The sequence below is a fragment of the Ruegeria arenilitoris genome, from assembly GCF_013030265.1.
Lineage (GTDB): Bacteria > Pseudomonadota > Alphaproteobacteria > Rhodobacterales > Rhodobacteraceae > Ruegeria > Ruegeria arenilitoris_E.
In genome coordinates this window covers 506,687-550,308 of sequence record NZ_WPZQ01000001.1, presented here as the reverse complement: position 1 = coordinate 550,308, position 43,622 = coordinate 506,687, and the positions used below count along the sequence as shown (strand labels likewise).

At 55.3% G+C, this 43,622-nt stretch carries 39 protein-coding genes and 1 pseudogene (1 of these 40 cut by a window edge); 31 read left to right on the top strand and 9 right to left on the bottom strand.

The window, feature by feature from the left end:
• The 6 genes and pseudogenes from GOX61_RS02780 to GOX61_RS02755 form a co-directional block, all read left to right on the top strand.
• On the top strand, positions 1–825 hold an 825-nt coding region (locus GOX61_RS02780), incomplete at its 5' end, for an FG-GAP repeat domain-containing protein (protein WP_170331070.1).
• A 62-nt stretch (positions 826–887) separates the two neighbouring features.
• Positions 888–1,064: pseudogene (locus tag GOX61_RS02775) on the top strand (IS5/IS1182 family transposase); the annotation flags it as partial.
• Positions 1,065–1,648: 584 nt separating this feature from the next.
• Positions 1,649–2,611 carry a tRNA dihydrouridine(20/20a) synthase DusA gene (gene dusA, locus GOX61_RS02770; protein WP_254436735.1) on the top strand — a complete coding sequence of 321 codons (963 nt, stop codon included), beginning with the start codon at positions 1,649–1,651 and terminating at the stop codon, positions 2,609–2,611.
• Positions 2,612–2,639: 28 nt separating this feature from the next.
• Complete coding sequence (locus GOX61_RS02765; RefSeq protein ID WP_155151294.1) at positions 2,640–3,464, top strand: sulfite exporter TauE/SafE family protein; 825 nt, start codon at positions 2,640–2,642, stop codon at positions 3,462–3,464.
• On the top strand, positions 3,458–4,243 hold the full coding sequence (locus tag GOX61_RS02760) for a hypothetical protein (RefSeq protein ID WP_170331107.1): 786 nt from the start codon (positions 3,458–3,460) through the stop codon (positions 4,241–4,243). The genes GOX61_RS02765 and GOX61_RS02760 overlap by 7 nt, the downstream gene beginning before the upstream one ends.
• Positions 4,244–4,279: 36 nt before the next feature.
• A complete protein-coding gene (locus GOX61_RS02755) occupies positions 4,280–5,008 on the top strand; it encodes an STAS/SEC14 domain-containing protein (protein ID WP_155151288.1) in 729 nt (242 codons plus the stop codon).
• A gap of 612 nt (positions 5,009–5,620) precedes the next feature.
• Here the strand turns inward: GOX61_RS02755 and GOX61_RS02750 are convergent.
• From GOX61_RS02750 to ccmI, 3 genes are read right to left on the bottom strand one after another with little or no spacing between them, the layout of a single operon-like run.
• Positions 5,621–5,854 carry a DUF1289 domain-containing protein gene (locus GOX61_RS02750; protein ID WP_155151285.1) on the bottom strand — a complete coding sequence of 78 codons (234 nt, stop codon included), beginning with the start codon at positions 5,852–5,854 and terminating at the stop codon, positions 5,621–5,623.
• A gap of 17 nt (positions 5,855–5,871) precedes the next feature.
• Positions 5,872–6,336, bottom strand: a complete 465-nt coding sequence (ruvX, locus tag GOX61_RS02745; RefSeq protein ID WP_155151282.1) for a Holliday junction resolvase RuvX — start codon at positions 6,334–6,336, stop codon at positions 5,872–5,874.
• Positions 6,333–7,556: a c-type cytochrome biogenesis protein CcmI gene (gene ccmI / locus GOX61_RS02740; RefSeq protein ID WP_170331066.1), complete on the bottom strand. Its 1,224-nt coding sequence runs from the start codon at positions 7,554–7,556 to the stop codon at positions 6,333–6,335. Before ccmI ends, ruvX begins: the two co-directional genes overlap by 4 nt.
• 176 nt (positions 7,557–7,732) lie before the next feature.
• On the opposite strand from ccmI, the gene GOX61_RS02735 reads away from it, so the two are divergent.
• The 7 genes from GOX61_RS02735 to GOX61_RS02705 all read left to right on the top strand — a co-directional run bounded on the left by GOX61_RS02735 (position 7,733) and on the right by GOX61_RS02705 (position 14,705).
• Positions 7,733–8,977 carry a sarcosine oxidase subunit beta family protein gene (locus GOX61_RS02735; protein ID WP_155151276.1) on the top strand — a complete coding sequence of 415 codons (1,245 nt, stop codon included), beginning with the start codon at positions 7,733–7,735 and terminating at the stop codon, positions 8,975–8,977.
• Between the two features lie 85 nt (positions 8,978–9,062).
• Positions 9,063–9,392, top strand: a complete 330-nt coding sequence (locus GOX61_RS02730; RefSeq protein WP_170331064.1) for a sarcosine oxidase subunit delta — start codon at positions 9,063–9,065, stop codon at positions 9,390–9,392.
• Positions 9,393–9,435: 43 nt separating this feature from the next.
• Entirely contained in the window at positions 9,436–12,450 is a 3,015-nt protein-coding gene (locus tag GOX61_RS02725) for a sarcosine oxidase subunit alpha family protein (RefSeq protein ID WP_170331063.1), read from the top strand.
• Positions 12,443–13,009: a sarcosine oxidase subunit gamma gene (locus GOX61_RS02720; RefSeq protein ID WP_170331062.1), complete on the top strand. Its 567-nt coding sequence runs from the start codon at positions 12,443–12,445 to the stop codon at positions 13,007–13,009. The genes GOX61_RS02725 and GOX61_RS02720 overlap by 8 nt, the downstream gene beginning before the upstream one ends.
• 268 nt (positions 13,010–13,277) lie before the next feature.
• Complete coding sequence (locus GOX61_RS02715; RefSeq protein ID WP_170331061.1) at positions 13,278–13,757, top strand: hypothetical protein; 480 nt, start codon at positions 13,278–13,280, stop codon at positions 13,755–13,757.
• A gap of 11 nt (positions 13,758–13,768) precedes the next feature.
• The gene (locus tag GOX61_RS02710) at positions 13,769–14,242 is read left to right on the top strand and encodes a hypothetical protein (RefSeq protein ID WP_170331060.1); all 474 of its coding nucleotides are present in this window, start codon (positions 13,769–13,771) and stop codon (positions 14,240–14,242) included.
• Positions 14,243–14,261: 19 nt separating this feature from the next.
• Complete coding sequence (locus GOX61_RS02705; protein WP_170331059.1) at positions 14,262–14,705, top strand: hypothetical protein; 444 nt, start codon at positions 14,262–14,264, stop codon at positions 14,703–14,705.
• Positions 14,706–14,788: 83 nt separating this feature from the next.
• Here the strand turns inward: GOX61_RS02705 and GOX61_RS02700 are convergent, their stop codons facing one another.
• Positions 14,789–15,550, bottom strand: a complete 762-nt coding sequence (locus GOX61_RS02700; protein ID WP_170331058.1) for an FkbM family methyltransferase — start codon at positions 15,548–15,550, stop codon at positions 14,789–14,791.
• A 99-nt stretch (positions 15,551–15,649) separates the two neighbouring features.
• On the opposite strand from GOX61_RS02700, the gene GOX61_RS02695 reads away from it, so the two are divergent.
• From GOX61_RS02695 to GOX61_RS02665, 7 genes are all read left to right on the top strand, one after another.
• A complete protein-coding gene (locus GOX61_RS02695) occupies positions 15,650–16,249 on the top strand; it encodes a superoxide dismutase (protein ID WP_113789565.1) in 600 nt (199 codons plus the stop codon).
• A gap of 405 nt (positions 16,250–16,654) precedes the next feature.
• Positions 16,655–18,142 carry a YfcC family protein gene (locus tag GOX61_RS02690; RefSeq protein ID WP_170331057.1) on the top strand — a complete coding sequence of 496 codons (1,488 nt, stop codon included), beginning with the start codon at positions 16,655–16,657 and terminating at the stop codon, positions 18,140–18,142.
• A 9-nt stretch (positions 18,143–18,151) separates the two neighbouring features.
• Complete coding sequence (locus GOX61_RS02685; RefSeq protein WP_170331055.1) at positions 18,152–19,531, top strand: amino acid permease; 1,380 nt, start codon at positions 18,152–18,154, stop codon at positions 19,529–19,531.
• On the top strand, positions 19,528–20,754 hold the full coding sequence (locus GOX61_RS02680) for an arginine deiminase (protein WP_155151242.1): 1,227 nt from the start codon (positions 19,528–19,530) through the stop codon (positions 20,752–20,754). Before GOX61_RS02685 ends, GOX61_RS02680 begins: the two co-directional genes overlap by 4 nt.
• A 55-nt stretch (positions 20,755–20,809) precedes the next feature.
• Positions 20,810–21,808 carry an ornithine carbamoyltransferase gene (gene argF / locus GOX61_RS02675; protein ID WP_155151239.1) on the top strand — a complete coding sequence of 333 codons (999 nt, stop codon included), beginning with the start codon at positions 20,810–20,812 and terminating at the stop codon, positions 21,806–21,808.
• A gap of 3 nt (positions 21,809–21,811) precedes the next feature.
• Positions 21,812–22,750, top strand: coding sequence for a carbamate kinase (gene arcC / locus GOX61_RS02670; protein WP_170331053.1), 939 nt, complete (start codon positions 21,812–21,814; stop codon positions 22,748–22,750).
• 415 nt (positions 22,751–23,165) lie between these two features.
• On the top strand, positions 23,166–23,630 hold the full coding sequence (locus GOX61_RS02665; RefSeq protein WP_170331051.1) for a host attachment family protein: 465 nt from the start codon (positions 23,166–23,168) through the stop codon (positions 23,628–23,630).
• 42 nt (positions 23,631–23,672) lie between these two features.
• On the opposite strand, the gene GOX61_RS02660 is transcribed toward GOX61_RS02665, so the two are convergent.
• Positions 23,673–24,224, bottom strand: a complete 552-nt coding sequence (locus tag GOX61_RS02660; protein ID WP_155151230.1) for a TIGR00730 family Rossman fold protein — start codon at positions 24,222–24,224, stop codon at positions 23,673–23,675.
• A 126-nt stretch (positions 24,225–24,350) separates the two neighbouring features.
• Between GOX61_RS02660 and GOX61_RS02655 the strand changes: the two genes are divergently transcribed.
• The 4 genes from GOX61_RS02655 to GOX61_RS02640 all read left to right on the top strand — a co-directional run bounded on the left by GOX61_RS02655 (position 24,351) and on the right by GOX61_RS02640 (position 28,549).
• Positions 24,351–25,745, top strand: a complete 1,395-nt coding sequence (locus GOX61_RS02655) for a LysM peptidoglycan-binding domain-containing protein (RefSeq protein ID WP_170331050.1) — start codon at positions 24,351–24,353, stop codon at positions 25,743–25,745.
• A 77-nt stretch (positions 25,746–25,822) separates the two neighbouring features.
• Positions 25,823–27,628 carry an ABCB family ABC transporter ATP-binding protein/permease gene (locus GOX61_RS02650; protein WP_155151224.1) on the top strand — a complete coding sequence of 602 codons (1,806 nt, stop codon included), beginning with the start codon at positions 25,823–25,825 and terminating at the stop codon, positions 27,626–27,628.
• Between the two features lie 43 nt (positions 27,629–27,671).
• Positions 27,672–28,064, top strand: coding sequence for a DUF2147 domain-containing protein (locus GOX61_RS02645; protein ID WP_170331049.1), 393 nt, complete (start codon positions 27,672–27,674; stop codon positions 28,062–28,064).
• Between the two features lie 161 nt (positions 28,065–28,225).
• Positions 28,226–28,549, top strand: a complete 324-nt coding sequence (locus GOX61_RS02640) for a hypothetical protein (protein ID WP_155151218.1) — start codon at positions 28,226–28,228, stop codon at positions 28,547–28,549.
• A 47-nt stretch (positions 28,550–28,596) separates the two neighbouring features.
• Here GOX61_RS02640 and GOX61_RS02635 read toward each other — a convergent pair whose 3' ends face one another.
• Complete coding sequence (locus tag GOX61_RS02635; protein ID WP_170331048.1) at positions 28,597–32,397, bottom strand: efflux RND transporter permease subunit; 3,801 nt, start codon at positions 32,395–32,397, stop codon at positions 28,597–28,599.
• Complete coding sequence (locus GOX61_RS02630; protein WP_170331047.1) at positions 32,394–33,626, bottom strand: efflux RND transporter periplasmic adaptor subunit; 1,233 nt, start codon at positions 33,624–33,626, stop codon at positions 32,394–32,396. The genes GOX61_RS02635 and GOX61_RS02630 overlap by 4 nt, the downstream gene beginning before the upstream one ends.
• 225 nt (positions 33,627–33,851) lie before the next feature.
• Between GOX61_RS02630 and GOX61_RS02625 the strand changes: the two genes are divergently transcribed.
• From GOX61_RS02625 to GOX61_RS02605, 5 genes are all read left to right on the top strand, one after another.
• Positions 33,852–34,523 carry a hypothetical protein gene (locus GOX61_RS02625; protein WP_170331046.1) on the top strand — a complete coding sequence of 224 codons (672 nt, stop codon included), beginning with the start codon at positions 33,852–33,854 and terminating at the stop codon, positions 34,521–34,523.
• 46 nt (positions 34,524–34,569) lie between these two features.
• Entirely contained in the window at positions 34,570–35,892 is a 1,323-nt protein-coding gene (locus GOX61_RS02620; protein ID WP_170331045.1) for a PQQ-like beta-propeller repeat protein, read from the top strand.
• Between the two features lie 48 nt (positions 35,893–35,940).
• On the top strand, positions 35,941–37,404 hold the full coding sequence (gene der / locus GOX61_RS02615; protein WP_155151206.1) for a ribosome biogenesis GTPase Der: 1,464 nt from the start codon (positions 35,941–35,943) through the stop codon (positions 37,402–37,404).
• A gap of 166 nt (positions 37,405–37,570) precedes the next feature.
• Positions 37,571–38,557: a fatty acid desaturase gene (locus GOX61_RS02610; protein WP_170331044.1), complete on the top strand. Its 987-nt coding sequence runs from the start codon at positions 37,571–37,573 to the stop codon at positions 38,555–38,557.
• A gap of 93 nt (positions 38,558–38,650) precedes the next feature.
• Complete coding sequence (locus GOX61_RS02605) at positions 38,651–39,322, top strand: helix-hairpin-helix domain-containing protein (RefSeq protein WP_170331043.1); 672 nt, start codon at positions 38,651–38,653, stop codon at positions 39,320–39,322.
• Positions 39,323–39,374: 52 nt separating this feature from the next.
• Here GOX61_RS02605 and serS read toward each other — a convergent pair whose 3' ends face one another.
• Both serS and GOX61_RS02595 read right to left on the bottom strand, forming a co-directional pair.
• Positions 39,375–40,667: a serine--tRNA ligase gene (gene serS / locus GOX61_RS02600; RefSeq protein ID WP_170331041.1), complete on the bottom strand. Its 1,293-nt coding sequence runs from the start codon at positions 40,665–40,667 to the stop codon at positions 39,375–39,377.
• Positions 40,668–40,753: 86 nt separating this feature from the next.
• Positions 40,754–42,349, bottom strand: a complete 1,596-nt coding sequence (locus GOX61_RS02595; RefSeq protein ID WP_254436724.1) for a mechanosensitive ion channel family protein — start codon at positions 42,347–42,349, stop codon at positions 40,754–40,756.
• Positions 42,350–42,662: 313 nt separating this feature from the next.
• Between GOX61_RS02595 and yajC the strand changes: the two genes are divergently transcribed.
• Positions 42,663–42,950, top strand: coding sequence for a preprotein translocase subunit YajC (gene yajC, locus GOX61_RS02590; protein WP_155151194.1), 288 nt, complete (start codon positions 42,663–42,665; stop codon positions 42,948–42,950).
• 33 nt (positions 42,951–42,983) lie between these two features.
• Positions 42,984–43,622: the start of a protein translocase subunit SecD gene (gene secD, locus GOX61_RS02585; RefSeq protein ID WP_155151191.1), read on the top strand. It continues 1,023 nt past the right edge of the window; the window shows 639 of its 1,662 coding nt (coding positions 1–639); the start codon lies at positions 42,984–42,986; its stop codon lies beyond the right edge, outside the window.

The window sequence follows — 43,622 nt, the reverse complement described above, 5'->3', positions numbered from 1 at the left end:
TTCAGTTCACCGAAAATCTGGGTGAATAGCTATGGGATTGGAGCCGGCGGTTGGGAAGTCGGCAAACACCCCCGGATGATGGCTGACGTGAACGGTGACGGCAAAGATGACGTCATCGGGTTTGGTACCGGCGGCGTGTACGTATCCCTTTCCGATGGATCGAAGTTCAGCCCTCCAAGGTACTGGGTTAGGAGTTACGCGATTGGAGCTGGAGGTTGGGAAATCGGCAAACACCCCCGGATGATGGCCGACGTAAACGGCGACGGTAAAGATGATATCGTAGGTTTTGGTACCGGTGGTGTTTATGTATCCCTTTCCGATGGATCTAAGTTCAGTTCACCGAAAATCTGGGTGAATAGCTATGGGATTGGAGCCGGCGGTTGGGAAGTCGGCAAGCACCCTCGGATGATGGCTGACGTGAACGGTGACGGCAAAGATGACGTCATCGGGTTTGGTACCGGCGGCGTGTACGTATCCCTTTCCGATGGATCGAAGTTCAGCCCTCCAAGGTACTGGGTTAGGAGTTACGCGATTGAAGCTGGAGGTTGGGAAATCGGCAAGCACCCCCGGATGATGGCCGACGTAAACGGCGACGGCAGCGCTGATATCGTGGGCTTCGGGACGGGCGGCGTTTATGTTTCCCAAAGAGTTCTGGGAAACGCAGCGTACAGCCATCCTGTTTTTTGGGTAGAAAGCTACGGAACCGGCGCTGGTGGTTGGGAAGTCGGCAAGCATCCGCGAATGATGGCCGATGTAAACGGTGACGGTAAAGACGATATCGTAGGTTTCGGTACAGGTGGGGTGTATGTTAGCCTTGCCCCTTAGGCTCAGGACCCATTGAAAAACGTTCATTGGCATGATTCACCGCTGCAAGAATGGTGGTGAACATGTCTGATCTGTTCTGGTTGACCGACGCACAGATGTCGCGACTTGAGCCTTTCTTTCTGAAGTCTCACGGAAAGCCTCGTGTCGATGGCCGGCGCTTTCTGAGTGGGATGATCTTCATCAATTGCAATGGCTTAAGCTGGCTTGATGCACCTGCCGCCCATTGCTCGCTCAAGACCCATACATGCCAAAGCGCAAGCGCGGACATAACAAAGTAGCCTATCTTGTTCTGATGGAATATCTGGGCGACAAAGCCAAGGCCGCTTGACAGGTAGCGCAACACACAATAGCCCTTAAAACAGCACACATTTGGGGAAACCTGAAGGCTGCCCTAGGGCGTTGTGCCCTTACAAATAAGGATTAATGGACGCTAGTTCGATTGTACTAGAGGCTTCTCGACCGCACCAACTGATCCAGAAGTGTGACCATGGATTAGTTGTCGGCTCAAATCCCAGACCTTGAAGGGCTTCGGACCATCGCAATTGGTTTGGAGGCGACTGAAACCAAACAGAGCTGTTATTGATTGATCACACGGCACAGTCCCGTTCCACTTCCCTTTTGATGGGCATATATGCGAGACAGACAATCGTACTGTTGTTTCGCTGGTAATCAGCGACTTGCTTCCTGCAGTGCAACGAGTACTTCGGGACGACAGCAAAGTGAAAAACCACACCATCCTGCGGATAGCGCGCCAGAGTTGAAGATGACAAATCCTGACGTAAAAACAAATCTTTGGCGGAGTGCGCGATTGAGCGTCGCACCCATGATGGACTGGACGGATAGACATTGTCGCTATCTGCATAGGCTGCTTAGTTCGGAAACGTTGCTTTATACCGAGATGGTCACCGCTCCGGCGTTGGTCCGGGGTGGGGCGCTGCATTTGCTGGAGTATCATCCTCAGGAGCATCCGGTTGCGCTGCAACTGGGGGGCTCGGACCCGCAGGAACTGGCGCAGGCGGCCAGGATGGGGGCTGATGCGGGGTATGATGAGATAAACCTGAACTGTGGTTGTCCTTCGGACCGGGTGCAATCCGGGACTTTTGGTGCCGTGCTCATGAAAGATCCGGGGCGAGTGGCCGAGTGTGTCGAGGCTATGCGCCAAGCAGTCGATGTCGAAGTCACCGTCAAATGCCGGATCGGGGTGGATGAGCAGGAGCCGGAAGAGGTCTTGCCAGAATTCCTCGAACGAATTCAGGCGGCTGGGTGCCAAAGGGTGACGATTCATGCGCGCAAAGCTTGGCTACAGGGACTAAGCCCAAAAGAAAACCGAGACATTCCACCACTCGACTACGGTCTGGTACACCGGATGAAGTCTGCGTTTCCTGATCTTCATGTTTCGATCAATGGAGGCATCACCTCATTACAACAGGCGCGCGAACATTTGGAAGCGGGACTCGACGGTGTCATGATTGGCCGTGCGGCTTATCATCAACCGACCGATATCCTTTCTGAGGCTGATCCGTTGATTTTCCAGACCGGGCAGGCTGCTGATCCGATTGAAGTTGTCGGAAAAATGGTGCCCTATATCGAACAACACCTTGCCGACGGTGGACGGTTGCACCAGATCACCCGGCATATGTTGGGCCTGTTTGCGGGCCGTCCCGGCGCACGTGCATGGCGCAGAATGTTGTCTGAGGGTGCGGTTCGGGATCATGCAGGACCAGAGGTTTTGTTGCAGGCGCTTGATCGCGTGATGCCGCAGGAACAGGTGCAAAGAGCAGTTTGATACGGCCCTGAGCCGGTATGGGGGGATGATGCCCGAGACGATGTTGCTGGCCCAGATGCTGGGCCTTTTGCTTGCAATCGGGGCTTTGGCCGGTGTTCTGGCCGGATTGCTTGGCGTTGGCGGTGGTATTGTTCTGGTTCCAGCCTTTTTTTATGCCTTCCAGACGCTGGGATATGGCGGGCCGCAGTTGATGCAGATGTGTCTGGCGACTTCGCTGGCGACAATCATCGTGACGTCGGTCAGGTCGGTGATGGGCCACAACAAAAAGGGTGCGGTCGACTGGGATATACTGCGCAGTTGGGGTCCGGGAATTGTGATCGGGGCGATTTTTGGGGTTCTGGTTGCATCAGCGCTGCATACCGAAATGCTTCAGGCCTTGTTTGGCATATTGGGAATGGTGATCGGGGCTTATCTGGGGCTTGGTCGCTCAGAATGGCGATTGGGTGATGCTATGCCCAAAGGTCTTCGGCGCGCTGCGCTGTCCCCTTCGGTTGGTTTTCTCTCTGTTCTGATGGGGATCGGCGGAGGTAGCTTCGGTGTGCCCCTGATGAGTCTGTATAACACCCCGATCCACCGCGCGGTCGCCACGGCCGCTGGTTTTGGCGTGATTATCGCAGTCCCTTCGGTTCTGGGTTTCCTGTTTCTTGATATCGCTCCTGAACATCGTCCACCGTTGACAATCGGAGCCGTGAACCTGATCGCGTTTGGCATCGTGGTAGCGATGACAATGATAACCGCCCCGTGGGGCGTTAAGTTGGCACATGCGATGGATCCCAAACCGCTCAAGCGGGTTTTTGCGGTGTTCCTGACGCTGGTGGCTTTGAACATGTTGCGAAAGGCGCTGGGCTGGTGAACGAGTTTCTCGAAAAGGGTTGGATCAAGTTCCCCCATGACCCAGTACTGTCAAAATGGGTGGAGCAGGTTCTGCCTTCGGCAAAAACATCGGTGTCTGATCCTGCACATGCTGAGTGGCATGATTGCGAGGGTACCTGGTTCATCGGGGTCGATGCATTGGATAATGACGCTAGGGGCAGGGTGGCGGGCTCTGCTGCTTTGTCCGGGAGTGCGATTGAGTTTGTGGAAAGTCATTATGGACGACTTGATCTGCACAAAGGGCAGGTCTCGATCATCTATCCGGGTTATCCGCGACCAAGACGAGGAGAGGGTGAAGCTGCTGCGCGCTATCGAGCCAATCGGGATGCAGCCCATGTAGATGGGCTAAAACCCATGGGGCCGAACAGGCGACGTCAGGTGGATGAGCCGCACGCCTGGATATTAGGCATCCCGTTAAGTGAGGCCAGTGCCGATGCCTCTCCCATGGCTTTGTGGGAAGGCAGTCATAAGATCATGGGGGCGGCTTTCAAACGTGCAGTCGCCGGAGTACCCGCTGCGCTGTTGGCGCGCACAGACGTAACTGAAATCTATCAGTCGGCGCGACGTGAGGTTTTTGATACCTGCCCTAGGATCGAACTTCCGGCCAAGCCGGGCGAGGCCTATCTGCTGCACCGCCATTGTCTGCACGGCGTCGCACCTTGGGGAGAAAATGCAAGCGCAGGACCGGATGGACGGATGATTGCCTATTTTCGGCCCGAGTTCACTGGTGGTGTGGCGGAATGGATCGAATCCCCGTAACGTCCTGTCATTCTTAGGATTTGGAGGGTTTGTTCAATGATTACGGTCCACACGAATTCCGATGGCGCGCTGATCGAAGTTGAGCTGTCGGGGGAAGTGACAAGCGCAGATTATGCCACCACACTGGTTCCGGCCATTGAGGCGGCGCTAGCCGAACACGACTCGGTTCGTCTGTTGGCGATCGTGTCACCCGAGTTCAAGGGATACGATCTGGGTGCCGCCTGGTCGGACACTAAGCTGGGCCTCAGCCATTGGCGCGGCTTTGACCGGATCGCGGTGGTGGCAGATCAGGGGTGGGTGCAAACCAGTATTCGACTGGCGGCACCGATTTTGCCATGTCCCGTGCATGTGTTTGAAATGACCGAAGTCGAGACCGCCCGGCGCTGGATTCGTGAATCCCTTGGCGCGATCCATGTCATTGATCTGGGTGGCCCCTGTGTTCAGGTCAGCCTTATGGGAAAGCTTGACCCGGAAGAGTACAAGCAGGCCGAACGTGATCTGGATGACAAACTGCGCGATCGCGACGGGTTTAGGCTGTTGATTGATTTGCGTGAGTTTGACGGCTGGCAGGGTCTGACAGCGATGGCGGCGCACTTCCGGTTGGCGCGCGGACACATCGGGCTACTCGACCGGGCGGCTATTGTCGGAGACAAAGCGTGGCAACACATGGCGCAGCGTTTGGCAAGCCACGTATTGGGCACGCGGACACAGTATTTCCCCTCAGATGAATATGAGAATGCCAAATCCTGGTTGGCTGCAGGATAGGTGTGCTGGCGGAGGAATCGGATTCCTCCGCCACATATTGTTGTGCTGCGCAGGCATGGGTATGCTCAAACGGTTTGGTGTCAGACCTCGTGCGAACAGCTGAAACTACGCCTTTGAGATATTAAACGCTCGGTGACGTTGCGTCGTAAACGCGGTCGGGTGCCAATGTAGTTGCGAATAAATGTTGAGTTTCGAATGGTTTTTTATCATTCGGTAAAAAAATGATGTAGATTACCCGGATTTCCCCCTAATCCCTGCATCCATTTTTTGTATTGGCACCGCGTCGCTGCGGGTCTCCACTCACTCACTTGAAGTCCTCGAGCTCTCCCCCTCGGAGTTCGGATCGGATCCGCAGCGGCACAGGTATCACAGGTATTGGAACACCCAGATGCGATTGCTCGAAAGATTGAAGTACAAATTTCTGATCAAAGACGTGAGCACCCCTGTTCCACTCGGAGTGCAAAAAACACTGCAGCGGGCCACTGAGAAGCCAGCGACCAATCGCTCGGAGATTTCAAAGATCTTCCAAGCCGAGTTGGAAAACCCAGCAGCAGGCAACCCAGAGAGGGAATAACTAAGGTGCCGACGTTTCGTGCAATTCGGGGGGGCGGTTTAACTGCGCTCCAATCGCGCTGCACGGCCACCGCGACGTTTTGCCAGTCTGGGCTTGCGTTCGGGCAGATCCTGCATGATTTCGGCGCGTTCGTTGCTGTCCATTTTCGACCATCGTGTGATTTCATCAATGGTGCGATAGCAGCCGGTGCAGATGCGTTCGGTCGGATGAACGACACAGATCTGGACACAAGGGCTTTCAACCTCGTTCCTTTTCCAAACCATATTAGTCATCAGAGGTCTCCGACCCGTTACAGAAAGCGCAGCCTGTCCAAGGCTCCCTGCAGGATATAACCTGCCGCGACATGATCGATAACCTGTCCGCGACGTTTTCGTGTCGTATCCGCCTCAAGCAGTGCCTTTTCTGCCGCAACCGTGCTGAGCCGTTCATCCCAGAAACCGATGGGCAATTCGGTCAGACGAGACAGATTTCGCGCAAAAGCACGTGTGGACTGACAGCGGGGGCCCTCGGTTCCATCCATGTTTTTGGGCAAGCCAAGCAGGATCCCTCCAATCTCGCGATCAGTGACGATTTCCATAAGGCGGGCAGAATCCAGCGTAAATTTCTTACGCCGAACTGTTTCCAGTGGACTGGCGACACCACGCATACGGTCTGAGACGGCAACGCCAATGGTCTTTTCACCGAGATCCAGGCCCATCAGCGCCGTCATCGGCTGCAGGTCGGCAGCAAAATCTTCGAATGCATCGTGAATCATTGGGCAATCCCGGCCTGTTGTGCAGCGGCAGCTATCATCTGCAGCGCGTTGTCGTTTCCTGCGAAAACGCTTAGCGCTTCATCCCGAATTCCGATTGCGCGTTCTTTATCACCGAGCACACCAAGTGCAGCAATCAGACGCGCCCATTCTTCAGGCGCCCCACCTTCGGTCGCAAGCTGATCGGACAGCTGATTGACCATACCTCTGATCATGTCCTGACGTTCTTCGGCTGTCAGTTCTGACGCGGCCTCCATGTCTTCCTGGGTTGGGCCAGGTGAAGCGACAGGTAGTTGAGGTGGATTGAAGACGCCAGCGCGGAAGGCGAGATCGCCCATTTGCGACCGGATCGCATCGGCCCAAGGCGCCCCGGCGGGGGCAGATCGCAAGGTATCCAACCAGACGCGATAAGCAATATCGGGGCGTCCTGTCTGGGCCAGCATCTGTCCCCAGTAGTATCGGGCAGGGCCAAGGTCGGGGCTACGCTCAAGCGCCTGACGCAAGGCTTCCTCGGCCTCGGGCGAAACATATCCGCCTGCTGCAAGAATCATCATTTCTGCCAGGTTTGAATAGGCCTCAGCTGACGCCTCGGGGCCGGACAATTCTACCACCCGACGTTGGGCTTCGTATCCAGCCTTGAAGTTGCCTGCGTTGGTCTCGTGCTGTGCCAGCAGGATATGCCCCTGCAGGTCATCGGGGCGCTGGGCAACCGTGTCGCGCAGTTTTTGCAAGAGTTGCGCATAGCTCTCCTCCAGCTTGGGGGGCTGAACCGGCGTCGTCTGCTCTTCGGCAGCGGCCTGGCTTGGGCGGTTCACGCGCAGTTCCTCGGCCAATTCCAACCGTTCCGAGAGCGGCATATCGGGAAAACCTGCTGCGCCGATACGATGATACATAAACCAAGCGCCACCAATCAGAACAAGTGCAACTGCGATCACAGCAACTGCGGACGTCACGCTGGATGGGCCAGCCTGAGCCTTCTCACCCCGCATCTGTGCATCAGCGGCCAGAATGCGGCGCGAAATCTCGGTCCGGACACGTTCTGCATCTGCCTGCCCGATTACGCCGCGCGCCAGATCGCGGTCCACGCCTGCCAGTTGTTCGCGATAAACGCGCAGGTCATAGGCCGCAGTCGGCTCATCGCTGCGACGTCCCCGAAGCATCGTGTAACCCAAAAATGCTGCGATCAGCAGCGCGGCCAGAATAGTCAGGACCGTGAATGGCATATTATCTCCGAATTCGTTGCCCTGACTTAGACCTGTGAGCACCTCAAAAAAAGGGACAAATGGCCGCGAATGGTGCACATGTCGCAATAGCACTATATTGCGGCGTTGTGCGGCAGGGGTATTCTGCCCTCACAATGCATATCTGCGCCCAATCACGAGACCTGACGGATTCGCACATGAGACACTATTCAGCCTTTGCTGTAGCGCGTGAGGCGCTGCGTTATCACACCGGGTGGGAACGCGCCTGGCGTTCGCCCGAGCCTAAAAAGCGCTATGACGTCATCATCGTAGGCGCTGGTGGTCACGGTCTGGCGACCGCGTATTACCTGGGCAAGAACTATGGCATCCAGAATGTTGCGGTAATCGAAAAAGGATGGCTGGGTGGTGGCAACACCGGCCGGAACACGACCATTATCCGCTCGAACTATCTTCAGGACCCTTCCGCCGCGATCTACGAAAAGGCGCGTGGCCTCTATGAAGACCTGAGCCAGGACCTGAACTACAACGTCATGTTCAGCCCGCGCGGCGTTATGATGCTGGCCCAGACCCAGCACGAAATCCGCGGATATCAGCGTACGGCCCATGCCAACGCGCTGCAGGGCGTAAAGACCGAATGGATCGGCCCCGAGCGCGTGAAGGAACTGGTGCCAATCATCAATATCCACGGCCCGCGTTATCCCGTTCTTGGGGCGCTGTGGCAGGAACGTGGTGGCACCGCGCGTCACGATGCTGTGGCCTGGGGTTATGCTCGTGCCTGCTCGAACATGGGTATGGATATCATCCAGAAATGCGAGGTTACCGGCGTCCGTCAGGAAAATGGCCGCGTAACAGGTGTGGAAACCACCAAAGGTGCGATCGAATGTGACAAGCTGGGCATCGTGGTTGCGGGCCATTCCGGTCAGTTGGCCGAGATGGCAGGCTTCCGTCTGCCGGTAGAGTCTCTCGCGCTGCAGGCTTTGGTTTCTGAGCCGATCAAACCCTGCATGGATGTGGTCGTAATGGCCAACACCGTGCACGGTTACATGTCTCAGTCCGACAAGGGTGAGATGGTGATCGGCGGCGGTACCGACGGATTCAACAACTACACCCAGCGCGGGTCTTTCCATCACATCGAGGAAACGGTCCGAGCGCTGGTAGAAACTTTCCCGATGATCTCGCGTCTGAAAATGCTGCGCCAGTGGGGTGGCATCGTGGATATGACCGGTGACCGGTCTCCGATCCTGTCGAAAACGCCTTTGGGTGGCTGCTTCATCAACTGTGGTTGGGGTACCGGTGGCTTCAAGTCGATCCCCGGCTCTGGTTGGGGCATGGCGCAGCTAATGGCTACGGGCCACTCGCCGCTGACCGAAGCCTTCTCGCTGGAGCGTTTCAAAGAAGGTCGCTTTATCGACGAAAGCGTTGCAGCCGGGGTGGCGCACTAAGGTCCGGCTGAACTGGTCCTGACCGTGTCAAACGATAGATTTCAGGTTGGCTTTGTTGCTGACCTACCGCCGAAAGGATGAACATATGCTGATCCTCAATTGCCCGTATTGCGGCGTGGATGCTGAAGAGTCGGAACTGGCCGCTGGCGGTGAAGCGCATCTGAAGCGCTTTGGCCCCGGGTCGTCGGATGGTGATTTCCACGACTACCTGTTCATGCGTGAAAACCCGAAAGGTGTTCATTTTGAACGCTGGCGCCATGCAAATGGCTGCGGCAAGTGGTTTCACGCTGCGCGCTGCACAAATACGCTTGAAGTATTCGGAACGTATTCCGCTCAGACTTCTGAGCCACCAAAGGAAATTCGCGAAGCCATTTCGGCCAAGCGCCCCGGCTGGAAGTGGAGAGACTTTGAATGATCCGCTTCGCCATTTGTAATTCCGCCTGCGAAAGGTCCGCAACATGAGCACCCGTCTCGCAAAACAAGGCCGGCTGATTGACCGGTCGAAACAGGTCACCTTTACCTTCAACGGCACCTCAATGCAGGGCTATGAGGGCGACACGCTTGCCTCGGCCTTGCTGGCCAATGATCAGATGATGATGGGCCGGTCGTTCAAATACCACCGTCCGCGTGGCGTTGTCGCCAGCGGCGCGGAAGAGCCGAACGCCTTGGTTGGTCTGGGGCAGGGCAGCCGGTTCGAACCGAACCAGCGCGCCACAACCACTGAACTGTTCAATGGCCTGACCGCAATTTCACAGAACCACTGGCCGAACCTCGAATTCGACATCGGCGCTGTGAACACCGCGCTGGCCCGGTTCCTGCCGGCTGGTTTCTACTACAAGACGTTCATCCACCCCAAACCGTTTTGGAAGCACGTCTATGAGCCGTTCATTCGTCAGTCCGCCGGTCTGGGCAAGGCGCCGGACAAAGAGACACGCGATGCCGATACCTATGAGCACTTCTACGCCTTCACCGATGTTCTGGTGATCGGTGGCGGTGTCGCTGGTCTTCAGGCGGCTAAGTCTGCAGCGCAATCAGGCGCAAAGGTCATGCTGATTGAGCAGACCGCGCATTGGGGTGGTCGCGCCCCGGTTGATGGTGGAACCATCAATGGCGAGCCTGTGGATAAGTTCGTGGAACAATTGGTTTCCGAACTCGAAACAATGGATAACGTCACCATGCGGTCACGCTGCATGGGGGCAGGCGTCTATGACCACGGTTATGTACTGGGTTACGAGCGTCTGACAGATCACAAGCCGGGCACACAAGGCCCTCGTCATCGCCTATGGCGCATCCGCGCCAAACAGGTCGTGACTGCGACCGGTGCAATCGAACGCCCGCTGTCCTTTGCTGGTAACGACGTGCCGGGTGTCATGCTGGCCTCGGCCATGCGCGACTATGTCGTGAACTGGGGTGTGACCCCGGGTGACCGCGTGATCATCGCCACCAACAACGATGATGCCTATCGTACTGCAATCATCCTGAAACAGGCTGGTGTTGACGTCCTGCGTGTCGTTGATGCCCGTGCCGCAGCGGGACCATTGGCTGAGGAAGCACGCCAGCTTGGCATTCGTGTTGATCCCGGTAAGGCGATTGCCAAGGTCAAAGGTGGCAAGCGCGTCAAGAAGGTTGCGATCTGCAATCAGGAAGGCATCGGTGGTGCCCGGGAAGAGGTCGAATGTGATGCCGTTGCCATGTCGGGCGGCTGGTCTCCGGTCGTTCACATGTGGTCACACTGCGGTGGCAAACTGATCTGGGATGAAGCGAATGCGCATTTCCGTCCTGATCCGGATCGTCCGCCACTGGGCGCCAACGGAGAAGGGTTCGTTGTGGCGGCCGGTGCCTCCAACGGGCCGCTGGGCTTGGGCGACGTTCTGACCGATGCGCATGCTGCTGGTAAAGCGGCAGCCAAGGCTGCAGGCTTCAAACCCAAGAACACCAAGGCACCAGAGGGAGCGACGACTGACGAGGCTGCGATGGAAGCAGTCTGGCTGATGCCGGCGAATGCTGAAATTCAGCTGCGCATGAAGTCCTGGCTCGACTTCCAGAACGACGTCAAAGTGTCCGACGTTCAACTGGCTGCGCGTGAAGGTTATGAAAGCGTTGAGCATACCAAGCGCTACACAACGCTGGGCATGGCAACGGATCAGGGTAAACTCAGCAATATCAACGGTCTGGCGATCCTTGCTGACTCGTTGAATTCTGAGATTCCTCAGGTCGGAACCACCACTTTCCGTCCGCCTTACACCCCCATTTCGATGGGTGCGATTGGCGGTGAGGCTCGTGGCGATGTCTTCCAGCCGATCCGTCAAACACCGATGCACAACTGGCACGACAAGAATGGCGCCGATTGGGAGCCGGTCGGCCACTGGCGCCGGACCTACGCGTATGTGCGCCCCGGAGAGTCTGTGCATGACGCGGTGAACCGTGAGGTGAAGAACACCCGCGACAACCTTGGCCTGCTGGACGCCTCGACGCTTGGTAAACTGATCGTCAAGGGCCCTGATGCCGGCAAGTTCCTGGACATGATGTACACCAACATGATGTCCACACTGAAGGTTGGCAAATGCCGCTATGGCCTGATGTGTTCAGAAAACGGTTTCCTGATCGACGACGGCGTTGTTGCGCGTATCGATGAGGATACATGGCTATGCCACACGACCACCGGTGGAGCGGAACGTATCCACGGCCATATGGAAGAGTGGCTGCAGACCGAATGGTGGGACTGGAAAGTCTACGTTGCAAACGTGACCGAGCAATATGCGCAGGTCGCCGTTGTCGGCCCCAACGCCCGCAAGGTGTTGGAGAAGCTGGGCGGCATGGATGTCAGCAAAGAGGCGTTGCCGTTCATGGAGTGGCGTGACGGCAAGATTGGCGAGTTTGATTGCCGCGCCTACCGCATCTCGTTCTCGGGTGAGCTATCTTATGAGATCGCCGTCCCCGCCAGCCAGGGTCAGGCGTTCTGGGATGCCTTGATGGACGCAGGCAAGGAATTCGGTGTGATGCCTTACGGCACCGAATGCCTGCACATCCTGCGGGCCGAGAAGGGCTTTATCATGATCGGGGATGAAACCGATGGCACCGTGATCCCGCAGGATCTGGGGCTGCACTGGGCGATCTCGAAAAAGAAAGAGGACTTCCTCGGTAAGCGTGCGCAAGAGCGCGAGCACATGATCGATCCCGACCGCTGGAAACTGGTCGGTCTTGAGACTGTGGATGGTTCCGTAATCCCTGATGGGGCCTACGCAGTGGGTGAGGGGGTAAACGCCAACGGTCAGCGCAATATGATCGGGCGTGTAACCTCGACCTATTACTCGGCCAATCTGGGCAAGGGAATTGCCATGGGGCTGATCAAACATGGTCCGGATCGCATGGGTGAAATCGTCGAGTTCCCGGGTACAGACGACAAAATCTACAAAGCCAAGATCGTAGACCCGATCTTCTTTGACAAGGACGGGGAGAAGCAGAATGTCTGAACCCATCAGCGCATTGAACCACGCCAGCTATGATGGCATTGCCAAGGTCGAGGAGTGCGGCCTGCAGGGTATGATCACCTTGCGTGGTGATCTTTCAGACAAGGTTCTGATCAAGGCAGTTAAAGATGCGACAGGGCAGAAGGTTCCCGGTCAGCGCGAAGTCTTCGTGGATGGAGATACCGGCGTTTGCTGGATGTCGACCGATGAGTTGCTTGTGCTGGTGCCATATGCCGAGGTTGAGGCCAAACTGGCAGCGATGACCAATGCTCTTAGCGGGACACATGCACTTGCGGTCAACGTATCTGACGCGCGTGCGGTGTTCCGTATCTCGGGAGGAAGTGCGCGCGAGGTTCTGGGCAAGCTGGCGCCGGTCGAACTGTCGGCCGAAGCCTTCCAGCCCGGGCAGATCCGCCGTTCACGTTTAGCTCAGGTAGCTGGGGCGTTCTGGATGGACGACGCCGAGACTTTCCGCGTGGTGTGTTTCCGTTCGGCAGCAGACTATGTATTCAAACTGCTCAAGGTTGCAGCACAGCCTGGCAGTGAAGTTGGGGTCTACTGACCTTACAGTTTTTAGATAACCGCAAACAAACGTGCCATCCTGCAACAGCAGGGTGGTATTTTTGTTTTGATATTGCAGATTTATTTGATCTTCGGCTATGAGTTTGGACAAGGTCGAAGTGACACTGATAAGTTGATGGGATTCAAATTTTTGTGTTTTCCGGTTCTTCCGCGGTTTATCGGAAAGGTCGGTTTTGTAAGTCACTAATGCAATCATAACTTGTTTTTGAAACCAGCCATAGACGAAGGCCATAGATAGCAAAATTTCAATGAAGATTTTTAGAACTGCCATTCTGGCCGCGTTGGCGACAGCTGTATTTGTCGGCCTGGCCAATTCTGAGGAATACAAAGAGACGTTTGAATGCTCATTCGAGAAGGGAATGGGAAAACGTCCCACGCCAACTCGTTTAGTGTTTTCTGTAGATCTCTACGGGCGATCTGCACTTTTACACGAAGTAGAAATTCCACGTATCGACACAACACCCGGTGTAGCTGACGTTAAAAGAGATAGTTACAAGGTACTTTCAATCTCGTGGCCAGCAAAACGGTACGTCTTCTCAGAAGATGGCAGAAAAATAAATTCTCATAGTGTAAGTATCGAAAGTATCGACCTTAATACGCAGGAGTTTTCCATTTTCTTGGATCGCCGAACGATGAAAGCAATTGCGCGGACACAGTCCAGCAATATTCGCTACAAATACGGCGAAGCCGAAGGTCAATGCATTCTAAGAGCCTTTCCCAATAACTAGATGAGTAAAAAATGAAGACTGCTATAGCTGCCCTTTTTCTGGGTTTGTCTACGGTTGGTACATCCGTGGCTGCCGAAACATTTAAAGAGACTTTTGAGTGTGAGTTTGGGCGTGGCCTTGCAAATCGGCCAACGCCGAGCCGGGTCGTGTTCTCGGTGGATGAATATGGACGGTCAGCACTGTTGCACAACGTCGAAATTCCAAAGCTCGACACCGATACCGGATCAGGCAGGATAAAGCGGGATACTCACAAGTTACTGGCTATAGCGTGGGTTGGCGATAACTACCTCTATACCGCGAGCGGACGGCCTTACGCGACGAACGAGTCTCGGTATGACGCGATCGACCTGCGCGATCTCGAATTCACGATCAATCTAAACCGAAATACTATGAAGGCGACGGTAAAGTCGGCGACTTCCATCGCATACAACCGGCGTGATGGCTTCGCGAAAGGAAGCTGCATCGCAATCGCTGCACCAAAATAACCAGACAAGGAATGTATCGATGAAACAAGTAATCATCGCGACGAGCTTAGCGCTTTTTGCAGCAACTGCTCAGGCGGAAGTACGGAACTACGAATGTTCCGTACATAGTATCGAAGCACAAGGTTGGATTCCACCGCGCGTGATACTTAGCATCGACCCTGAGAATAAGCGAGCAAGGGCCTTTGATGGGGCTATCATTTCCGCAAATGAGCTCGCAGGACGGGAAGAAAACACGCCTGTGGACGCTCGCTTCAAATCTACGCGCAAAGGTGAATACGAGGTGAGCTGGCGGATTACGCTTTCCTCAAATTCAACCCGACAATTTCGAGTGAACTATACCGCGAAACTAAATCCGGAAACCAACAAGCTGAACATGCGTGCGAATTTCCCCATGGATGGCTTAGCCAATAGGCCTAAGGGGGACGGGGTCTGTAAATTGGTAAGTAAACCAAGCCTTTATTGAATGTACCCAAGCTGGAGAAAGCGGGATATCCTCGCTTTCTTCGTTGTCGCCGGGAGCTTTCTTATTCTTCGTCCTGGCGTTGTTCAGTCTTTGAACAAGACGGTATGATAGCGTGATAATCCAGCGCTGGATAGCAGGCTTAGTCTATCCAGAGGTGCGTTGTTCCCGTCGTAAGCATCAGAGTAAAAGGACAAAACATTGAGTAGAGCAGCAGTTTTTTCGTGCCGCTCCTCAACTTCCAACAATGGTGCATGAAGGGAAAGCAATAAAGCGGGGCGTTGCTTTTTCAGCCATTCCAACAAAGTTGGTAGTACGAGGAATTCAGCCCCTTCGATATCCATTTTGACAAGTGAGATTTTCGACAGATCGTTTGCAGTTTCGAACTGATCCCAGGCGATCGTAAGTGTGTCGTTCCCATGTTCAGCGTCGTGCAACAGAGAACTGGTTGAATCCCCGGGCTCTCCGCGAACTGAGGCCATGCGAGCGACGCCGAATTTGTCTGAAAGGGCCACACCAAACGCCGAGACGTTGTCGATGTCGTTGAGGTCCAGATTCCATGCCAGATGGCGGAACGCGGTTGGATCGGGCTCGAAACACCAGACATGCCGGGCTTTGCGGGCACCGTATAGAACCGTCGGGCCAATCCAGGCACCGATGTCCAGATAGTCACGGTCGGGCGAGAGGTATTTGTCGAGTATCGCGAATGTCTCAGGTTCCCACGCACCGGATGACGCCTTACGCCAGAATTTCGAATGATAGGGGTCAAGGCGGAAGGGCTCGCCATTCAGGTTGCCCGCATAGTATCCGCGGGCGCGGTAGAACATCTTGCGCGCCTGTGTAAGCATTGCCTGCCTCCGGGTTTTCTTGTCTCGGCTCTTGACCTGCGCGCGTGGCCAAAGCATTTAACCTTGGGAACCGCAACTTATATTTAACAGGGGGCCGACATGGCTTTTGAACTTCCTGATCTTCCTTATGCACATGACGCGCTGGCAGCCAAGGGTATGTCCGCGGAAACGTTGGAATATCACCACGACCTGCACCACAAGGCCTATGTCGACAATGGCAACAAGCTGATCGCCGGGACTGAGTGGGACGGCAAGTCGCTGGAAGAGATCATCGTTGGCACCTACGACGCAAACGCTGTTGCGCAAAACGGCATCTTCAACAACATCAGCCAGCTGTGGAACCACAACCAGTTCTGGGAAATGATGGGCCCCGGCGGCAACGCTATGCCCGGTGAGCTGGAGAAAGCTCTGACCGAAAGCTTCGGCTCGGTTGACGAATTCAAGTCGCAGTTCAGCGCAGCTGGCGCAGGTCAGTTCGGCTCGGGCTGGGCATGGCTGGTCAAGAACGCAGACGGTTCGCTGGCCGTAACCAAGACCGAGAACGGCGTGAACCCGCTGTGCTTTGGTCAGACGGCGCTGCTGGGATGTGATGTGTGGGAGCACAGCTACTACATCGATTTCCGCAACAAGCGTCCAGCTTACCTGTCGAACTTCCTCGACAATCTGGTGAACTGGGAAAACGTTGCATCGCGGATGTAATTGTTAACCCGATATGGGTTAATTTATGGCCTGCTGGCGGTGACGCTGGCAGGCCTCTTCTTTTTGGGATGTCTTTTACCAATGCCATTGCGGCGTTTTGCTTTCTTCATCGAATGACTGGTTCGAGCCCGAACTCGCCAATGGTACGCGATGTCTGGACTTCCGCATTCTGCCGCACACTGCTTGCTGCGTGAGCAAAAAGTCGAAATCCGATCAACGTCCGCTCAGGGCTTGTGCGACCCGTCCAATATCGCCGGTGTTAGTCTAAGGCAGACATTGTCCAAGTGTTTGACCGTCTCACGTTTTACGAAAGTGACAAGTCGTCAGGTTAGTACTAAGGTGGCAAAATAAAAATTCGAATGTTTGACTATTCCGCTGCTCAACTTCATCTTTCGAGAGTTTAGTATGTCTAAGTTCAAATTTCCCACCGCCTTTACGATACTCTTTATTCTAATTGCCGTGGTGGCAATTCTCACTTGGGTTATCCCCGCTGGCGAGTATGAGCGCCAGATGAATGAAGCTTTAGGTAGCGAGGCACCGGTGCCAGGCACCTATCATGAGGTGGAACCAAACCCTCAGGGTCTTGCATCGGTCATACTTGCGCCAATTGCCGGCATGTATGACCCGGGGCTACTCGGAAGCTCGTCCAGCGCCGCAATTGATGTGGCGTTTTTTGTTCTGATCATTGGCGGTTTTCTGATGGTTGTCACAAAAACCGGTGCGATAGATGCCGGAATAGGCTGGTTGCTGCACAGGTTGGCAGGGCGGGAAATCCTGATGATCCCGATCCTGATGATCGCATTCGCATTTGGCGGAACCAGCTATGGTATGGCCGAGGAATCGCTGGCGTTCTATGCATTGATCATTCCTGTTTTCATAAGGGCTGGATACGACTCGCTGACTGGTGTCGCTGTTATCATGCTGGGCGCGGGGATCGGCACTTTGGGTTCGACCTTCAACGCATTTGCGACGGTTGTTGCGTCGCAAGGTGCAGGTATTCCATTCACGAACGGGATTGTCCTGAGGTTCATCATTCTTGCCTTGTGCCTGACTGCAGGCATTGCCTTCGTCATGCGATATGCAAGGCGGGTAAAAGCTGACCCATCCTTATCAGTGGTGGCGGATCAGGCCGAGGATAACAGGGCTCATTTTCTGAAAGGTTCGGAAAGCGGCGACGCATTCCCGGAATTGACGCGGACGCGGTCTATCATCCTGATCCTGTTCGGAATTACGTTCGCTGTGATGATCTATGGTGTGGTTGCATTGGGTTGGTGGATGGCCCGAATGTCAGGCCTCTTCCTTGTCATGTCGATCATTGTCTGGTGGGTCGGTAAGCTGGATGAAGGATCCCGAATGGATGAGGCGACCTTTGTCGAAACCTTTGTCGACGGTGCGCGTGATTTGTTGGGGGTTGCTCTGATCATCGGCGTGGCGCGCGGAGTGGTCGTCATCATGGATGCGGGCAAGATCACCGACACGATTCTGGCGGGGGCCGAGGGATTTGTGTCCGGCCTAAGCGAGTTTGCCTTTATCAACGCCATGTTTGGCATTCAGATTCTGATGTCATTCCTTGTGCCATCGTCATCGGGGTTGGCGACGCTTTCGATGCCGATCATGGCGCCCCTTGCTGACTTCGCAGGTGTCGGGCGCGATCTGGTGGTTACTGCCTATCAATCCGCCAACGGTTGGGTGAACTTATTCAACCCGACGTTCGCGGTTGTTATGGGCGGTTTGGCCATTGGACGGGTTTCTTACGACCGATGGCTTCGGTTCGTATTCCCATTGCTGGTTATCCTTGCCGTCATCATTTGCGCCGCGCTCACCATTGGGGCCATGACAGATCCGGGGATAGACGCGCCTCAGACGGAGACTTCAGACGCAACTTCGAACTGAGTCCACGCGATGACTGAACATTCCCCATCAAAGGCTAAGCCAACATCAGGTGCTCTTGGGCTGACTGCGTGTATCGCGCTGGTTGTGGGGAACATGATAGGTTCAGGGGTGTTTTTGCTTCCGGCCTCGTTGGCTCCGTTTGGGCCGATCGCAATCGGAGGTTGGGTTCTGACATCGGCCGGGGCCCTTGTTTTGGCGATTATCTTCGGAAGATTATCCCGTGTCGTGACCAAACCGGGCGGTCCTTATGCCTACTCGCAAGAGGCGTTCGGGGATTTTGCCGGTTTCATCATTGCGTGGGGCTACTGGATCGCCCTTTGGACCGGAAATGCGGCCGTGGCGGTGGCATTGGTCGGATATCTGGGCTTTCTGTTTCCGATTATTGTCGATGTCCCCATGTATGGGCTGGCAACGGCGCTTATCGCGATCTGGTCGCTGACTCTGATCAATATTCGCGGTGTCGAAGGGGCCGGGTTTGTTCAGATCATTACGACGATCCTGAAACTTGCCCCTCTGATCCTGATCGGCGCGTTGGGGATTTTCTGGGTCAATACCGAGAACTATTTTCCGATCAATCACAGCGGCACTACCGCGATTTCCGCGATCTCTGCTTCGGCTGCGCTGACATTGTGGGCCTATCTGGGTCTTGAATCGGCAACTGTGCCCTCAGGGGATGTCATCGAACCTGAAAAGACGATCCCGCGCGCCACCGTGATCGGCGTCATCATCGCAGCCTGCGTCTATATCTCGGTCACTGCTGTATCGATGGGTGTGCTTCCTCCCGATGTACTGGCGGCATCGGCTGCTCCGCTCGCCGCAGTGGGTGAGGTTATGTTTGGCACATTCGGCGGTCTTCTTGTTGCGTTCGGGGCGGTAATCTCAACATTTGGAACCCTGAACGGGTTTACCTTGCTGAGCGGTCAAGTGCCTTACGGCGCGGCCCTTGATCGGGTCTTTCCGGCCGCCCTTGGGCAGCAGTCAAAATTCGGAACTCCGGCCAATGCGCTGATCCTGTCCAACCTTCTGGCATCCCTGTTGCTTATCCTGAATTTCGCGCAAGGTCTGGTTGCAGCATTCAACTTTGTGATCCTGCTGGCAGTCATGGCCAGCCTGCTTCCATACGCAATTTGTTCAGTCGCCGAGATCATGATCCGACTGAAAGGTGGCGAAGTCCTGCGGGGTGCGGAACTGGCGAAAGTAGCTGTTCTGGGAATGCTTGGGTTCACTTACTCGGTCTGGGCGTTCATCGGGTCCGGTGCGGAAACTGTTTTGATTGGTTCTGTCCTGCTGCTTGCGGGCGTGCCCATCCATGTCTGGGTCCGCTGGAACCAGGCCAATGACGTTGAAGACATTCAGAAAACGGATACTTCGAAAGGAGAGTTGCCATGAAGCTCGGCGTTCATTCCGAGATCGGAAAGCTCAACAAGGTGATCGTCTCGCGCCCGTCACTGGCGCACGACCGCCTGACACCGCGAAATTGCGAAGAGCTTTTGTTCGATGACGTGATCTGGGTCGAACAGGCCCGCAAGGATCACGCCGAGTTTTGCTCTTTGATGCGTGAACGCGGGGTCGAGGTTTATGATATCCAGGATCTGCTGGCCGAAGCGATCCGTTCAGATCCTGCTGCACGTGCTTTCCTTCTTGATCGCCTGATCACACCCAACATGGTCGGGCTGGGGTTTTCCGTGGAAATGAGGGCCTGGCTGGATGAGATGGATGCAAAGCTGCTTGCCCGGCATATGCTGGGTGGCATCATCTTTGCAGATCTTCCCAAGGGAATGATCGACGAGCAGTTCGGTGATCTGGTTTCATTGGGCGATTTCATCCTGCCGGCGATCCCCAACGCGCAGTTCCAGCGCGACCCCTCCTGCTGGATTTTCGACGGCGTGACGACAAACCCGATGTTCTGGCCCGCACGTAAGCCGGAAACCTTGATCATGCGCACGGTGTACCGGCATCATAAATTGTTCAAAGACGCCGAATTCGAATTTTGGTGGGGCGATAGTGATGACGATTTCGGTCTAGCCTCTGTCGAAGGCGGTGATGTTCAGCCGGTTGGCAATGGAACGGTTTTCATTGGAATGGGCGAACGTACGACCCGTCAGGCTGTGGCACAGGTTGCCGAAGCGCTGTTCAGAAAGGGCGGCGCCGAGCGTGTTGTCGCCTGCGCCATGCCCAAAAGCCGCGCGGCCATGCATCTTGATACGGTCTTCACCTGCCTAGACCACGACAAGGTCACTGCGTTCTCGGAAGTCGCAGACCAGATCACCTGTATTTCGATCCGTCCCGGTGACCGTGGGGATTTGGATATCCACGTGGAGAAAGGGCACCTGTTCGACGTTTACAAAGAGGCTCTGGGGCTGAATTCGCTGGAGGTCATTTCAACCGGCGGCAATGAGTTCCAGGCCGAACGCGAACAATGGGATGACGGCAACAACGTCGTGGCCCTCTCGCCTGGTGTGGTCGTCGGCTATGCGCGCAACACGTTCACAAACGGCAAGATGCGTGCAGCTGGTGTCGAAGTTATCGAGATCTCGGGTCAGGAACTGGGGCGCGGTCGAGGTGGTGGCCACTGCATGACATGCCCGATCGACCGCGATCCCGCCTATTGAATTTACCAAGGGCGCAACCGCCTGCGCCAAAAGACTTTTGTTAGGGAGAGACCAAATGGCATTCAATCTCAAAGGCCGCAGTTATCTGAAAATTGCCGACTTCAGCCAACGTGAAATGCTGTATCTGCTGGATTTGGCCCGCGACCTGAAACGCGCAAAGTACGCACGTGCCGAACAGCAGTCGCTAAAGGGTAAAAACATCTGTTTGATCTTCGAGAAAACTTCGACCCGCACCCGCTGCGCGTTTGAAGTTGCGGCTTACGATCAGGGTGCGAACATCACCTATCTGGACCCATCGGGCTCGCAGATCGGTCACAAGGAATCCATGAAAGACACGGCCCGCGTATTAGGGCGTATGTTCGACGGGATCGAATTTCGCGGCGCAGGTCAGGACATGGTCGAGACGTTGTCAGACTATGCTGGTGTCCCGGTCTACAACGGCCTGACGGATGACTGGCACCCGACCCAGATGCTCGCCGATATGCAAACCATGATCGAGCATGCGGACAAACCGCGCAAAGACATCGTCTACGCCTATTCAGGCGATTGCAGGTCGAACATGGGCAACTCGCTGCTGATGCTAGGCGCGATCATGGGATGTGATGTGCGGATGATTTCGCCGAAAGAGACGCAACCCCATGACGATGTGCGGAAGTTGGCAATGGAGCGGGCTGAAAGGACGGGCGCACGTGTGACCATCACGGACGATACCTCGGCCGTAGAAGGCGCGGATTTCATTCATACTGACGTCTGGGTGTCGATGGGTGAGCCAAAAGAGGTCTGGGCTGAGCGTATCAAGTTGCTGAGCCCTTATCAGGTCAACATGGATCTGATGAAGAAGACCGGTAATCCAGCCGTCAAATTCATGCATTGTCTGCCCGCCTTCCACAATCTGGACACCAAGGTCGGTCAGGACATTCATGAACAGTTCGGCATCACCGAAATGGAAGTTACTGAGGAAGTGTTCGAAAGCGATATGAACATCGCTTTTGAACAGGCCGAAAACCGGATGCACACCATCAAAGCGATCCTTGTCGCTACGTTGGGAGCCTGACCTATGGGACGCGTTGTTGTAGCACTCGGCGGCAACGCGCTTCTCAAACGGGGTGAGGAGATGACCGCGGACAATCAGCGCAAGAATGCGAAGATTGCTGCCGAAGCCCTTGCCCCTCTTTGCGAAGCGCATGAGGCTGTCATTACCCATGGCAATGGTCCGCAGGTCGGGATGCTGGCCCTGCAAGAAATCATGTACACCGATGTCGAGGAGTATCCGCTGGACGTTCTGGTCGGTGAGACGATGGGCATGATCGGTTACATGATCGAACAAGAGCTTGGTAACATCCTGCCTTTCGAACACCACATCGCTACTTTGCTGACTATGATCGAGGTGGATCCTGACGATCCAGCCTTTGACAACCCGACTAAGTTCATTGGTCAGGTCTACGCTGAGGAGGAGGCAAAAAGAGAGGCTGCCGACAAGGGGTGGACGGTAAAACCGGATGGCGAGTACTGGCGCAGGGTTGTTCCATCACCCCGACCAAAGCGCATCTTTCAGGTCGAACCGATCCGTTGGATTTTGGAGAAAGGTGCCACTGTCATCGCGGCTGGCGGCGGTGGCATTCCAACAATGTATGAGAAAGGCGCCGATCGTAAACTGGTGGGGGTCGAAGCCGTCATTGATAAGGACTTCGCGTCATGCCTGCTGGCACAGAACCTTGGTGCGGATTTCTTTGTCATCGCCACGGATGCTGAGGCCGTGTTCCTGAATTGGGGCGAACCTGACCAGAAGGGCATTCGCTCAATTACGCCCGATGCTCTTGATGAGTATGAATTCCCAGCGGGATCAATGGGACCAAAAGTGCAGGCGGCACAGGGCTTTGTACGTTCATCCGGAGGTAGGGCAATTATCTGTGCATTGGCAGATGTTCCCGCAGCCGTTCGTGGTGAAAAAGGGACAACCATCTCATTGAACGCGGGGCAAACACAGTTTCATTAAGCGTAAAAAGTAGTCTTCTGCTCATTGGAATGCTGCGAGTTATAGTTCGTGTGCTTTGCCTCCAAGGCACCGGCATATTTTGTGAGTTTTGACCGGTGGCATTACTGATCTCAGTCAACACTGCAAATATCGCCTGTCGAAATGCGTTCGCCCTCTTCCAAGCTCCCAGAGCGATGCCTCACTTATCGCTGCTCGCTCTCGCCGGTACAGGTGGAAACTTGCCTACACGTCAACTTTCGAATTGAGAGTTATTGTACCCGTGCTTGGCAGTTCCTAGCTAAAGGATGCGGAGGGGAGAGTTCCGCCAACCAATTGATAAGTAATCGGGCAGCGCGCCAAAAACCGAGGGCGCGTCACAGGTGAACTGTGCCTGACAGGCGAGGGATAGCCACAAAAACGGTATCAGGAGATCACTATGGTCGAACTTGCACAGGGAACTTGGGTTATCGTCGCCGACGGAGAAAAGGCGCTGTTTATGGAAAATATCACAGACGCCGAAGACCCAAATCTGGTCGTCGTCTCAGTCGAAGAGCAGGAACAGGAAACGGCACGCCTGAAACCCTCGGATCGGGCCGGACGTCGCTATGATCGTGGCCCCAAGCAGAAATCTGCGGTCGAAGAGGGCACCTGGAAAACCCATGCGAAATCTCTGTTTGTACAGGACCTGGCCAATTTGCTGAACCGCAAGGGCCTCAAGGGGGCCTACAAACGACTGGTGCTGGTCGCCAGCCCCCATGTTCTTGGGCTGCTGCGACGCCGCCTACATAGCGAAGTCCTGGCAAAAGTGGTGGCTGAAGTCGACAAAACACTTACCAACCATCCCTTGCACAAGGTCGAACAAGTTTTGACCAGTCGTCTGAAAGCTACTGCGCGAGCATAAGCAAAGCAGGTGGGCGGTTTGCACCGCCCACATTCGCTCTGATCACGCAAGCAATCTGCGCAGTTCAGTCATAGCGGTTTCAGCATCCCCCACCCATGTGATGAAATCGGACAGCGATGCATCTGCAAAGCCCTGATCAATCACCTGATCCAATAGGGCACGCAAAGCGTCCCAGTATCCATCCACATTCATGACCAAAATGGGTTTGTCATGCAGGCCCAACTGACGCCATGTCAGCGCCTCGAAAAGTTCGTCCAATGATCCGGGGCCGCCGGGCAGTACGACAACTGCATCGGCATTCATGATCATGACCTTCTTTCGTTCGTGCATCGTCTCGGTGATGACAAAGTGGGTCAGGTCGGTTTTACCGACCTCGCGGCGCACCAGATGTACCGGGATCACTCCAAAGGTTTCGCCGCCCGCAGTCTGGGCCGCGCGTGCGACCTCACCCATAAGACCGACATCTCCGGCACCATAAACCAGTCTCCAGCCTTCATTTGCCAAAAGCTGGCCAAACTGGCGGGCAGCGTCCGAATAGGCCGTATTTTCGCCATTTCGTGACCCGCAGTACACACAGACGGATTTCTGAGACATGAATGGGGGGCTCCGGGCTTGTGTCAGAAGTTTTGACCCGTGATAGCGGGATTGATAGGTTGGCTCAACTGTCGGGCGGAATGCTTTTAACTCAAAGCATTTTTGTCGCGGGGTGAAAGGAAAAAAATGGACGCCAAGTCGGGAAACGGAAGTTCAGGCACATTCATCTGGGGGGTGATCGCCGGTATCGTTGCATTGCTGATTGCAGGAGGTTTGTACCTGTCAGGCATATTCGGTGGAGATGTAGACAAAGATCAGCAACCGCAGGAAGAGGCCGCAGTCGTGCCTGAAACTGAAGAGCAGGTCACCGAGGCTGAGGAAACACAGACCACGCAGTCAGTCGACGAACCAGCGACGGCCGAGACTGCGGAAGCGCAGGAAACCGACGAGACGGCAACCGAAGCACCTAGTGAGCAAACCGCTGATCAAGGGCATGAGGAGCAGACAACAGAAGAAGCTCCTACACAAGACGCCACCGCAGAGGCTGAAGAACCTGATACCGAACAGGAAGCAAGCGCAGATACACCGCCCGCAGTAGTTCCGCCTGTGTTGGACCAGATCTTTGTTGAAAAGGATGGCAACGCGCTTTTGTCCGGAAATGCCGAGCCGGGTAGCCAAATTCGCGTCTTGCTTGACGGCGAGCCTGTGCACTCCTTTACGGTCGACAACAGCGGACAGTTTGCTGAATTTGTTGCGATCCCATTCAGCGAAAATGCACGCGGGTTGGTTTTGGAGCATTCTGATGGGGCGCAATCGGCAAGATCCGATGATTATCTGATTGCAGCTCTTCCCGAGCCGGAGCCCGAAGTTGCTGAAGAAGAACAGATCGCCAGCGCCGAGCCAACGGCGACCGAAGAAACCGAAGAACCTGTAACCACCGCAAATGCTGATGAGACGCAGACAGCCACGGATGAAACCGATGAACAGGTGGCCGAAGAACCTGAAGCAGAGGCGACCGACGATCAACAAATTGCAGTGTTGCGTTCGGGTGAAGAGGGGGTTGAACTTGTCCAATCGCCCACTGCATCTGCTGACGCTCCGAAACAGATCGAGTTGGACACAATCGGCTATTCTGATACCGGCGATGTTCAGTTAACCGGTCGGGCGCAGGATGGTTCGGCGGTTCGTCTGTACCTGGATAATCGGTTGGTTGCTGAACTGTCGCCCGATGAAAGCGGAAAATGGCGCGGTGATCTCGAGGGGATCGACCCCGGCGTCTACACATTGCGTGTAGATGAGATCAACACCGACGGAACGGTACTGAGCCGCGTCGAAACGCCTTTCAAACGCGAACCGGTTGAGGTTTTGCAGGCGACTGAGGAAGCAGACCCAAATCAGGCACCGGATGAAACCCCTTCAATCCGCTCGGTCACCGTGCAGAAGGGGGATACATTGTGGGCAATCTCACGTGAACGTTTTGGGGACGGTATTCTGTACGTAAAGCTGTTCGACGCGAACCGTGAACTGATCCGCGATCCAGATCTGATTTACCCGGGACAGATATTTACTATCCCTGAATAAAAGCTTGGCTCTGGTCCTTTAGGGGGCCGGGGCCTATCTCTGACCGCAGTTAAGGTACGTGAAGAGATGACCGATCAATGAGTTCTGACAACCTGCCAGAGATAGATGAGCGCCGTTCAGGCTGGCTGACCATTCGTAAGGTCGCACCGTATCTGTGGCCAGAGGATGAGCCCTGGGTCAAACGCCGTGTGATCTTTGCGATGGTCATGCTGGTGCTGGCGAAGCTGATCGCTGTTTATACTCCGATCCTTTACAAAGGCGCAGTTGACAGCTTGGCGGGCGAAGGCGTGCCACCGCTTGCACTGGGCGCGGTGGGACTCACCGTAGCCTATGGAATGGCGCGCCTGATGACGGTTGGTTTCCAGCAGCTGCGTGATGCCCTGTTTGCTCCGGTCGGCCAACGGGCCTTGCGAGCGCTGGCGCTGGAGACGTTCCAACACATCCATCAGCTATCGATGCGCTATCATATCACGCGACGCACAGGCGGCCTGAGCCGGATTATCGAACGTGGTGTGAAAGGCGTTGAGTTTCTGCTGCGGTTTTTGCTGTTTTCCATCGGCCCGCTGATCCTCGAGCTTCTGCTGGTCGCGATCATTCTCATGTGGCTGTTCGACGTTTGGTATCTGGTTGTCGTTGCTGTCACCATCGCGCTCTATATCTGGTTCACCTTTGCAGTCACTGAATGGCGGGTGAAGCTGCGGCGTGAGATGAATGATCAGGATACCGAGGCCAATCAGCGCGCCATCGACAGCCTGCTGAATTTCGAAACTGTCAAATATTTCAATGCGGAAGAGCGTGAAGCTGCACGCTATGATGTCTCGATGAAGGCATATGCGCAGGCCGCGTTAAAAACCGCATATTCGCTGGCGTTCCTTAATTTTGGTCAATCGCTTCTGATCACCTGCGGTCTGATTGGCGTGATGGTTCTGGCAGCTATTGGCGTCCAAAAGGGCACATTGACCGTCGGTGATTTCGTTATGGTGAATGCCTATATGATCCAGATAACCGTCCCCTTGAATTTTCTTGGTACGGTATATCGGGAAATCCGACAGTCGCTTGTCGATATGGGGCAGATGTTCCAACTGCTGGAACAGCCTGCAGAGGTCACGGACAAACCTGACGCAAAAGATCTGGTCGTCTCCGGAGGGCAGGTTGAGCTGGACCAGGTTCATTTTGGATATGAGGCGGACCGGGACATCCTGAAAGGCGTTTCGCTGACAGCCGAAGCAGGACAAACAGTGGCGATTGTCGGGGCAACAGGATCAGGAAAGTCGACGATTGGGCGGCTGCTCTTCCGGTTTTATGATGTGACGGGTGGTGCACTCAGGATTGATGGGCAGGACGTTCGCGATGTGACCCAGACCAGTCTGCACGCGGCTATTGGTGTGGTTCCGCAGGATACCGTCTTGTTCAATGATACCATCCGCTACAACATCGCTTACGGTCGCGAAGGCGCAAGTCAAGTCGACGTGGAAGCAGCGGCCAAAGCGGCGCAGATTCATGATTTCATCATCGCTTTGCCAGAAGGATATGACACGAAGGTGGGAGAGCGTGGCCTCAAGCTTTCGGGCGGTGAGAAACAGCGGGTTGGCATCGCGCGGACACTGCTCAAGAACCCGCCCATTCTGTTGCTGGATGAGGCGACCTCGGCGTTGGACACAGACACCGAGCAAGACATCAAAGATGCTCTGGCGCGAGCGGGAGAGGGGCGTACGGTGATTACTATCGCGCACCGCCTCAGCACGATTGCCGAGGCTGACCAGATCGTTGTGTTGGAGCAAGGTGAGATCATTGAGCAGGGCTCGCACGATGAATTGTTGGCGCGTCAGGGACGCTATGCGCAGCTATGGAGCCGTCAGCAGTCAGATACCCAGGCCGCTTAGGACCCCTGGCGTTATTGTGCTTCGGAAACAAGGAACTCTCAGTATGAAAAAACACATATTGGTTGCGCTCTTTGCACTGGGAGTACCTGTGGTTGCGTGTGCTGACCCTATCGTTGGGCTTTGGAAAACCGAACCCGACCGCAAGAACCTGATTTCGCACATTCAGATATCGGCCTGTGGCGACAAGTTCTGCGGCAAGATTGAATCCGCTTATGATGCCTCAGGCAAGGAGGTTCAGACACCGAATGTCGGAAAGCAACTATTCTGGGACGTGGCGAGTGAGGGAAGTGGAAAATACGGCGGGGGCGAATTCTGGATTCCAATGATTGACGTGGATGTGGCACCTCAGATGAACCTATCGGGTAATACGCTGACAGTTCGTGGATGCGAGCATGTGGTGTGCGGACATCAGTCCTGGACCCGTTTGGAAGAATAGTCCCTCTTCACGTGTAAGGGTGGGATCGAATATCACCCGGCATGAAAATTGCTTCATTAAGACGGTTTTGGTTGACGCGTCCGCGTTCAACCATGAAATCAACTGGACCATTTCACCAAGCGAACCCGGCCGGGTTCATTCACAACAATAGGGAAGTACCGATGAAGTTTCGTCTTGTTGCGCCGCTGATCGCGGTTGCATTGTCCGCTACTGCGGCAGTTGCCGAAGATCTGGAATTTTTGCTGATAAATGAAAGCTCGGCAGATCTTGTTGAATTCAACGTATCGTCGGCTTCTTCCGATGATTGGGAAAGCAATCTGCTTCAGGGGGGATACCTGGCGCCTGATTATGAAATCGGCGTACTGATTGCGGATGGTCTTGAAACTTGCGTGTACGACATTCGCGGAGTTTTCGCGGATGGATACACGGTCGAAGACTACAGCCTCGATCTATGTGATTTGGGTGCCTATACTTTCTCAGATTAAGGTTTTGAACCTAAAAGAAAAAGGCGAACCCGAAGGTTCGCCTTTGTTCATTCTGCCGCTTTGATAGGTGCGGTTGGCGGATGTTTCGTCGGGTCGCTGTCTTCGTTGGGCGACGTAACCTCACGCGGCGTCCGGCCATCTTCCCAGACGATTTCGGTGGATTGCATGTCCCGAGCTGATCGCCCGATTGCCATGTCCTGTGCAATCTGGCTGGATCGGCCGGCCGTCAACCGGGCCAACAACTTGCCCAACCAGACAGCATAGGTGGTCACCCAAACCCGCAGAGCAAGGAGTGATGGGGTGACGATCAGCGTCAGCACCGTCGCGATACCCAGTCCGAACACCACAGCAGTCGCCAGTTGTTTCCACCACAGGGCGGTTGGACTGTCGATCGAGTAGCCGCCGTTTATGAAGTCCAGAGACAGACCAAACATCATAGGTGTCAGACCAGCCATGGTGGTTAGGGTCGTCAGAAGAACCGGACGAATGCGTGCTTCGGCTGTACGTACGATTGCATCGATTCTGGGCATGTATCGGCTGTATTCCTGATAGGTATCGATCAGAACAATGTTGTTGTTCACCACGATCCCCGCCAGAGCGACAATACCGGTACCTGTCATGATGATTGAGAACGGCTGTTGCATTACCATCATCCCGATCAGAACGCCGGTCGTTGACAGCACAACCGCCAACAGAACCAGCACCGAATTGTAGAACGAGTTGAACTGCGCCAGCAGGATCACGAACATCAGACCCAATGCACCCATGAAGGCGTTCACAAGGAATGCTCCGGATTCTGCCTGCTCTTCCTGATCACCGGTCCATTCCCAAGAGATTGTTTTGGGGAAGGGGTCGCTGCTCAGCCACTCAGTCAGTACTGCAATCCGCTCGTTTGGATTGATCAGAGCAAAACGGGCGTCACCGCTGTCGATGCTTGCGGTCAGGTCGCCGGTGCTTTCGGCGCCGGTAAGCTGTACCAGCTCGAACTCTCTGCCGTCTCCACTCGTGATAACGGTACCGGCGGGTGTCGCACCTTCAACGATTTCCCGCACAACGGCCAGTCGTTGTTCCGTACCATCAGGACCGTCAACAACCACTTTACTCAGGCCTGCTTCAACATCTGCTTTGATGTCATAATACCGTTCCTGATCGATCCGGTTGATCTCCGCCAGTTTCTTGACTGGCTGCCGCGTGACGAAGTTCGACAAGGGGACCAAACCGTCCGGAGTCCGAACCTTCAGCGTATCCAGAGTGGACAGAACCCGATCCTCGTCTGGCAGACGGACACGGATTTCGATTTCCTCATCCGTGCTGTCGGGACGCATTTCGCCCAACAAGATGCCCCGCGTGACCAGCTGGACCATGGCGCCGACGGTTGCAACATCCGCGCCGAAACGACCCGCCTTGGCGACATCGACGTCAATCTGCCAGTCGATGCCAGGCAACGGCAGCGAGTCCTCAGTCTTGATCAGGCCGGGGGTGTTGTCGAACGCCTCTCGCGCTGCGAGGGTCGAATTCGTCAGTTCTTCCCAATTGTCACCCCTGATCCGCAGGTGTACCGGCTTGGCCGATGCGGGACCCTGCTCAAGCGGCTGGATCTCGACAATTATGCCGGGAATTGAGGCCAGCTCTGCAGACAGTTCTTCCAGAACAAAGTCCCCGTCGTATTCAGGGGAAATGACCTGCCGATCGAACAATCCACCTAGGATGGGTTCTGAGATATTCGGGCGATCTTCCCAAGGCAGGATCTCAAACTGGACGCGACCAACTGTATCAGCAGGGGCCTCGGCGCCGCCATTGTTCTGGTTGAGACCACCTTCGCCTGCAAAAGAGAACACATTGATCACTGCAGGGTGGGCGCCGATGACTTCTTCGGCGGCCAGAACCATGTCGTCTTTTTCATCAAGCGAAAGGTTCCCACGTGCACGGACGTAGGCCGTTGCCTGTTCCGGCTCGGTCTCAACAAAGAATTCGACACCACGATTGTTACTGCCGAAAGCGAACATGACCGCAAAAACGCCAGCCCCGATCAGCAAGATCGAAACAACGGGCATAACGGGATTGCCAACGAGAAACTTCATGACATAGCCGAAGATGCTGTGTTCTTTGGCAGTATGCACACGGGTTTCAGGTGCGCGTTCGAATTTGGCTGCGCTCAACGCTACGGATCCGCCGAACGCGCCGAACATCAGCAAGATCGCCCCAAAAATCACGCCTCCAAAGGATGACCCGGGCATCAGATAATCGGGGTTTACCATCTGCATCGCACCCAGGAACATCATGTAGAGCACTGGCGGAACAAGAACTGCACGCACCCACCAAGGAGTAGTGGCGCGCAACCAGTCAGAGGTGCGATCAAAGACACGGCTAAGACGTCCGGAAACACCACCGACAACCGGCAGATAGATCAGCGCGACGACGAGTGAGGCCGACAGAACGAAGATCAGCGTGATTGGCAGCATCTTCATGAACTCGCCCGGAACGCCGGGCCAGAACAGCATCGGCAGGAATGCGCAGAGAGTCGTGGCGGTCGAGGATACGATCGGCCAGAACATCCGCTGAGCCGCCTCGACATAGGCGTGCATCGGGCCAACGCCTTCCTTGATGCGTTTGTCCGCATATTCCACAACAACGATCGCACCATCGACCAGCATGCCGACGGCCAGGATCAGCCCGAACATTACCATGTTGGAGATGCTGACTCCCATCATCGCGAGCAGGGCAAAACACAGCAGGAAAGAGGTTGGGATCGCAAAACCCACCAGCAACGCGGCACGGGTTCCCAACGAGGCCAGAACGACAATCATCACCAGCGCGATTGCAGTCAGAACCGAGCCTTCCAGCTGGCGAACCATCGAATCGACGATACGGCTCTGGTCGTTGGATGTGCCGACATCAACCGCTGCCTGCAGTTCAGCTGGCCACTTTGATTGTGCTTCGGCAACTTTCGCTTTCACCTCGGCAACCGTATCGATCAGGTTGAACCCTTTGCGTTTGACGACCTGAAGCGCCACGGTCGACTCGCCATTGAAACGGGCGGTGCCCGCACGGTCTTCGAAAGTGTAGTTGATTTCGGCCAGCTCACCCAAAGTTACGACGCGGTCACCGTTCACCTTGACGGGCAGGCCATACACATCCTGAGCCGTTTTGAACGAGGAAGGGATCTTGACCGAGAATGTGCCCTGTTCGGTTTCAACCTCGCCAGCTGCAATTAGCTGGTTGTTATTCTGAACAACATTAATCAGCTCATTGGCGGTGACATTGTAGGCTTCAAGACGCAAAGGATCGATCACGACCTCAAGCATCTCGTCGCGATCACCCGCAATTCCCGCTTCAAGAACTGAATCAAGCGCTTCGAGATCGTCCTGAAGGTCCTTGGCGATACGCGCCATAGTGCGTTCGGGAACCGCACCGGTCAGGTTGACGATGACGATTGGGAACTCCGAGAAATTGACCTCGGTGATCGTGTATTGCTCGGCTCCGTCGGGGAATTTGCTCTGCGCTGTATTCATCGCATCGCGTACATCAGCGATGGTGGCGGACTTATCCCAGCCGAACTCGAATTCCATCAGGATACCAGCGTAGCCCTCGGCGGCGGTGGCTGTCATCTTGTCCAGCCCGTCGAGATCGGCCATCTCGGTTTCCATCGGCTTGATCAGCAGGCTTTCGCTGTCCTCGGCCGAAATGCCCGGGAACTGTACCGATACGAACAGCATCGGAATATCAATGTCCGGTTCGCCTTCTTTGGGCAGGTTCACATAAGCAAACCCGCCGATAATCAGCGAAATCGCGATGAAGGCCAGAACCATTCGGGCTCGATCAGCGGCCCAACTGACAATACCCGTCATTGCGAAGCTTCCCGATATGTTGGTGCGACCGTGACGCCTCGGGTCACGAATTCCTGCCCGACAACGATGATGTCAGTTGTTTCCGGCAGCCCGCCAATCCAGACGCCCTCGGACGTATCCCGCAGGATGCGGACGGGTTTGAAATCAACGACATTTTCAGCGCCGACTGTTCGAACTCCGAGTTGACCGTCATTGTTCAGGGTCAGCGCGGATTGGGGTAGCAAATGCGCCTTAACCCCTTCGGCTGCGATCTGAATGTTTGCAGTTTGACCATCGCGGATCAGCAATTCCGGGTTCGGAACAGTGATCTCAACCTCGAATGTGCGGGTGGTTTCGTCTGCCGAGCGGCTCAGAAATGTTACCCGGCCTTCGACCTGAAGGCCTGTTACCAGTTGAGCCGATGCGAGCGAGCCTACAATCACACGGTTCACTTCGGTTTCCGGAACGAAACCAACCAGCTTGATCGGATCAAGCTGAATGACCGTCGCACAAAGCGAGCCCGGTTGCATCAGGCTGCCCAATTCGGCTGTGTCACTTTCCAGAAGGCCACGGAAAGGCGCTTCTATAGTTAGACGCTCAAGCTCACGCTCAGCCGCAGCAACCTCGGCAGAGGCGGCTTCGATGCCCGCCTGTGTGGCTTCCAGCCCGGCTTCGGCCGATTTGATGCCTGCCTGGGCCGTGCTCATCGCAGCTTCGCTGGAGATACGGCGGGTTTCAGAACCAAATCCGGTCTCGGACAGTTTGCGTGCCGCTTTCAGGTTGATCTCTGCTTCGGCAACCAGCGCATGCGCTTCTTCGAGACGTGCCTCAGCTTCGGGAACCCGGCTTTGCGCTTCTAGTTGAGCGGCTTTTGCCTCGGTCAGGCTGGCGTGGCGTGTACCCGGATCAAGTTCGCATAGCAGATCGCCCGCTTCGACAAAGGCGCCCTTGCGCTTTGGCTCGGATACGACAGTCGAAGTAGTTTCAGACAGAACTTCAACCTGACGGTTGGCTTTGGTCTGCCCTCTCAGCAGCACAGCGCTGTCAATTTCACGAGCGGTCGAACGCAGCGCCACCACTCCGATGGCCTTTGAGGCCAAGGTGTTAACTTCTTCAGAATCGGTCTCTGACAAGGTTTCGGTCTCGGCATCGCCGCGACCTGCAAATGCAAACAGAGCGTCACGCTCAAAAACTAGTAAATATAACGCGACAATAACCAAAAGGGCGTTGATGAATGAAATCAACCGCATGCCGTGCGTCTCCTTGAGTTCTTCGCAATACCGTAATCGGTGTGCATGCCATGAAATGGGGCTGGGCATGCTGCATGTCCATACTGAACTGAATAGTTCGGTTTACTTTTTTTCGCAAGAGGCGGCCCATCTGGTGCAAATGTGCAAATTCCGGCACTTGGCTTGCCGATGGTGCCGGGGTATGACATGGCGCTATACAGCTGAATACAACGCCTGGGGGCAGGAATGAGCGACGTCGACAGTTTTATTGATGAGGTCACCGAAGAGGTGCGCCGCGACCGGCTCTATCTGCTTTTGCGCCGTTGGGGCTGGGTTGGCGTAACTGCGGTTGTTCTGATCGTAGGCGGTGCGGCGTTCAATGAATACCGTAAAGCGCGTGACACAGGCAGGGCCGAGGCTCTGGGAGATTCGATTCTGTCTGCTCTTGCCGAAAACGGTTCGGCTGAACGAGCCGCGAAACTGGAAAGTGTAGAAACCCAGTCTGTAGGTGGTGATGCTATCCTGAACATGCTGCTGGCTGCCGCACAGGTTGATACGGGTTCTGAGCAGGATGCCATCGCAAATCTGAACAGCATCGCAGTTCAGGGCGAATTGCCACAGATCTATCGCGATATGGCGGCATTCAAAGCATTGCTGTTGCAGGGAGATAGCCTGCCTGCTGCCGATCGCCGACTGCAATTCGAGGCGCTGGCGGCGCCTGGTGCCCCGTTGCGCTTGCTGGCCGAGGAGCAGTTGGCGCTGATCGATGTGGCCGAAGGAAACACTCAGGCAGCTGTGGACCGACTACAGGCGTTGCGACAGGACGCCGAGGCAGGTGTGGACATTCAACAACGGGCCACGAACCTGATCGTGGCGCTGGGCGGAGAGCCGGAACCGTTGGTGGCTCAGCAAGGTTGAGCTTTGGCAGCGGTTTAACGGAATAGACAGGCGAGTTCGGAACTTCATGGAAATAAGACTTTTCTCCCGCTTTGGTTTGTCGGTGGCAGCGGTCGCATTGACGGCGCTGAGCGCTTGTCAGGAACCTGAGATTATTCTGCCCGGTGAACGCGAAGACATTCGCCCTGCTGCGGATACCGAAACCGTTGAGACCCGTGGTTCAAAGCCGATCAGCTTGCCAGCCCAGAGCCGGAACGCAAACTGGTCTCAAAGCCCAGGCACATCTGCATTCCGTACCACAAATGCCGCGCTCAGCAGCGCCCCTCGACCGATCTGGTCGACCTCGATCGGCAATGGCGATTCTCGAAAACAGCGAATTACGGCCGAGCCGGTTGTCGCCGGAGGATTGATCTATACCCTCGACTCAGGTGCAACCGTATCGGCGGTGTCACCTCAGGGGCAGGTGGTCTGGAGCACCAACCTCATTCCGCCAACAGATGGTGATTCCGACGCCACGGGCGGTGGAATGGCTTATTCTAATGGCGTGCTCTATATCTCATCCGGCTATGGCCGTCTGACCGCGCTGGACGCCAAAACAGGTGCCAAGCGTTGGCAAAAACGTCTGAACGCGACAGGCAGTGGGTCACCTCTGGTCAGTGATGGTTTGTTGTATCTGGTAGCAGGGGATGAAACCGGCTGGACTATAAACACCAAGGACGGTCGTATTGCCTGGCAAATTGAGGGTACTCCAAGCGTAGGGAATGTGTTGGGCGCGCCAGCACCTGTCATCGCTTCGGATCTGGCTGTGTTTGCATTCGGTTCGGGTGATATTGCCGCGACCTTCCGTCGGGGTGGGATCAGACGCTGGAATGCTTCGGTAGCCGGAGGGCGCCGCGGTCGCGCTGCTGCGCAGATCTTTGACGTTACAGGTGGGCCCATGGTTGTGGGTGATACGATCTACATCGGCAACCATTCCGGACGGACGGTGGCGTTTGACGCGAACACTGGCGAGCGTAACTGGACAGCAGATGAAGGGGCAGTCGATACAGTCTGGCCTGCTGGAAACAGCATCTTTTTGATCAGTGATCGGAGCCAGCTGATCCGGTTGAACGCAGCGGATGGGTCGGTCGTTTGGGCCAAGGACCTTCCGGGCTTTGTCAAAGACAAGCCGGGTCGTCGCGGCGCGATCTACGCGCACTATGGTCCGATCCTGGCTGGTAACCGCATCGTAATTGCTTCGAATGACGGATATCTGCGGTTCTATAGTCCTACGGACGGCACTCTGGTTCATCAGGCTGAAATCCCCGGTGGTGCAACCACAGCGCCGGTTGTGGCTGGCCAAACGCTGTATGTCGTATCCACCAAGGGACAACTGCACGCTTTCCGTTGACGAAAAGATGCGCTAAAGGGCGCGTCTGAGTCTTGAAAGTTGAGTACCATGTCGCTGACCCTCGCCATAGTGGGGCGCCCGAATGTGGGCAAATCCACCCTGTTCAACCGCCTCGTGGGCAAACGTCTGGCTTTGGTCGACGACCAGCCCGGCGTAACGCGTGACCTGCGCGAAGGCGAAGGGCGTCTGGGTGATCTGCGTTTTACCGTAATCGATACCGCGGGTCTTGAAGACGCGACCGATGACAGCCTTCAGGGACGTATGCGGCGCCTGACCGAGCGCGCAGTCGATATGGCCGATGTCTGCCTGTTCATGATTGATGCACGCACAGGGCTGACGCCGACGGATGAGATGTTTGCCGATATTTTGCGGAAACGTTCGAAACACGTCATTCTGGCGGCCAACAAAGCCGAAGGCTCAGCCGCTGACGCAGGCGTGCTGGAGGCCTATAATCTGGGTCTGGGTGAGCCTGTTCGTCTGTCGGGTGAGCATGGCGAGGGCATGACAGACCTATACGCGCAGCTGATGCCTATCGCGGACGCGATGGAAGAGCAGCAGGCTGAGGATACCCCGCAAACCGATATCGAGCTGGATGAGGAAGGAGAGGGCGAAACACCTCTCATCACTGATGCGAAGCCTCTGCAAGTGGCCGTGGTTGGTCGTCCCAATGCCGGCAAGTCGACGCTGATCAACAAGATCATTGGTGAAGATCGTTTGCTGACCGGGCCCGAGGCCGGAATTACCCGCGATGCAATCAGCCTGCGCATTGACTGGGCCGATCCGGATGGCGAAAGCACTCCGATGCGTATCTTTGATACAGCGGGCATGCGTAAAAAGGCCAAGGTTCAGGAAAAGCTTGAAAAGCTGTCGGTCTCGGACGGGCTGCGTGCGGTCAAATTTGCTGAAGTGGTCGTGGTCCTGCTCGACGCGGCCATTCCGTTTGAACAGCAAGACCTGCGCATCGCTGATTTGGCCGAGCGTGAGGGCCGGGCGGTCGTCATTGCCGTCAACAAGTGGGACATCGAAGAGGATAAGCAGGAAAAGCTGCGTGATCTGAAACAGTCCTTCGAACGTCTGCTGCCACAGCTACGCGGAGCACCACTGATTACGGTTTCTGCAAAAACGGGCCGTGGTCTGGAACGGTTGCGTGCAGCAATCCTGCGCGCCCATGATGTGTGGAATCGTCGCGTGCCAACCGCCGCCTTGAATCGCTGGCTGACAGCAATGCTTGAACAGCACCCGCCTCCTGCGCCGCAGGGACGCCGGATCAAGTTGCGCTATATGACCCAGGCAAAAACACGCCCGCCTGGTTTTGTCGTCATGTGCTCGCATCCAGACAAGATGCCGGACAGTTATTCGAGGTATCTGGTCAATGGCCTGCGTGAAGATTTTGACATGCCGGGTACGCCCATTCGGCTGACCCTGCGCGGCCAAGGCGACAAGAACCCCTACAAGGGTCGGCGAAAGAAAAACGCCGGTGCTTTGGCCAAACATCTCAAGGGCAGGGCGTAACTGCGCCAATTTTCAGCATTTTTGACCGAAGGGCGTGACAGGCCCTTGGCATCGCGCTAGCATTCATGAGCGTGCATCTGTTTTGGTGCGCGCAGCTTGTTTGCGGACAAACCGCACATAGTTTTGAAAAGGTTATTAATCCGGACCATCGTTGGGAGCGGGCTTGATGGATCTGAGGGAATACACAAGGCAGTACGCGGTGCAGGACAACAGGCTGGCCGCGTTTAGCTATTTCGGGACATTTGCAGTCTACTTTGCATCCCTGACATTAGCGATCGTGTATGTAGATCGCTGGTACATTATGGTACCGGCAGGGATCATATTCGCGTTTGCGGCCGTGCGCCTGTATGTATTGCAGCACGATTGCGGCCATCACTCACTATTCGAAACACGACAGCAGAATGAATGGGCAGGACATGGACTGTCACCATTTACGTTTGCACCCTTCGAAGTCATGAAGCAGAATCACAATCTGCACCACTCGGGGATCGGTAATCTAGAACATCGAGAAACCGGCGAAATCCATACGATGACCCTCCGTGAGTGGGAGGCTGCCGACTGGAGAACCCGCCTGTTCTATCGGCTTTATCGCAATCCGTTCATCCTTGTGCCCGTAGGCGCACTGTTCACCTATTTCATCCGCTACCGCTGGCCAAAGAATACCATGCGTTTTGGGGTCAAAGGCGTATTGCTACACAATCTCTCCATCGTAGTCTTCTTGGGTCTCCTCTACCTGATCGCAGGAACAACCGGCATTCTGGTTTGGCTGGTCTTTTCACTGCTGGGGGGAATGCTGGGAGTGTTCCTTGTCTATCTGCAGCATAACTTTGAAGACACGTACTGGGATCGACGCCCAGAGCTTGATCCCAAAATAGCGGCCCTTCACGGATCATCCGCGCTCGATTTCGGTTGGTGGTTTGACAATGCCGTCGCCTGTATCACCTTGCACGACATACACCATTTCAATGCACGCATTCCTTCATACCGACTGCGCGCATGTCATTACAATCTGCCGCCTGAATACACGCCGCGTAGGATTAAATTCCCCGAGGCTGTAGCGGCACTTAACCTCAAACTTTGGGACGAGGACAAAAAACGCCTCGTTCCGTTCCCCAAGAAAGGCAAATCGACCGAACTGGTGCATAGCAGTTAGGTACATGTGGGCGATCAGCCATCGGCAGTGACTTGCAGACATGTATATGCTGTGTATATACGTTTGTTCAAGGAGATAGAGAAAGGACCCGGAATGACACCAGTTACCAGCGTAAAGGGCGTAGGAGACGCGCTTGCAAAATCATTGTCCGAAAATGGCTATAAAACCGCCGATGATCTGGCAAAGGCGAACCCGAAAGAACTGGTTAAGGTCCCTCGAATAGGCGCGGCCCGTGCGCCGATCCTGATAGCAGCTGCTAAGGCTGCGGTTTCTTCGAAACCCACTGCAGCAAAAACCACTGCAAATCGGGCACCAGCACGAAAGCCTGCGACCCGCAAGCCTGCCGCGCGTAAAACCGTAGCCAAAAAACCTGCGTCTGCGCCGCCAACCAAAGCAGCAAGCAGGGCTACGGTGAGAAAGACATCGGCCACGGCTTCAGCTGCAGCCAAGAAGGCCGAAACCGAACGCAAGGCGGCAGAAAAGCGTGCTGCGGCTGAAAAGGCTGCGAAAGAAGCTGCAGCCGCCGAAAAGGCTGCAGCCGAAGCTAAGGCCAAGAAAAAAGCCAAGGCAAAAGCCAAGGCAGAAAAAGCGGCCAAAAAGAAGAAAGAGATGGAAGCCGCAATTTCCAAGGCCAAGGAAAAGGTGAAGGCCAAGTCCAAGAAGGACAAAAAGTCAAAAAAGAACGACAAGAAAAAAGAAGAAAAGAAAAAAGACGGCAAAAAGAAAGACAGCAAGTCGAAGGATAAGAAAAAGGCGAAGAAGTAATCACTTCTCCGCCTTCGATCCGGAAACCGGCAGCCATTTGGCTGCCGTTTTTTTAAGCCAGTGTTCCATCCAGTTGCAGCGTGAGTTTGCCGCCCAGATAGGGGGCAAGTACATCTGGCAACGTGACTGTGCCGTCTGCATTCTGACCATTCTCCAGGACTGCAATCAGGCAGCGGCCCACAGCAAGGCCCGAGCCGTTCAGCGAATGCACATACTCCGGCTTGCCGCCCCCTTCGGGACGGAAACGCGCATTCATGCGTCGGGCCTGAAAATCGCCGGTGGTCGATACCGAACTGATCTCGCGATAGGCGTTCTGCCCGGGCAACCAGGCCTCGATGTCATAGGTTCGGCGTGCGCCGAACCCCATGTCACCCGTGCACAGGACCACCGTGCGGTAGGGGATGCCCATCTGCTCCAACAGATCTTCGGCACAGCGCAACATGCGCTTCTGTTCATCATCCGAATTGTCGGGATGTGTGATCGAGACCATCTCGACCTTTTCGAACTGGTGCTGACGCAACATGCCTGCGGTATCTTTGCCTGCGCTGCCAGCTTCGGATCGGAAACAGGCTGTGTGTGCCGTCATCCGGATGGGCAGGGCGCTTTCGTCCAGGATCTCACCCGACACCGAATAGGTCAGTGTGACCTCGGACGTTGGGATCAGCCACCAGCCGTTTGTGGTCTGGTAACTGTCCTCACCGAATTTCGGCAGCTTGTCTGTTCCGTACATGGCTTCGTCACGCACCAGAACCGGCGTCTGCATTTCTGTCAGACCATTCTTGTCGATATGCGTGTCCAGCATGAACTGGGCCAGCGCACGGTGAATGCGTGCCACGCCTTTCGACAGATTCACAAAGCGGCTACCGCTGGTTTTGGCGGCCGTCTCGAAATCCATCGCCGCAGCAACGGCTGGGATTTCGTAGTGCTCTTTGGGCGCAAAATCGAGCTCACGAAGGGTGCCCCAGCGGTTGACTTCAACATTATCGTCTTCGTCTTCGCCTTGCGGAACATCGTCAGCCGGCAGGTTGGCGATGCGGGCCAGTTGGTCGGTGAGCAGCGCGTCCAGATCTTTGGCTTCGGTCTGCATATGTGCGACCTCGGCCTTTTTCTCGGCCACCAGCGCTCGCAGGCGCTCGAACTCGGCTTCATCGCCGCGTCCCTTGGCGGCACCAACTTCTTTGGAAGCTTTGTTTTGCTCAGCCTGGGCTGTTTCTGCTGCCAGAATCTTGGCGCGGCGGCTTTCGTCCAGCCTCAGCAAATCTGACGACACCGGCGCGTCCCCACGGCGCGCAAGAGCGGCGTCGAAGGCGGCTGGGTTTTCGCGAATGGCGCGGATGTCGTGCATATCTCAGATCCTTGATAAGTGAATCACTGCAGCCGCTTATGCACCATCTGACGGGCGGGGTGTAGCACCCGCCGCGCGATTTAGGCTTACTTCTTGGACTCGTCTGAGGATTCGTGCGCCAGCTGCCCATCCCAATGCTCGGTTGGGATTTTGGGTTCAGGCGGATCGGCCATGTAAGACGGTGTCATGATCTGCACGTTGTTTTCGTTAAATACAGCGACAATGTTGCGATGCAGATCGGACCTGATCTTTGGGATCGTACTGCCCCGCGTCGTATATGCATTGACCTGATAGTTGATGGCATAGTCGGCAAGGGCAGTCCAAAGAACGAAGGGCTCGGGCTTGGATTTCAATCCCTTGGTGCGCCTTGCTGCCTCGATCAACATAGCCTCGACCTTTTCAGGCGGCTCTTCGTATCCGATACCGACTGTGGTGTGCAAAAGCAGACCGTTACCATCTGTTTTCTTTGAAAAATTGACCACATCAGAGTTCATCAACTGAGCGTTCGGGATCGAGATCAGTTCGTTCTTGATAGACTTCAGATGGGTTTCCATCAGTTTGATTTTGACCACGTCACCGATGTGATCGCCAATCTGGATGCGATCACCGATTGAGGTCGAGCGACGGTAGATAACGAACAGGCCAGCAAGCATGTTGCTGACGACAGAGTTCGCACCCAGGGACAACATCGCACCGACCAGAATGGTCAGCCCCTGAAACGCGGCGGAATCTGAGCCCGGAATATAGGGCACCGCAAAGACCAGAGCGATGAGGATGACCACGACACGGGCAATGTTGAAAGTCGGGTTAACCCAGTGCTTTTCAAAGTCGCCCATATCAAACGTGCCGGCTTCGACGGCATCGAAGAACACTCGCATGCCTTTGATGATGTACATAGTGACCCACGAGATCAGGGCCAGCATGATCAGGTTCGGGATATAGCTGATAATCCCCTTGAAGATCAGCAGGACCGGCTCAGTCAGATAGGTCAGCAGTAGTTGAGCGAAGTAACGAGTTTCCGCAAACGAAAGCAGGACGAATGAAAGGTAGTAATAAAAACCAAGGAAGAAGATGACTAAAAGAACAAAGTTCAGCCCATACCGGATCAGGGCCGCGATGGCCTCTGCCTGAACGTGTTTGGCGGTGGCAGTCTCGACATCCTGCAGATAGCTCTGAACTATTTCCAGAGTACGTCGTCTGATCCGGCGGTGCAGCCAGAGGATGACGACAATGAACAGAATAAATCCAACGGTCCATGCACCGGCTTCGATTGCACCAGACACCCTTGCCTGTTCGGTGCGGTTAGCCCGGTAGGCGACAATTGACTCGTGTATGGCATCACCATGCAAGAGGCTGAGGACGCTAAGCTCCATCTGATCCAGCTCGGCATCAGCCTCTGTAACAACTGATACGAAGATCCCATCCGCAAGTATACGTGTGCCGAGTTCGGTCTCTTCATAGGTGATTTCGATATCGGTTTTTTCGGAAGACTCAGCGACCTCGATGATCTTGTCTTGAACTCTTTCTGCCCGTTCCGTAGCGGGCAGAGCGCTTGAGCCACGTAAATGGAAGAGCGTATCGCCGTCGACAATTACCGGAGCTTTGAAGACATCGGATTGCTCCTCGCTCAAAGCTGGCGGAGGCGTCGGGGCTTCTTGCGCCCATGTCGGAGACACCAGCATGCATACACACAGGGTTGCCATGCAAAGGCGTGCAAATATGCCAAAGGATTGGATTAATTGAATCATTGGCCCTCCTGATACCTAACTATATCCGAGACGGCTAATGTTCCTAGGGCTGAACTGCAGCTTGTAAGCAATTCTTTTTACAGGTGTGGATCTGTCCTTGGGGGCTTGTGAACTATCCATGTGGGGGAATGCCTGTTTCAAAGAATAGCCCATGGTAATGCCATTGCTTGCAAACACGCATTTCAATGAATAGGTTCCCGCCAAATTTGCGGTACATGACCGCAAGACCAAAACAAAGGAATATCCCATGGAAGGTGGCGCAATCGCCCAGTTTCTCCCGCTGATCCTGATCTTCGCGATCATGTATTTCCTGCTGATCCGTCCGCAGCAGAAGAAGATGAAGGAACATCAGGCCATGGTCGAAGCCGTGCGCCGGGGCGATCAGGTTGTCACCCAGGGTGGCCTGATTGGCAAAGTCTCCAAGGTCAAGGAAGGCGACAACGAGATCGAAGTCGAAATCGCCGAGGGTGTGAAGGTTCGCGTGGTCAAGTCGACCATCGCGCAGGTTCTGAATAAAACCGAACCAGCGAAATAAGAGCGCTCCACAACCTTCTGAAAAGGCAGGGTAATGCTGCAAATTGATACCTGGAAGCGGGTTCTGATCTGGTCGGTCTGTGTGATCGGCCTGCTCATGGCCCTGCCGAATGCGTTCTATACGCGTGTCGAACAATCGAACGATGCAAAAGCCGAGATCGAGCTTGGCATCGATACTCCCGAACTACAGGCCGAGGCGGCGCAATGGCCGAATTGGTTGCCGTCTTCGTTAGTCAATCTGGGCCTTGACCTGAGGGGTGGTGCACATCTTCTGGCCGAAGTTCAGGTGGAAGATGTTTACGAAGCCCGGATGGAAGCGATGTGGCCCGAAGTCCGCGAAGCATTGCGGGATGAACGGGCAACCGTGGGTACGATCCGTAAGCAACCTTCTGCTCCTGATGAGATTCGCGTTCGCATCAGTCAGCCCGAGGGTATCACCCGGGCGCTTGAAGTTGTTCGCGGTCTGGCGCGTCCAATTCAAACCCTGACAGGTGTTGGGGCCAACGATATCGAGGTCAGCAGCCAGGGCGATACGATCATTGTTCAACTGTCCGAGGCCGAAAAGCTGGCTTCGAACGACAGAACTGTTCGGCAGGCTCTGGAGATCATCCGTCGTCGTATCGACGAGGTCGGTACACGCGAACCGACGATTCAGCGGCAAGGAACAGATCGT

What these genes read in the sequence shown, in the direction of transcription:
- GOX61_RS02665 (WP_170331051.1), top strand. Translation starts at nt 23,166, where the DNA reads ATGGTCGAACTTGCACAGGGAACTTGGGTTATCGTCGCCGACGGAGAA.
- GOX61_RS02730 (WP_170331064.1), top strand. Translation starts at nt 9,063, where the DNA reads ATGCTGATCCTCAATTGCCCGTATTGCGGCGTGGATGCTGAAGAGTCG.
- dusA (WP_254436735.1), top strand. Translation starts at nt 1,649, where the DNA reads ATGATGGACTGGACGGATAGACATTGTCGCTATCTGCATAGGCTGCTT.
- GOX61_RS02645 (WP_170331049.1), top strand. Translation starts at nt 27,672, where the DNA reads ATGAAAAAACACATATTGGTTGCGCTCTTTGCACTGGGAGTACCTGTG.
- GOX61_RS02765 (WP_155151294.1), top strand. Translation starts at nt 2,640, where the DNA reads ATGCCCGAGACGATGTTGCTGGCCCAGATGCTGGGCCTTTTGCTTGCA.
- GOX61_RS02690 (WP_170331057.1), top strand. Translation starts at nt 16,655, where the DNA reads ATGTCTAAGTTCAAATTTCCCACCGCCTTTACGATACTCTTTATTCTA.
- argF (WP_155151239.1), top strand. Translation starts at nt 20,810, where the DNA reads ATGGCATTCAATCTCAAAGGCCGCAGTTATCTGAAAATTGCCGACTTC.
- der (WP_155151206.1), top strand. Translation starts at nt 35,941, where the DNA reads ATGTCGCTGACCCTCGCCATAGTGGGGCGCCCGAATGTGGGCAAATCC.
- GOX61_RS02710 (WP_170331060.1), top strand. Translation starts at nt 13,769, where the DNA reads ATGAAGACTGCTATAGCTGCCCTTTTTCTGGGTTTGTCTACGGTTGGT.
- GOX61_RS02635 (WP_170331048.1), bottom strand. Translation starts at nt 32,397, where the DNA reads ATGACGGGTATTGTCAGTTGGGCCGCTGATCGAGCCCGAATGGTTCTG.
- GOX61_RS02685 (WP_170331055.1), top strand. Translation starts at nt 18,152, where the DNA reads ATGACTGAACATTCCCCATCAAAGGCTAAGCCAACATCAGGTGCTCTT.
- GOX61_RS02660 (WP_155151230.1), bottom strand. Translation starts at nt 24,224, where the DNA reads ATGTCTCAGAAATCCGTCTGTGTGTACTGCGGGTCACGAAATGGCGAA.
- GOX61_RS02720 (WP_170331062.1), top strand. Translation starts at nt 12,443, where the DNA reads ATGTCTGAACCCATCAGCGCATTGAACCACGCCAGCTATGATGGCATT.
- GOX61_RS02725 (WP_170331063.1), top strand. Translation starts at nt 9,436, where the DNA reads ATGAGCACCCGTCTCGCAAAACAAGGCCGGCTGATTGACCGGTCGAAA.
- ccmI (WP_170331066.1), bottom strand. Translation starts at nt 7,556, where the DNA reads ATGCCATTCACGGTCCTGACTATTCTGGCCGCGCTGCTGATCGCAGCA.
- GOX61_RS02605 (WP_170331043.1), top strand. Translation starts at nt 38,651, where the DNA reads ATGACACCAGTTACCAGCGTAAAGGGCGTAGGAGACGCGCTTGCAAAA.
- GOX61_RS02695 (WP_113789565.1), top strand. Translation starts at nt 15,650, where the DNA reads ATGGCTTTTGAACTTCCTGATCTTCCTTATGCACATGACGCGCTGGCA.
- GOX61_RS02655 (WP_170331050.1), top strand. Translation starts at nt 24,351, where the DNA reads ATGGACGCCAAGTCGGGAAACGGAAGTTCAGGCACATTCATCTGGGGG.
- GOX61_RS02595 (WP_254436724.1), bottom strand. Translation starts at nt 42,349, where the DNA reads ATGCTGGTGTCTCCGACATGGGCGCAAGAAGCCCCGACGCCTCCGCCA.
- GOX61_RS02700 (WP_170331058.1), bottom strand. Translation starts at nt 15,550, where the DNA reads ATGCTTACACAGGCGCGCAAGATGTTCTACCGCGCCCGCGGATACTAT.
- yajC (WP_155151194.1), top strand. Translation starts at nt 42,663, where the DNA reads ATGGAAGGTGGCGCAATCGCCCAGTTTCTCCCGCTGATCCTGATCTTC.
- serS (WP_170331041.1), bottom strand. Translation starts at nt 40,667, where the DNA reads ATGCACGACATCCGCGCCATTCGCGAAAACCCAGCCGCCTTCGACGCC.
- GOX61_RS02640 (WP_155151218.1), top strand. Translation starts at nt 28,226, where the DNA reads ATGAAGTTTCGTCTTGTTGCGCCGCTGATCGCGGTTGCATTGTCCGCT.
- GOX61_RS02610 (WP_170331044.1), top strand. Translation starts at nt 37,571, where the DNA reads ATGGATCTGAGGGAATACACAAGGCAGTACGCGGTGCAGGACAACAGG.
- GOX61_RS02630 (WP_170331047.1), bottom strand. Translation starts at nt 33,626, where the DNA reads ATGCGGTTGATTTCATTCATCAACGCCCTTTTGGTTATTGTCGCGTTA.
- ruvX (WP_155151282.1), bottom strand. Translation starts at nt 6,336, where the DNA reads ATGATTCACGATGCATTCGAAGATTTTGCTGCCGACCTGCAGCCGATG.
- GOX61_RS02735 (WP_155151276.1), top strand. Translation starts at nt 7,733, where the DNA reads ATGAGACACTATTCAGCCTTTGCTGTAGCGCGTGAGGCGCTGCGTTAT.
- GOX61_RS02750 (WP_155151285.1), bottom strand. Translation starts at nt 5,854, where the DNA reads ATGACTAATATGGTTTGGAAAAGGAACGAGGTTGAAAGCCCTTGTGTC.
- GOX61_RS02715 (WP_170331061.1), top strand. Translation starts at nt 13,278, where the DNA reads ATGAAGATTTTTAGAACTGCCATTCTGGCCGCGTTGGCGACAGCTGTA.
- GOX61_RS02755 (WP_155151288.1), top strand. Translation starts at nt 4,280, where the DNA reads ATGATTACGGTCCACACGAATTCCGATGGCGCGCTGATCGAAGTTGAG.
- GOX61_RS02625 (WP_170331046.1), top strand. Translation starts at nt 33,852, where the DNA reads ATGAGCGACGTCGACAGTTTTATTGATGAGGTCACCGAAGAGGTGCGC.
- GOX61_RS02705 (WP_170331059.1), top strand. Translation starts at nt 14,262, where the DNA reads ATGAAACAAGTAATCATCGCGACGAGCTTAGCGCTTTTTGCAGCAACT.
- GOX61_RS02620 (WP_170331045.1), top strand. Translation starts at nt 34,570, where the DNA reads ATGGAAATAAGACTTTTCTCCCGCTTTGGTTTGTCGGTGGCAGCGGTC.
- GOX61_RS02680 (WP_155151242.1), top strand. Translation starts at nt 19,528, where the DNA reads ATGAAGCTCGGCGTTCATTCCGAGATCGGAAAGCTCAACAAGGTGATC.
- arcC (WP_170331053.1), top strand. Translation starts at nt 21,812, where the DNA reads ATGGGACGCGTTGTTGTAGCACTCGGCGGCAACGCGCTTCTCAAACGG.
- GOX61_RS02650 (WP_155151224.1), top strand. Translation starts at nt 25,823, where the DNA reads ATGAGTTCTGACAACCTGCCAGAGATAGATGAGCGCCGTTCAGGCTGG.